Origin of the sequence: Streptomyces sp. H27-H5, assembly GCF_026627505.1 — a bacterium.
Taxonomy (GTDB): Bacteria; Actinomycetota; Actinomycetes; order Streptomycetales; family Streptomycetaceae; genus Streptomyces.
Window position 1 is genome coordinate 1 of the sequence record NZ_JAPNLK010000026.1, and the last position, 57,671, is coordinate 57,671.

44 protein-coding genes, 2 tRNA genes and 1 pseudogene (1 of these 47 running past the window's edge) are annotated in these 57,671 nt (G+C 71.3%); 35 read left to right on the top strand and 12 right to left on the bottom strand.

Going from position 1 to position 57,671, the window contains the following annotated elements; genetic code table 11:
• Nucleotides 1-384: 384 nt before the first annotated feature.
• The 3 genes from OTB19_RS15370 to pepN form a co-directional block, all read right to left on the bottom strand.
• Nucleotides 385-951 carry a CGNR zinc finger domain-containing protein gene (locus tag OTB19_RS15370; protein ID WP_267798762.1) on the bottom strand — a complete coding sequence of 189 codons (567 nt, stop codon included), beginning with the start codon at nucleotides 949-951 and terminating at the stop codon, nucleotides 385-387.
• 158 nt (nucleotides 952-1,109) lie between these two features.
• Nucleotides 1,110-2,072: a hypothetical protein gene (locus OTB19_RS15375; protein WP_267798763.1), complete on the bottom strand. Its 963-nt coding sequence runs from the start codon at nucleotides 2,070-2,072 to the stop codon at nucleotides 1,110-1,112.
• A gap of 232 nt (nucleotides 2,073-2,304) precedes the next feature.
• Entirely contained in the window at nucleotides 2,305-4,857 is a 2,553-nt protein-coding gene (gene pepN, locus OTB19_RS15380) for an aminopeptidase N (protein WP_267798764.1), read from the bottom strand.
• Nucleotides 4,858-4,983: 126 nt separating this feature from the next.
• Between pepN and OTB19_RS15385 the strand changes: the two genes are divergently transcribed.
• A complete protein-coding gene (locus tag OTB19_RS15385) occupies nucleotides 4,984-5,631 on the top strand; it encodes a DsbA family protein (protein ID WP_267798765.1) in 648 nt (215 codons plus the stop codon).
• A 146-nt stretch (nucleotides 5,632-5,777) separates the two neighbouring features.
• Here OTB19_RS15385 and OTB19_RS15390 read toward each other — a convergent pair whose 3' ends face one another.
• The 3 genes from OTB19_RS15390 to OTB19_RS15400 form a co-directional block, all read right to left on the bottom strand.
• Nucleotides 5,778-6,434: a superoxide dismutase gene (locus tag OTB19_RS15390; protein ID WP_267798766.1), complete on the bottom strand. Its 657-nt coding sequence runs from the start codon at nucleotides 6,432-6,434 to the stop codon at nucleotides 5,778-5,780.
• A gap of 241 nt (nucleotides 6,435-6,675) precedes the next feature.
• Nucleotides 6,676-8,091, bottom strand: coding sequence for an amino acid permease (locus tag OTB19_RS15395; protein ID WP_267798767.1), 1,416 nt, complete (start codon nucleotides 8,089-8,091; stop codon nucleotides 6,676-6,678).
• Between the two features lie 184 nt (nucleotides 8,092-8,275).
• The gene (locus OTB19_RS15400; protein ID WP_267798768.1) at nucleotides 8,276-9,673 is read right to left on the bottom strand and encodes an amino acid permease; all 1,398 of its coding nucleotides are present in this window, start codon (nucleotides 9,671-9,673) and stop codon (nucleotides 8,276-8,278) included.
• A 283-nt stretch (nucleotides 9,674-9,956) separates the two neighbouring features.
• Between OTB19_RS15400 and OTB19_RS15405 the strand changes: the two genes are divergently transcribed.
• Nucleotides 9,957-10,541 (top strand): biotin transporter BioY, encoded by a 585-nt coding sequence (locus OTB19_RS15405; RefSeq protein WP_267798770.1) that lies wholly within the window; start codon nucleotides 9,957-9,959, stop codon nucleotides 10,539-10,541.
• Nucleotides 10,542-10,624: 83 nt separating this feature from the next.
• On the opposite strand, the gene OTB19_RS15410 is transcribed toward OTB19_RS15405, so the two are convergent.
• Nucleotides 10,625-12,058 (bottom strand): amino acid permease, encoded by a 1,434-nt coding sequence (locus OTB19_RS15410; RefSeq protein WP_267798772.1) that lies wholly within the window; start codon nucleotides 12,056-12,058, stop codon nucleotides 10,625-10,627.
• A gap of 218 nt (nucleotides 12,059-12,276) precedes the next feature.
• On the opposite strand from OTB19_RS15410, the gene OTB19_RS15415 reads away from it, so the two are divergent.
• Complete coding sequence (locus OTB19_RS15415) at nucleotides 12,277-12,762, top strand: ribose-5-phosphate isomerase (RefSeq protein WP_267798773.1); 486 nt, start codon at nucleotides 12,277-12,279, stop codon at nucleotides 12,760-12,762.
• 171 nt (nucleotides 12,763-12,933) lie between these two features.
• Nucleotides 12,934-13,740, top strand: a complete 807-nt coding sequence (locus OTB19_RS15420) for an Fpg/Nei family DNA glycosylase (protein ID WP_267798774.1) — start codon at nucleotides 12,934-12,936, stop codon at nucleotides 13,738-13,740.
• Between the two features lie 95 nt (nucleotides 13,741-13,835).
• Here OTB19_RS15420 and OTB19_RS15425 read toward each other — a convergent pair whose 3' ends face one another.
• The gene (locus OTB19_RS15425) at nucleotides 13,836-15,071 is read right to left on the bottom strand and encodes a GNAT family N-acetyltransferase (protein WP_267798775.1); all 1,236 of its coding nucleotides are present in this window, start codon (nucleotides 15,069-15,071) and stop codon (nucleotides 13,836-13,838) included.
• Nucleotides 15,072-15,215: 144 nt separating this feature from the next.
• Between OTB19_RS15425 and OTB19_RS15430 the strand changes: the two genes are divergently transcribed.
• The 6 genes from OTB19_RS15430 (at nucleotide 15,216) to OTB19_RS15455 (ending at nucleotide 22,075) form a co-directional block, all read left to right on the top strand.
• A complete protein-coding gene (locus OTB19_RS15430) occupies nucleotides 15,216-16,331 on the top strand; it encodes a PP2C family protein-serine/threonine phosphatase (protein WP_385642367.1) in 1,116 nt (371 codons plus the stop codon).
• Nucleotides 16,332-16,457: 126 nt separating this feature from the next.
• Nucleotides 16,458-17,369: an ABC transporter ATP-binding protein gene (locus OTB19_RS15435; RefSeq protein WP_267798777.1), complete on the top strand. Its 912-nt coding sequence runs from the start codon at nucleotides 16,458-16,460 to the stop codon at nucleotides 17,367-17,369.
• The gene (locus tag OTB19_RS15440) at nucleotides 17,369-19,738 is read left to right on the top strand and encodes an ABC transporter permease (RefSeq protein ID WP_267798779.1); all 2,370 of its coding nucleotides are present in this window, start codon (nucleotides 17,369-17,371) and stop codon (nucleotides 19,736-19,738) included. Before OTB19_RS15435 ends, OTB19_RS15440 begins: the two co-directional genes overlap by 1 nt.
• Nucleotides 19,739-19,871: 133 nt before the next feature.
• On the top strand, nucleotides 19,872-21,263 hold the full coding sequence (locus OTB19_RS15445; RefSeq protein WP_267798781.1) for a pyridoxal phosphate-dependent decarboxylase family protein: 1,392 nt from the start codon (nucleotides 19,872-19,874) through the stop codon (nucleotides 21,261-21,263).
• Nucleotides 21,260-21,715 carry an HD domain-containing protein gene (locus OTB19_RS15450; protein ID WP_267798782.1) on the top strand — a complete coding sequence of 152 codons (456 nt, stop codon included), beginning with the start codon at nucleotides 21,260-21,262 and terminating at the stop codon, nucleotides 21,713-21,715. Before OTB19_RS15445 ends, OTB19_RS15450 begins: the two co-directional genes overlap by 4 nt.
• Nucleotides 21,716-21,880: 165 nt before the next feature.
• On the top strand, nucleotides 21,881-22,075 hold the full coding sequence (locus OTB19_RS15455) for a hypothetical protein (protein ID WP_053674919.1): 195 nt from the start codon (nucleotides 21,881-21,883) through the stop codon (nucleotides 22,073-22,075).
• A 74-nt stretch (nucleotides 22,076-22,149) separates the two neighbouring features.
• Here OTB19_RS15455 and OTB19_RS43635 read toward each other — a convergent pair.
• Together OTB19_RS43635 and OTB19_RS15460 are read right to left on the bottom strand one after the other, a co-directional pair.
• A pseudogene (locus OTB19_RS43635) lies at nucleotides 22,150-22,272 on the bottom strand (hypothetical protein); the annotation flags it as partial.
• A 291-nt stretch (nucleotides 22,273-22,563) separates the two neighbouring features.
• Nucleotides 22,564-22,634 (bottom strand) — tRNA-Gly (locus tag OTB19_RS15460).
• A gap of 189 nt (nucleotides 22,635-22,823) precedes the next feature.
• Between OTB19_RS15460 and OTB19_RS15465 the strand changes: the two genes are divergently transcribed.
• The 5 genes from OTB19_RS15465 (at nucleotide 22,824) to clpX (ending at nucleotide 27,553) form a co-directional block, all read left to right on the top strand.
• A tRNA-Pro gene (locus OTB19_RS15465) sits at nucleotides 22,824-22,900 on the top strand.
• 163 nt (nucleotides 22,901-23,063) lie between these two features.
• Nucleotides 23,064-24,470: a trigger factor gene (gene tig, locus OTB19_RS15470; protein ID WP_267798783.1), complete on the top strand. Its 1,407-nt coding sequence runs from the start codon at nucleotides 23,064-23,066 to the stop codon at nucleotides 24,468-24,470.
• A 297-nt stretch (nucleotides 24,471-24,767) separates the two neighbouring features.
• Complete coding sequence (locus tag OTB19_RS15475; protein ID WP_053674923.1) at nucleotides 24,768-25,385, top strand: ATP-dependent Clp protease proteolytic subunit; 618 nt, start codon at nucleotides 24,768-24,770, stop codon at nucleotides 25,383-25,385.
• A gap of 53 nt (nucleotides 25,386-25,438) precedes the next feature.
• The gene (locus OTB19_RS15480) at nucleotides 25,439-26,113 is read left to right on the top strand and encodes an ATP-dependent Clp protease proteolytic subunit (RefSeq protein WP_324290523.1); all 675 of its coding nucleotides are present in this window, start codon (nucleotides 25,439-25,441) and stop codon (nucleotides 26,111-26,113) included.
• A 153-nt stretch (nucleotides 26,114-26,266) separates the two neighbouring features.
• A complete protein-coding gene (gene clpX, locus OTB19_RS15485) occupies nucleotides 26,267-27,553 on the top strand; it encodes an ATP-dependent Clp protease ATP-binding subunit ClpX (RefSeq protein ID WP_053674927.1) in 1,287 nt (428 codons plus the stop codon).
• 82 nt (nucleotides 27,554-27,635) lie between these two features.
• Here the strand turns inward: clpX and OTB19_RS15490 are convergent, their stop codons facing one another.
• Nucleotides 27,636-28,601 (bottom strand): hypothetical protein, encoded by a 966-nt coding sequence (locus OTB19_RS15490; protein WP_267798784.1) that lies wholly within the window; start codon nucleotides 28,599-28,601, stop codon nucleotides 27,636-27,638.
• Nucleotides 28,602-28,795: 194 nt separating this feature from the next.
• Here OTB19_RS15490 and OTB19_RS15495 point away from each other — a divergent pair, with 194 nt between their 5' ends.
• Together OTB19_RS15495 and OTB19_RS15500 are read left to right on the top strand one after the other, a co-directional pair.
• On the top strand, nucleotides 28,796-31,417 hold the full coding sequence (locus OTB19_RS15495; protein ID WP_267798785.1) for a valine--tRNA ligase: 2,622 nt from the start codon (nucleotides 28,796-28,798) through the stop codon (nucleotides 31,415-31,417).
• A gap of 250 nt (nucleotides 31,418-31,667) precedes the next feature.
• Nucleotides 31,668-32,816 carry a sensor histidine kinase gene (locus OTB19_RS15500; protein ID WP_267798786.1) on the top strand — a complete coding sequence of 383 codons (1,149 nt, stop codon included), beginning with the start codon at nucleotides 31,668-31,670 and terminating at the stop codon, nucleotides 32,814-32,816.
• A gap of 44 nt (nucleotides 32,817-32,860) precedes the next feature.
• Here OTB19_RS15500 and OTB19_RS15505 read toward each other — a convergent pair whose 3' ends face one another.
• Nucleotides 32,861-33,910, bottom strand: coding sequence for a rod shape-determining protein (locus tag OTB19_RS15505; protein WP_267798787.1), 1,050 nt, complete (start codon nucleotides 33,908-33,910; stop codon nucleotides 32,861-32,863).
• 117 nt (nucleotides 33,911-34,027) lie between these two features.
• Between OTB19_RS15505 and folC the strand changes: the two genes are divergently transcribed.
• From folC to galE, 18 genes are all read left to right on the top strand, one after another.
• Nucleotides 34,028-35,566 (top strand): bifunctional tetrahydrofolate synthase/dihydrofolate synthase, encoded by a 1,539-nt coding sequence (folC, locus tag OTB19_RS15510; RefSeq protein ID WP_420716844.1) that lies wholly within the window; start codon nucleotides 34,028-34,030, stop codon nucleotides 35,564-35,566.
• A gap of 4 nt (nucleotides 35,567-35,570) precedes the next feature.
• Nucleotides 35,571-35,924 (top strand): DUF4233 domain-containing protein, encoded by a 354-nt coding sequence (locus OTB19_RS15515; protein WP_267798788.1) that lies wholly within the window; start codon nucleotides 35,571-35,573, stop codon nucleotides 35,922-35,924.
• 109 nt (nucleotides 35,925-36,033) lie between these two features.
• Nucleotides 36,034-36,444: a nucleoside-diphosphate kinase gene (gene ndk, locus OTB19_RS15520; protein ID WP_053674942.1), complete on the top strand. Its 411-nt coding sequence runs from the start codon at nucleotides 36,034-36,036 to the stop codon at nucleotides 36,442-36,444.
• 329 nt (nucleotides 36,445-36,773) lie between these two features.
• A complete protein-coding gene (locus OTB19_RS15525; RefSeq protein WP_008738981.1) occupies nucleotides 36,774-37,793 on the top strand; it encodes a rod shape-determining protein in 1,020 nt (339 codons plus the stop codon).
• A 174-nt stretch (nucleotides 37,794-37,967) separates the two neighbouring features.
• Nucleotides 37,968-38,909 (top strand): rod shape-determining protein MreC, encoded by a 942-nt coding sequence (mreC, locus tag OTB19_RS15530; RefSeq protein ID WP_053674944.1) that lies wholly within the window; start codon nucleotides 37,968-37,970, stop codon nucleotides 38,907-38,909.
• A 13-nt stretch (nucleotides 38,910-38,922) separates the two neighbouring features.
• Complete coding sequence (mreD, locus tag OTB19_RS15535; protein ID WP_267798789.1) at nucleotides 38,923-39,618, top strand: rod shape-determining protein MreD; 696 nt, start codon at nucleotides 38,923-38,925, stop codon at nucleotides 39,616-39,618.
• Nucleotides 39,619-39,631: 13 nt separating this feature from the next.
• Nucleotides 39,632-41,803 (top strand): penicillin-binding protein 2, encoded by a 2,172-nt coding sequence (gene mrdA, locus OTB19_RS15540; RefSeq protein ID WP_267798790.1) that lies wholly within the window; start codon nucleotides 39,632-39,634, stop codon nucleotides 41,801-41,803.
• Nucleotides 41,803-43,002 (top strand): rod shape-determining protein RodA, encoded by a 1,200-nt coding sequence (gene rodA, locus OTB19_RS15545; protein WP_267798791.1) that lies wholly within the window; start codon nucleotides 41,803-41,805, stop codon nucleotides 43,000-43,002. Before mrdA ends, rodA begins: the two co-directional genes overlap by 1 nt.
• A gap of 69 nt (nucleotides 43,003-43,071) precedes the next feature.
• Nucleotides 43,072-44,661 (top strand): CYTH and CHAD domain-containing protein, encoded by a 1,590-nt coding sequence (locus OTB19_RS15550; RefSeq protein WP_267798792.1) that lies wholly within the window; start codon nucleotides 43,072-43,074, stop codon nucleotides 44,659-44,661.
• Nucleotides 44,662-44,741: 80 nt separating this feature from the next.
• Nucleotides 44,742-46,667, top strand: coding sequence for a TIGR03960 family B12-binding radical SAM protein (locus OTB19_RS15555; RefSeq protein WP_267798793.1), 1,926 nt, complete (start codon nucleotides 44,742-44,744; stop codon nucleotides 46,665-46,667).
• Between the two features lie 135 nt (nucleotides 46,668-46,802).
• Complete coding sequence (locus OTB19_RS15560; RefSeq protein ID WP_267798794.1) at nucleotides 46,803-47,867, top strand: hypothetical protein; 1,065 nt, start codon at nucleotides 46,803-46,805, stop codon at nucleotides 47,865-47,867.
• 127 nt (nucleotides 47,868-47,994) lie between these two features.
• Nucleotides 47,995-48,774 (top strand): TIGR03936 family radical SAM-associated protein, encoded by a 780-nt coding sequence (locus OTB19_RS15565; protein ID WP_267798824.1) that lies wholly within the window; start codon nucleotides 47,995-47,997, stop codon nucleotides 48,772-48,774.
• Between the two features lie 237 nt (nucleotides 48,775-49,011).
• Nucleotides 49,012-53,121 carry an Rne/Rng family ribonuclease gene (locus tag OTB19_RS15570; protein WP_267798795.1) on the top strand — a complete coding sequence of 1,370 codons (4,110 nt, stop codon included), beginning with the start codon at nucleotides 49,012-49,014 and terminating at the stop codon, nucleotides 53,119-53,121.
• Nucleotides 53,122-53,379: 258 nt separating this feature from the next.
• Complete coding sequence (rplU, locus tag OTB19_RS15575; protein ID WP_030159347.1) at nucleotides 53,380-53,700, top strand: 50S ribosomal protein L21; 321 nt, start codon at nucleotides 53,380-53,382, stop codon at nucleotides 53,698-53,700.
• A 13-nt stretch (nucleotides 53,701-53,713) separates the two neighbouring features.
• A complete protein-coding gene (rpmA, locus tag OTB19_RS15580) occupies nucleotides 53,714-53,968 on the top strand; it encodes a 50S ribosomal protein L27 (protein ID WP_030013081.1) in 255 nt (84 codons plus the stop codon).
• A 170-nt stretch (nucleotides 53,969-54,138) separates the two neighbouring features.
• Nucleotides 54,139-55,584, top strand: a complete 1,446-nt coding sequence (obgE, locus tag OTB19_RS15585; RefSeq protein ID WP_267798798.1) for a GTPase ObgE — start codon at nucleotides 54,139-54,141, stop codon at nucleotides 55,582-55,584.
• A 93-nt stretch (nucleotides 55,585-55,677) separates the two neighbouring features.
• On the top strand, nucleotides 55,678-57,297 hold the full coding sequence (locus OTB19_RS15590; RefSeq protein WP_267798799.1) for a glycosyltransferase family 2 protein: 1,620 nt from the start codon (nucleotides 55,678-55,680) through the stop codon (nucleotides 57,295-57,297).
• 59 nt (nucleotides 57,298-57,356) lie between these two features.
• Nucleotides 57,357-57,671: the beginning of a UDP-glucose 4-epimerase GalE gene (gene galE, locus OTB19_RS15595; RefSeq protein WP_267798800.1), read on the top strand. The gene runs 678 nt beyond the window's last position; 315 of the gene's 993 nt are visible here — the first part of the coding sequence; its start codon is at nucleotides 57,357-57,359; its stop codon lies off the right edge, out of view.

A 57,671-nucleotide genomic window follows, 5' to 3' on the forward strand; every position in this document is an offset into this window, starting at 1 on the left:
GGCACCCCCGAGGACGCACTCGACACCGCCTGCCACCTCCACCTCACCGGTCTCGACACCTGACACGGGCAAGCGCACGCCAAGCCCGACGTCAACCCCCGAAGGATTTACGACGCAGACCACTAAGTGAAAGATACGGTCCGGATTTCGGTGCCGGATGACCGGTCAGCTTTGCGCAAGTGACAGCTGTTTGGGGAGTGTTGTCATTGACCGAGACCTGACATGGCGGACTCCCGCCGGCGCGGGGAACCCGCCAGGAGGCCCGGACCGGGGCATAGCGGGGCGACTCGCGGGGGTCGGAGAGTGGATTTATCGACTTACCGGTCGCATGTCGGCATCACGACGGACTTCAGCCGTGGAACAGGTGTGACAACTTTCGAGCGTTCAGCGCTCGCGCGTGCGCGCGTTGTGTCGCGGGCCTTCGACCTGGTCGCCGCACGCCGTCGAGCACCACCGTCGGGTGCCGTCGCGCGACACGTCGTGGAAGCGCAGCCCGCACGTCGGCGAGGCGCACACGCGGATCCGGTCCGGGGCGGTGCCCAGGAGCTCCAGGTGGCCGCGGACCGCGATCCAGGCCGGACCCCAGGTCGGATCGGCGAACTCGGCGCGCTCGCCCGCGCCTTCGGCGGTGAAGGTGATCCGGATCCGGCCGTGCTCCAACACGGCGTCGAGCAGGGCCCGCGCGCTCGCGTCGGCCGGATCCGCGACGGCCCGTGCCAGGGCCTCGCGGGCGGTCAGCAGGTGGACGAGGGTCGCGGCGTCGGCCCGGAAACGGTCGGCCAGGCCGACGCTCTCCAGCCAGACCGCGAGCCCTTCGACCCGGGACAGTCCGGCGGCGCCCGCGAAGAGGTCCGCGGGTTCCCCGTCCTGGATCCAGCGGGTGTTCAGCAGGTCGAGGGAGACCGGTTCCCCGGTCAGCGGGCGCGGGTCCGCGCCGGTCCGTGTCGTCATGCCCTCGTCTTCCGCCGCCCCTCGCCAACCCTGCGAGAGTACGTGACCGGTCGGCCCGGCCGGCGGTTCCGCGTCCGGGGCGCGGTCGCCGTCCCGGGATCGATCGCAGGCCCGGGACCGGCCGCCGTCCGGGGCGCGGGCGCTCGGGCGCTCGGGGCTCACCGGGGGAGGACGACCAGGTAGGCCGCGGGTTCGCGGTCGCCCGACGCCGTCAGCGCCGTCCGTACCACCGAGGCCTGCTGCTCGGGCCAGTCGCGGAGTTTGCGGGGGGTGAGGTGCAGGACGGTCACCCCGAGCCGCTCCAGCGTCTCGCGCTTGCGGACGCACTCCGACCACTCCTCGTCCTCGTCCTGGCGCGGGGCGCGGGTGTCGATCTCGATGGCGACGGCCTGCTCGGGCCAGTACGCGTCGACCCCGCCGAGGTGCGGGCCGCCGGGCAGGCGCAGGTCCACGTTCCAGACGGGCTCGGGGAGGTCGTGGCTCCGGACGAGCTGGTACAGCCGGTCCTCGGCGATGGCCCGGCCCTCGGCGAGCAGGGACTCGACGGCGTCGACGACGTGGGGACGGTTCAGCAGCCGGGCCACGGTCAGCTCCCGGACGACGGCGGCCGGTTCGCAGTGCCCGCCGCGCACCGCCTCGCTCAGCAGGCGGCGCACGACCCCGGCGTCGGAGATCCGGGCGACGGCGTCGGCGACGGCCCGGGCGACGGGGGCCAGGGGGATGCCGGCCACCTCCTGCGACCGGGGCGGGGTGTGGGAGCGCAGGATCCGCACGTCGCCGGTGGAGCGCAGCCGGCGGGTGCCGGGCACGAGCACGTCGATGTGCGGGAGTCCGGCGAGCGGGGGAGCGGAGGTGAACCGGTACAGCGCCAGGGCCGCCATCCCGGTGATCATGGCCTCGCCGGATCCGCGCCGGCTCGCGTACAGCAGCGCCGCGTGCAGCCGCTCCTCGCTGGTCGCGATGCCGGAGTGGAGCAGGAACACCCCGGGCAGGATCTGCCGCCAGGGTCGCCCGGCGGCGTCGGAGGCGCTGACGCCGTGCTCGCGGAGCTGCGCGAGGGTGAGCACGCGGGGGCGGCTGCCGGTGAGGTGGGCGAGGGGGAGGGGCGTGTTGTGGTTCATGTGCCGGAGATTCCCGCATGGCGGGGGCCCGCTAACCCTTGTTACAGTCTCGTCGACAAATCGGGACAACACCGCACTAAAGTACGGGCGTTCGACTGCCGATAGCGCCGTTCGTCCGAGGCCGTTCACCTGCACGGACCCGGCCCGCCGGCCCGCGCCCGCCGACCGGCCCCCCGACCGGCCCGCGCCCGCCTCGCGTACGAGACGGGCGCGGGCTCCGGGGCGTCGGAGGCTAGGCCGTCGCCGCCGCGTCGCAGGCCTGGGCGCGCAGGGCCCGGGCCAGGTCGTCGCGGGACTCCAGCACCAGTCGGCGCAGCGCCGGCGGGGCCGACTCGTGTGCGGCCAGCCACGCGTCGGTGGCGTCGACCGTGCTCTGCGAGTCCTGGAGGGACGGGTACATCCCCTTCACCACGTGCATGCCGATCTGGATCGACCGGTCGGCCCACACCCGCTCGATGACCTCGAAGTAGCGACCCACGTACGGGGCCAACAGCCCCCGCTGCGAGGACTGCTGGGAACCGGAGATGGTCGCCTCGACCAACGCGTTCGACAACGCGTCCGATTCCACGACCGCGGCCCACGCCTGGTCCTTGACCGCGGCCGACGGCCGCGCCGCCAGGCAACGGACCTGGTGCCGCTTGCCCGACGCCGTGTCGTCGCGGGCGAGTTCCGCGGTCAGGGCCGCCTCGTCCACCGCCCCGTGCGCCGCCAGCGGCAGCAGGAAGTCCCAGCGCAGCTCCTGGTCCACGTCCAGCCCGTCGATCCGCGCCGAACCGTCCATCAGCCCCAGCAGCAACTGGAAGTCGCCCTCGGTCGCCGCGCCCGCCGCGAAGAACCGGGCCCACGTCAACTGGGACTCCGAGCCCGGCTCGGCCATCCGCAGCTCCTGGAGCGCGACGGCCGACAGGACCCGGCCGCCCTGCTCGCGCCAGTCCGCCGCCGCGTAGTGGGAGACCGCCGACAGGGCCTGCGCGTGCAACTGCTGGAGCACGCCGACGTCCGTCTCGCGCCCCGCGTGCGCCAGGACCAGGGACACGAAGTCCCGGGCGGGCATCAGCCCGTCGCGGGTCAGGTTCCACAGCGCCGACCAGCACAGGGCCCGCGCCAGCGGGTCGGTCAGGCTGCCCAGGTGCGAGCGCAGCGTGGACAGCGAGCGCTCGTCGAAGCGGATCTTGCAGTAGGTGAGGTCCTCGTCGTTGACCAGCACCAGGTCGGGCCGCTCCTGCCCGGCGAGTTCGGCCACGGCCGTCCGCGCGCCCGCCACGTCCGTCTCGGCGCGCGCGAAGCGCACCAGGGCGCCGTCCTCGATCCGGTACAGGCCCACCGCGACCCGGTGCGGCCTGAGCTCGTCGCCCTCCTGCACCACCGCGAGTTCGGTGATCCGGCCGCCCGCGTCGTGGGTCACCACCGGCGTCAGCGCGTTCACGCCGGCCGTCTGGAGCCAGGCCCGCGACCATTCGGCCATGTCCCGCCCGGAGACCTCGCCGAGCACCGACAGCAGGTCGTCCAGGGTGGTGTTCCCGTACGCGTTCGCCTTGAAGTAGCGCCGCGCGCCCTCCAGGAACGCCTCCCGGCCCACGTACGCCACGAGCTGCTTGAGGACCGCCGCGCCCTTGGCGTAGGTGATCCCGTCGAAGTTCAGCTTCGCGTCCTCCAGGTCACGGATGTCGGCCGTGATCGGGTGCGTGGACGGCAGCTGGTCGGCCCGGTAGGCCCACGCCTTGCGGTTGTTGGCGAAGGTGACCCACGCCTGGTCGAAGCGGGTGGCCTCGACGAGTGCGAAGGAGCCCATGAAGTCCGCGAAGGACTCCTTGAGCCACAGGTCGTCCCACCACTTCATCGTGACGAGGTCGCCGAACCACATGTGCGCCATCTCGTGCAGGATGACGTTCGCGCGGCGCTCGTACGAGGCCTGCGTGACCTTCCCGCGGAAGATGTACTCCTCCCGGAAGGTCACCATCCCCGGGTTCTCCATCGCGCCGAGGTTGTACTCGGGCACGAAGGCCTGGTCGTACTTCCCGAAGGGGTACGGGTAGTCGAACAGCTCGTGGAACAGGTCGAAGCCCTGCTTGGTGACCAGGAAGACGTCGTCCGCGTCGAAGTGCTTCGCGAGGCCCTTGCGGCACATCGCGCCGAGCGGGATCGTCAGGTCCCCGCGCGTGTAGGTGTCCGTCACGTAGTGGTACGGACCGGCCACCACGCAGGTGATGTACGTGGAGATCGGCGCGGTCTCGGCGAACCGGCGGGTCAGCCCCTCGCGGGACTCCTCGACGCCGTTGCTCCACACCTGCCAGCCCTCGGGCGCGGTCACCTCGAAGCGGTACGGGGCCTTCAGGTCGGGCTGTTCGAAGTTCGCGTACACCCGCCGGGCGTCCGCCGGCTCGTACTGGGTGTACAGGTAGACCTCGCCGTCCTCGGGGTCGACGAAGCGGTGCATGCCCTCGCCGGTCCGGCTGTAGGCGCAGTTCGCGTCCACGACCAGGACGTTCTCGGCGGTCAGCGCCTCCAGGGCGATCCGGGAGCCGTCGAAGACGGCGGCGGTGTCCAGCGCGGTCCCGTTCAGGGTCACGGCGTTCACCGAGGGGGCGATCAGGTCCGCGAACGTGGTGGCGCCGGCGGCGGCCCGGAAGCGGATCGTCGTCACCGAGCGGAAGGTCCGGGGGCCCTCGGCCGGCTCGGCCTCGTCCACCGCCGACCGCAGGTCCAGGACCACCTCGTACCCGTCGACGGACAACAGTGCGGCCCGTTCGCGGGCCTCGTCACGGGACAGATTCTCTCCGGGCACGTGCACTCCTTCGTGCGTGATCGTCGTCTTCCGTCGAATCCTCGCACGGGGGGAATGCGGGGGGCCCCGGGCTGGTTGGCGAGGGGGAACACGACCAGAGACGCCTTATGTGACTTGAGGAGAGACATGCCCGACACGCAGGTGCGCGAGAAGACCCCGGTCGATTTCTGGTTCGACCCGCTCTGCCCTTGGGCCTGGATGACGTCCCGCTGGATGCTCGAAGTCGAGAAGGTGCGCGACGTCGAGGTCCGCTGGCACGTGATGAGCCTCGGCGTGCTCAACGAGAACAAGCTGGACGAGCTGCCCGAGTCCTACCGCAAGCTCCTCGGCCCCGAGGCCTGGATCCCGGTCCGCGTGGTCATAGCGGCGCAGCAGAAGCACGGCTCCGAGCTGACCGGCAAGCTCTACACGGCGCTCGGCACCCGCATCCACAACGAGGGCCGCGGCAACACCCCCGAGGTGATCGCCGAAGCGCTGGCCGAGGTCGGTCTCCCGGTGGAGCTGGCCGCGTACGGAACCTCCGACGAGTACGACGAGGCCCTGCGCGCCTCGCACAACGAGGGCATCAACCGGGTCGGCCAGGAGGTCGGCACCCCGGTGATCTCCGTGCCCGGCGACAACGGCAAGGACGTCGCCTTCTTCGGTCCGGTCGTCACGCCCGCCCCGCGCGGCGAGGACGCCGCCCGCCTGTGGGACGGCACCCTGCTCGTCGCCTCCACGCCGGGCTTCTTCGAGATCAAGCGGACCCGCGACAAGGGCCCGTCCTTCGAGTAGTCCCGAGAGCGGTACCCGGCCGGTCCGCCGGCCCGAGCCCACAGAAAGCCCCCGCGAGTCACGTCCTCGCGGGGGCTTTCCGTTGGACACGCCCGCACGCGAAGGTTGAGAAGACGATCACGAGGCGGACGGGACGGTGGCGCCGATCAGCCCTTGGCGGGGATCAGCAGCGGTGTGTTGGCCTTGGCGTCGGCGTAGCGCTTGGAGACGTCCTGCCAGTTGACGACGTTCCACATGGCCTCGATGAAGTCCACCTTCTGGTTCTTGTACTGAAGGTAGAAGGCGTGCTCCCAGGCGTCGAACACGAGGACCGGCACGGAGGCCTGGCCGACGTTGCCCTGGTGGTCGTAGACCTGCTCCACGATCAGCCAGCCGCTGATGGGCTCGTACGCCAGCACGCCCCAGCCGGAGCCCTGCGTGGCGGAAGCGGCGAAGGTCAGCTGCTTCTTGAACTTCGCGAAGGAGCCGAACGACTCGGTGATCGCGTCGGTGAGGTCGCCCAGACCGTCGGCCGCGGTCGGCTCGCCGCCGCCCTCGCCGGTCTTCGGGCTGGCCATGTTGTGCCAGTAGATGCTGTGCAGGATGTGGCCGGAGAGGTGGAACGCGAGGTTCTTCTCCAGCCCGTTCAGCGCGCCCCAGTTCTCCTTGTCGCGCGCCTCCGCCAGCTGCTCCAGCGTGTTGTTGGCCCCGGTGACGTAGGCCGCGTGGTGCTTGTCGTGGTGCAGCTCGATGATCTGCGGATTGATCACCGGCTCCAGCGCCGCGTAGTCGTACGGAAGCTCAGGAAGCGTGTAGATGGCCATGCGTGTATCCGGTCCCCTCAGCGTGCCAACCGCTCATGGTGCGACAGTTATTGCAATCAATGCGCAACTGCACGCTAGCAGTATCTATTCCTGGCGACGAGTAAGGGTTGCCTCTCTTGTCAAGCCCGTCGGAACGCCGAAAGCCGGGCCCATGCGATCGCATGAACCCGGCCTTCGACCAGGGGTGGAGCAGGGGTGGAACGGCGGTGGAGGAGTGGTGGGGCGGGAAAGTGGCGCAGGGTCAGGCCGTCGCGCGCGACCCGGCCCGACGCTGCATCACGTATCCGGTGACCGCGAGTGCGACGGTCAGTCCACCGGTGAAGAGGACCTGGACCCGGGTGTCGTCACCGCGGACCATCAGCGCCAGCACGCCGACGACCCCGGCCAGTGCCACCCAGGTCAGGTACGGGAAGCCCCACATCCGCACGACCAGCCGCTCGGGGGCCTCCCGCTCCAGCCGGCGGCGCAGCACGAACTGGGAGACGGCGATGAAGCCCCAGACGACCAGGATCACGCCGCCGACCATGTTGAGCAGCCAGGCGAACAGTGTGTCCGGGTACCAGTAGGACAGCAGCACGGTGACGAAGCCGAAGCCCGAGGAGGCGAGCACCGCGCGCCGCGGCACGCCGCCGGAGGCCTTGCCGAGCGCCTTGGGGCCCTGCCCCCGGGCGACCAGCGAGTAGGCCATGCGCGAGGAGCCGTAGATGTTGGCGTTCATCGCGGAGAGCAGCGCGATCAGGATGACCACGTTCATGATCTCGCCGGCCGCGGGGATGCCCAGGTGGTCCAGGGTCGCGGCGTACGGGCCGTCCTCGGCCACCGCCGGGTCGTTCCACGGCAGCAGGGTGACGATGACCAGCATCGAGCCGACGTAGACGATCGCGATCCGCCACATGGTGGTCTTCACGGCCCGGGCGACGCCCTTGACGGGGTTGTCCGACTCGGCCGCCGCGATGGTCACCGTCTCCAGGCCGCCGTACGCGACGACCGAGGCGAGCAGGCCGACCAGCAGGCCGTCCGTGCCGTTGGGCAGGAAGCCGCCGTCGTGGAGCAGGTTCGCGGAGCCGGGGGAGGAGGTCCCGGGCAACAGACCCAGGACGGCGAGCACGCCCAGGCCCAGGAACAGCGCGATCGCGCCGATCTTGAGGGCGGCGAACCAGAACTCGAACTCGCCGAAGTGGGAGACCGCCGCCAGGTTGGCCCCGCAGAAGAGCGCCATGAACACCAGCACCCACATCCACGAGGGGGTGCCCGGGAACCAGCCCGTCATGATGTGCGCCGCGCCGATCGCCTCGATGGCCACGCCCACGCACAGCAGGGTCCAGAACATCCAGCCGGCCGTGAAGCCCGCCCACGGGCCGATGGCGCGGTCGGCGTGCACGGAGAAGGAGCCGGAGGCGGGGTTGGCGGCGGACATCTCGCCGAGCATCCGCATCACGAACATCACGAGGATCCCGGAGGCGGCGTACGCGATCACGATCGACGGGCCCGCAGCCGCGATGCCGGCCCCGGAGCCCACGAAGAGCCCGGCGCCGATGACCCCGCCGAGGGCGATCATCGAGAGGTGGCGCTGCTTGAGGCCGTTGCCGAGGGGGGAGGACCCCGGTTCGGTCGGCGGCGGCTGCCGGTCGGACGGGTTCAGGGTGCTCTGACTCATGGGGGTGGTGCCTTGTCCGGTGCGGGGACGGGAGGGCGTCCAGTCTGCCGATCGTCCGATAAGCGGACATCCGACGTCCATCATGCGGACATTCGCCTCACGGGACGTGATCACCCCCGCGCGGAGACGGAACAGGCCCGGGACACCGGTCCCGGGCCTGTTCCGCGTACGGCGAGGAGGGGCGTCAGGCCCGCCGGGCCCGCAGCTCCCGCACCCCCGCCACGACCAGCACCGCGGCGGCCGCGCCCGTCGACCACAGCAACTGCGGCCGCGCCGAGTCGTCGAACAGCATCAGGACCAGCACCACGGCCATCCCGACCAGCGCCGCCCACGTCAGGTACGGGAACAGCCACATCCGCAGCGTCAGCCGCTCCGGCATCTCCCGCTCCAGCACGCGCCGCAGCCGCAACTGCGAGACCGCGATCAGCGCCCACACGAACAGCAGCACCGCGCCGACCGCGTTGAGCATGTAGAGGAAGACCGTGTCGGGCCACAGCAGGTTCAGCACCACCGAGACGAACCCGAACGCCACCGAGGCGAACACCGCCCGCCGCGGCACCCCGCCGCCCGAGACCCGCAGCAGCCCCTTGGGCGCCTCGCCCCGCTCGGCCAGCGAGAACACCATCCGCGAGGACCCGTACAGGTTGGCGTTGAGGGCCGAGAGCAGCGCCACGAAGACCACGATGTTCATGATCTGACCGGCCGCCGGGATGCCGATCGAGTCCAGGACGGCCACGTACGGGCTCTGCCCCGGCTCCAGCGAGTCCCACGGCAGCAGGGTCACGATGACCACCATCGAGCCGACGTAGAAGAAGAGGATGCGCCACACCGCGCTGCGCACCGCGCGGGCGACCGAGCGGGCCGGGTCGTCGGACTCGGCCGCCGCGATGGTGACGACCTCCAGGCCGCCGAAGGCGAAGACCACGGCGAGCATGCCGGCTACCACACCGCCCATCCCCTCGGGGAAGAAGCCGCCGTGGCCGGTCAGGTTGGCCGCGCCGATCGGGTCCGTGTCGGGCAGCAGCCCGAGGATGGCGAGGGTGCCCAGGATCAGGAAGAGGACGATCGCGCCGACCTTCAGCGCGGCGAACCAGAACTCGAACTCGCCGAAGTTCTTCACGGCGGCCAGGTTGCTCACGGTGAAGACCACCATGAAGATCAGGACCCAGATCCACTGGTCGACCGACGGCACCCAGCCGTTGGCGATCTTCGCGGCGCCGGTGGCCTCCACGGCGAGCACCACGACCAGCAGGAACCAGTACAGCCAGCCGGCGGAGAAGCCGGCCCAACGCCCGAGGGCCTTCTCCGCGTACACGGAGAACGAACCGGAGGCGGGCATCGCGGCCGACATCTCGCCGAGCATCCGCATCACGAGCATCGCGAGGACGCCCGCGAGCAGGTACGAGCAGATGATCGCGGGACCGGCGATGCCGATGCCGGCGCCGGAGCCGACGAAGAGCCCGGCGCCGATGACGCCGCCGAGGCCCAGCATGGTCAGGTGGCGCTGCTTCAGGCTGTGGCTGAGGGGTTCGGAGGGGAGCTCACCCGTGGTGGCGGGCGGGTCGGGCAGGAGGTCGCGCATGAGGAGTGCTCGTACTCTCGTTCGGCCTGGCGGCGGTGGGGGCTCCGCGACTGGTTGGAGGGAACCTACAGTCTCGCTGGAGGCCGTCCATCCGCGCAAAACGGACGTGCGAGCTGTAGTTGCTCGTGATGCGGATCACTTCAACTGGGGTGTGGCCCGGGCTCTTTGTGTACTCCCCACCAAACCGGGGAGTACGGCTTTGTCCCGGCCGGCGGTGGGGCGGAGCCCTGCGCCGGACTAACGTCGGTGATCGTCCCGTCACCACCACCCCCGGAGCCTCCCGATGAGCACCGCTTCCGTCTCCTTCCGGCCCGGCGCCGTCCTCGCCGACCTGCTGCCCGCGAGCCGCGTCCGTGACATCGCGCTCGTCGTCGGCGGCGCCGCGCTCACCGGCATCGCCGCGCAGATCGCCGTGCCCGTCCCCGGCTCCCCGGTCCCGGTCACCGGCCAGACCTTCGCGGCCCTGCTGGTCGGCACCGCGTTCGGTGCCCGGCGCGGCTTCCTCGCGCTGGCCCTGTACGCGCTCGCGGGCATGGCGGGCGTGCCGTGGTTCGCGGGCGGCACCTCCGGCGCCGGCGGCGCCTCCTTCGGCTACGTGCTCGGCATGCTGCTCGCCGCCACCGTCGTCGGCGCCCTCGCGCGGCGCGGCGCCGACCGCTCTGTCGCGCGCACGGCGGGCACGATGGTGCTCGGATCCGCGCTCATCTACGCCGTCGGCGTGCCCTACCTGGCGCTGTCCACCGGGATGTCCTTCGGCGCGGCCGTCGCGGCGGGCCTGACCCCGTTCCTGCTCGGCGACGCCCTCAAGGCCGCGCTGGCCATGGGCGCCCTGCCGGCCGCCTGGAAGCTGGCCGGCCGCCGCGGCTGATCCCGTACGCGTCGACCACGACGCAGCCCCCGGACCGCGAGCGGCGGTCCGGGGGCTGCTGTCGTTCACGGGCGATCGATCGCTCAGACGCGCGCGGCGGCCTTGCGGCGCATGTCGCGCACCACGCCGATGGCCAGCACCACGGCCGCCACCAGCAGGGAGAGCAGGACGACCTGGCGGTTGTCCTTGTCGTAGACCATGTAGGCCAGGACGAAGGTGATCATGCCGGCGGTGGCCCAGGTGAGGTACGGGAAGAGCCACATCTTGACGGCGAGCTTCTCCGGCGCCTCGCGCTCCAGGATCTTGCGCATGCGCAGCTGGGTCAGGCAGATGACCAGCCACACGAAGAGGGCGATGGCACCCGAGGAGTTCAGCAGGAAGGTGAAGACCGTGTCCTTGAAGGCGTAGTTGAAGTAGACGGCGACGAAGCCGAACACCACGGAGCCCAGGATCGCGGCCGTCGGGACGCCCCGCTTGTTGACCTTGGCGAAGGCCTTCGGGGCGTCACCGCGCTCGCCCAGCGAGAACGCCATGCGGGAGGCGGTGTACAGGCCCGAGTTCAGGCAGGACAGCACGGCGGTCAGCACGATCACGTTCATGATCTGGCCGGCGTGGGCGATGCCGATGGAGTCCAGGGCGGCCACGTAGGAGCCCTTGTCGACGATCGACTTGTCGTTCCACGGCAGCAGGGTCAGGACGATGAAGATCGAGCCCAGGTAGAAGATGCCGATGCGCCAGATCACCGAGTTGGTGGCCTTGGTGACCGCGCGGCGCGGGTCCTCGGACTCGCCGGCGGCCAGCGTGACGATCTCGCTGCCCATGAAGGAGAAGACGACCATCAGCACACCGGTGAGGATCGAGCCCCAACCGTTGGGCATGAATCCGCCCGCGTCGGTGAGGTGCGCGAAACCGGCGCCGGGGTTGTCCGAGCCCGGCAGCACGCCGAAGACGGCCAGCATGCCGATGATCACGAACGCGCCGATGGCGACGACCTTGATGCCGGCGAACCAGAACTCGAACTCGCCGTACGAGGCGACCGAGCCGAGGTTGGTGACGGTCAGGACCGCCATCACGATCAGAGCCCAGGCCCACTGCGGGACGGCCGGGACCCAGCCTTCGAGGATCACCGCGCCGGCGGTGGCCTCCACGGCCAGCACGACGACCCAGAAGAACCAGTACAGCCAGCCGATGGAGAAGCCGGCCCAGCGACCGAGCGCGCGGTCGGCGTACGCGGAGAACGAGCCCGAGTTCGGGCTGGCGGCGGCCATCTCGCCGAGCATCCGCATCACGAAGACGACCATGGCGCCGACGAGTGCGTACGAGACGAGGATGGCGGGACCGGCCTTGGCGATGCCGCCGCCGGAGCCGACGAAAAGACCGGCGCCGATGACGCCGCCAATGGCGATCATGGACAGGTGGCGGTTCTTGAGACCGGCCTTCAGACCGTCGGAGGGCTTGGCGTCGCCGGGGGTGCCGGAGGGGTCGCCTGCCTTCTGAAGGGTCGTCGTGGAGCTCATGGACGATTCCTTAGGTTCTCGGGTTGCGAGCCCCGGCATTCAAACCTGAGTTACCTCCAATACGGAAGAGTTTCTTCCGATGGTTGCCCTGGGCACAAGGTCCGGGACGAAGGTCCCGACCCGTCCTGTCTGGGTTCTTTGGGTTTATTTGAGGTTGAGAAGTGATTTACGCGACACCCGCTGCGGGCCCCGGGTCCGGCTCGTGCCACACTCGACCCATGCGCGTGTACCTCGGATCCGACCATGCCGGCTTTGAGCTCAAGAACCACCTGGTGGACTGGCTCAAGAACAACGGCCACGAGCCCGTCGACTGCGGGCCCCACATCTACGACGCGGTGGACGACTACCCGCCCTTCTGCCTGCGGGCCGCGGAGCGGACCGCCGCGGACGGCGAGAGCCTCGGCATCGTGATCGGCGGCTCCGGCAACGGCGAGCAGATCGCAGCGAACAAGGTCAAGGGCGTCCGCGCGATCCTCGCCTGGAGCGTGGAGACCGCCAAGCTCGGCCGTGAGCACAACAACGCCAACGTGATCTCCGTCGGCGGTCGGATGCACACGCAGGACGAGGCCGTCGGCTTCATCGAGGCCTTCCTGGCGACCCCGTACTCCGGCGAGGAGCGCCACACCCGCCGCATCGACATGCTCTCCGCCTACGAGGTGACCGGCGAGCTGCCCCCGATCCCGGCCCACCACCCGCAGGCCTGACACCCCTCCGCCGTGCCGCCGGAAAGCCCCGGTGGCGCGGCGGTTCCGTGCCGCCGTCCGGCCGCTCGGCGTCTGCGGCGCGGCCCGGCCGTCCCTGTCGTCGTGCGGGCCGTCCCGTCGTGCCACCCCGCCGTGGTGCCGTCCCGTCGTCGTGTCTCAAGGAGCAGCGTCGTGCCCGAGGGGCATACGATCCACCGCCTCGCCCAGGACCACACCGAGCGGTTCGCCGCCCGCCCGGTCCGGGTCAGCAGCCCGCAGGGCCGGTTCGCCGAGAGCGCCGCACTGCTCGACGGTCGTGAGCTGGAGAGCGCCGAGGCGCACGGCAAGCACCTCTTCCTGGAACTCGGGGACGCCTGGATCCACATCCACCTCGGCCTCTTCGGCAAGCTCGGCTTCGGCCCCGCCCCGGCCCCGCCCGCCGCGGACACCGTGCGGCTGCGCCTGCTGAACGCCGACCACTGGGCAGACCTGCGCGGCCCCACCGCCTGCGCGCTGATCGGCGACGGCGAGAAGAAGGCGATACACGACCGGCTCGGCCCCGACCCGCTGCGCCCGGATGACGACCCGGACCGGGCCTGGGCGCGGATCTCCCGCTCCCGCACCACGGTCGCGGCCCTCCTCATGGACCAGAAGGTGATCGCGGGCGTCGGCAACGTCTACCGCGCGGAGGTCCTCTTCCGGCACGGCATCGACCCGTACCGCCTCGGCCGGGATCTCACCCGCCGCGAATGGGACGCGATCTGGGCCGACCTGGTCCTGCTGATGCGCGAGGGCGTACGGAACAACCGGATCGACACCGTCCGCGACGAACACCTGCCCGAGGCCATGGGACGCCCGCCCAGGGTGGACGACCACGGCGGCGAGGTGTACGTCTACCGGAGGGCGAACATGCCCTGCCACATCTGCGGGGGCGAGATCCGCACCGCCGATCTCGCCGCCCGCAACCTCTTCTGGTGCCCCGACTGCCAGACGCGCTAGCGCCCGGCCACGACCGCCCGAGGCCGTGGGGCCCCGGAGCCCGGCCCCGGAACCCATGAGGCGCCGGAACCCGTGCGACCGCCGCCCGTGCCCCGCTAGAACCCGTGCGGCAGCCAGGGGGCCACATCGCCCCGGAACGCGCGCGAGGCCTCGGCCAGGGCCCCCGGGCGCAGCTCGCGGACCCGCCCGGCGGCGGCCAGCGAGACGAGGGTGATCCCGCCCAGATAGGCGGACCCGAGTTCCCGGACGGACAGCTCCAGCTCGGCCGGCTCGGCCGTCCGCACGCAGGACGCACCGCCCTTCCCGTCGACGGTCAGCCGCCACCGCCCCTCGTTCCACGGGCAGAACGCGTCCTCCACCTCCAGGACCACGTCCAGCGGCGCCCCGTACGCCCGCGCCTCCAGCGCCGCACTGACGTCCACGAGCCGCACGTGCAGCGCGTCGCGCGGGAACGGCCGGGACCGCCGGACATCGCTGACCAGGTGCAGGACCGGATCGTCCACCGGCCGCTTGGTCGCCCGTACGGAGGAGGTCAGGTCGATCTCGAAGAGGTAGCGCCACAGCGCGGCCGTGGCCGCCGGATCCAGCGCGTCCAGGTCGGCCAGATCGACCCGGCCCTCGGCGCCGGTCAGCTCCCAGTCGGGCTTCACCCGATAGCGGGCGTACCCGAGCACCTCCCCGTCCGGCCGCCGCGCCACCACGCACTTGAGCGGGGACGCCCCGCCCCGCATGCTCTCCGGGTCCAGCAGCGCCTGCCGCTCCCAGCCCGGCTGCCGGGCCGGCATCCCGGGCCGCCGGGGGACCAGCTCGGCGTACACCCGCTCGCAGTCGGGCAGCGCCTTCTCCGGGTCCACGAGCCCCAGCACGACCTCGTCCGTGCCCGGCGGCACGGCGAGCCGCACCCGGACCGTGTCGATGTGGACGGCCAGGCCGTACGCACCGGTGCCGTAGCCGAAGCGCCCGTAGATCGCCGGTTCCGAGGCCGTCAGCACGGCGAGCGCCTCACCACCCGCCCGGATGTCGTCCAATTGGCGGCGCATCATCGACGTCAGCACCCCGCGCCGACGGTGCGTCGGCGCCACCCCCACCATGGTCACGCCCGCCGCCGGCACCACCGAGCCGCCGGGGACGGAAAGCCGGAAGCTGAAGGCGCCCGCCGAACCCACGCAGGTCTCGCCGTCCCAGACGCCGAGCGAACGCTCGGGCTCCGTCAGGGACTTGTACAGTTCCCGCTCCGCCGGAGATTCGGGCACACCACCGAACGCCAGTTCCAAGTGGTCGTACCAGGCATCCCACTCATCAGCCTTCAATACGCGCGTCTCAAGAGCCATATGGCCATCCTTACCAGGGCATTCCGTCCCAGTCGAAATGATTTCGACCGGCGATGGACCTCAGGTCCGGGGGTACCCCTGCGCACGCACAGCCAGGATGGATAGGGTCCCGATGCAATGGCCGGAGCACGTGTGGAGACGCTCATGGCCCGGACACGCATGCTGTGGCACCGGGCCCGCACCACCCTGCGCAAATCGGCGGTCGACTACTTCCGCGGCGACGGCTCGGACTGGCTCGCCTTCGGCGGCCTGCTCCTGACCATTCCCGCCATCGCGTGCGGCACGCTGATGATGCCCGTCTGGTTTTCGCCGGCCGCGCTGGTCCTGCCCATCGTGGCGGGCGGCCTGCTGCTGAGACCCGCCAGCCTGCTCGCGCTCTACGCCGCCTCCGCGGCCGCCCTGATCGTCGAGGCCCTGGTCCTCGGCCCGTACACCCAAGGCCCCGCCCGGGTCACCCCGGGCACCGTGCTCGTCGTCGCCGCCTGCGGGTTCTTCGGGCTGGTCATCGCCCAGTTCCGCAGCCGCGTCGGGGTGCCCTGGCGGCGCGGCGGCACCATGCTCTTCGACCTGCGCGAACGGATCCGGGTCCAGAGCAAACTGCCCTCCCTGCCACCCGGCTGGCACCGCGAGATGGCCCTGCGCCCCGCCGGCGGCCAGTCCTTCTCCGGCGACTTCGTCGTCGCCGCCCGCACCAACGGCGGCCGCACCCTGGAGATCGTCCTGACCGACGTCTCCGGCAAGGGCATGGAGGCCGGCTCCCGCGCCCTGCTGCTGTCCGGCGCGTTCGGCGGCCTGCTCGGCGCCCTCCCGCCCCACGGCTTCCTCCCCGCCGCCAACGGCTACCTCCTGCGCCAGGACTGGGAAGAGGGCTTCGCCACCTCCATCCACCTCGTCCTGGACCTGGAGAGCGGCGACTACGAACTGCTCTCCGCCGGCCACCTCCCCGCCCTCCAACTCTCCGCCGGCACCGGCCGCTGGCGGGAGGTCTCCGGCGAGGGCCCGCTCCTCGGCGTCTACGACGGGGCCGAGTTCGAGCCCGCCCGCGGCAACCTGCGGCGCGGCGACGTCCTGATGCTCTTCACCGACGGCCTCGTCGAGACCGCCGACCGCGACATCAGCGAGGGCATCGACCGCCTCACCGGAGAAGCCGACCGCTACGTCGCCGCCGGCTGGGAGGGCGCCGCCTGGCACCTCATCGAGAAGGTCGCCAAGGACGTCAACGACGACCGCGCCCTGCTGCTCATCCGCCGCTCCATGTGAGCCGGTGGTGGGGTTTTCCCCACCACCGACCCGCCTGGTTCCGCCATGGTCCACACCCCGACGTGATCCGTAGCGTCGCAAACACGATCAGGACCTGATCGGCGGACACGGACGGACGGGCACACCATGGGGATCCTGCGGAACAAGCGGCGGCGCGAAGAGCGGGAGCCGGCGCACGAGCACGGAACCCCGCCCACCGCGGACGCCGCGTACGGAACCCCGACCGATGCCGGGTTCGGAACCCCGCCCCCGGCCGGCGCCGCGTACGGAACCCCGTCCCCGGCCGCCGTCGAACTGCGCGGCGTACGGCGCCGCTACGGGCGCGGCGGCGGCGCCGTGCACGCCCTGCGCGGCATCGACCTCAGCCTGCCGCGCGGCAGCTTCACCGCCGTCATGGGCCCCTCCGGCTCCGGCAAGTCCACCTTCCTCCAGTGCGCCGCCGGCCTCGACCTGCCCACCGAGGGCTCCGTCCGTCTCGGCGGCACCGAGATCACCGGCATGAACGAGAACCAGCTGACCGAACTGCGCCGCAGCCGCCTCGGCTTCGTCTTCCAGGCCTTCAACCTGCTGCCCTCCCTCACCGTCGAACAGAACGTCCTGCTCCCGATGCGCCTCGCCGGCGGCGGAACCGCACGCCAGGGCCGGGCCCACGCCGCCGAACTGCTCGCCCGCGTCGGCCTGGAGGGCAAGGGACACCGACGCCCCACCGAACTCTCCGGCGGCCAACAGCAGCGCGTGGCCATCGCCCGCGCCCTCGTCACCCGCCCCGACGTGATCTTCGCCGACGAACCCACCGGCGCCCTCGACACCACCACCGCCGCCGAGGTCCTCGACCTGCTGCGCTCCGCCGTCGACTCCCTCGGCGCCACCGTCGTCATGGTCACCCACGACCCCGTCGCCGCCACCCACGCCGACCAGGTGCTCTTCCTCGCCGACGGCCTCATCGCGGACCGACTGCCGCGCACCGACGCCACCACCATCGCCGCCCGGATGCGCACCCTCACCACCCGCCCCGCACTCGCGGGAGCGGCGGCCTGATGCCCACCCCGAACGGACTGGCCCGCGCCGCGCTGCGGTTTCGCCCCGCGGCGTTCGCCGGCACCTTCATCGCCCTCCTCCTGACCGTCGCCATCGTGTCCGCCTGCGGGATCCTGCTGGAGAGCGGACTGCGGGCGAGCGTCCCGCCCACCCGCTACGCCCAGGCCCCCGTCGTGGTCGCCGCCGACCAGCAGGTCCGCATGCGGGCCGGGGCCGGCGAGGGCACCTACGAGGTCACCGCCGCCGTCCCCGAACGGGCCCGCGTCGACGCCGCCCTGCTGGAACGGCTCACCCCGCTCGGCCGGGCCGTCCCCGACGTGAGCTTCCCCGTACGGGACGCCGCCGGAGCCGCCCTCGACGCGTCCGGCTGGGGCTCCACCGCCTTCACCGGCGAACACCTCGCCGCCGGCCGGGCCCCGACCCGCCCCGGAGAGGTCGCCCTCGGCACGGCCGCCGGCCCCGACCGGGTACGCCTGGACACCCCCGCCGGACAGCGCGAGTTCCGCGTCGTCGGACGCACCGACCGGCCCGGAGCCTGGTTCTCCGACACCGAGGCCCGCACCCTGTCCGGGCACCCCGACGCGCTCGACGCCATCGTGCTCCTCGACGCGGACCCGCGCGCCGACACCCCGGCGGTCCGGGCCGCCGTCGGCAACCGCGCCCAGGTCCTCACCGGCGCCGCCCGCGTCATGGACCCGCGACTGGAGGGCGCCAAGGCGCTCCTGTCCGGCCTCGGCGGCTCCTTCGGCGGCGTCGCCACCCTCGTCGCCGTCTTCACCGCCGCCGGCACCGTCGCACTCTCCGTCGGCCAACGATCCCGCGAGTTCGCCCTGCTGCGGGCCATCGGCGCGACCCCCCGCCAGATCCGACGCACCGTCGCCACCGAGGCCCTGCTCGTCGCACCCGCCGCCGGCGCGCTCGGCTGCGTACCCGGCATCGCCCTGGCCTCCTGGTGGTTCGGGCAACTCCGGCAGAAGGGCGCCATCCCCGACTCCGTCGAACTGTCCGTCTCCTGGATCCCCCTGCTCAGCGCCGTCGGCATCGGCCTCGCCACCGCCCTGCTCGCCGGCTGGGCCGCCGCCCGCCGACCCGCCCGCATCCGGCCCGGACAGGCCCTCGCCGCAGCCGCCGTCGAACGCCTGCGACCCGGCTGGATCCGCACCCCTCTCGGCCTCGCCGCCCTCGCCGGCGGGATCGTCTGCGCGCGCCTGGCCGCCGGGAACACCGGCGAGGACGCCGCCAACGCCTCCCTCGGCGTGGTCATGCTCTTCATGCTCGCCGTCGCCCTGCTCGGCCCGCTCGTCGCCCGCGCCTGCGCGGCCGTGTTCGGCCTCCCGCTGCGCGCCACCGGGCCCGCCGGCCGACTGGCCGCCGCCAACTCCCGTACCAACGCCCGCCGACTCGCCTCCGCGATCACCCCGATCGTGCTCGCCATGGCCTTCTCCTCGACCCTCGTCTTCCTGCACACCAGCCAGGACCGGGCCACCCGCCAACAGCAGGAGGCCGGGCTGCTCGCCGACCACGTCGTCACCGACCCGCGCTCCACCGACGGCGGCATCGCGGTCACCCGCACCTCCGTCCTCGCCGTGACGGGCTCCGGCGCCGACCGGTGGTTCCAGTCCGCCACCGCCCAGGGCGTCTCCGGCGACCCGACCCCGGTCCAGGACCTCGGCGTACGCTCCGGCTCCCTCGCGCACCTGCGCCCCGGCACCGTCGCCGTCGACCGCACCCTCGCCGACTCCGCGCACGCCTCGGTGGGCGACCGCATCGACCTGCGGCTCCCCGACGGCACCCCGACCCGCCCCGAGATCACCGCCGTCTACACCCGAGGCCTCGGATTCGCGCAGGTCACCCTCCCCGCCGCGGACCTCGCCGGACACACCACCGCGGGCCGGCCCACCGAACTCCTCGTCCGCGGCCCCGTACCGGCCGACGCCGGCCCGGCGATCGCCGCGTCCCGGTGGACCGCCGCCCAGGACCTCGACCGCGCGCTCAACGCCTGGGCCAACACCACGATGGCGGCCGTACTCGGCGGCTTCGCGGCCGTCGCCGCCGCCAACACCCTCGTGATGACCGTCCTCGACCGCCGCCGCGAACTGCGGATGCTGCGCCTCGTCGGCTCCACCCGCCGGCAGGTCCTGCGCATGCTCCGCTGGGAAGCCCTGCTGATCACCGGCGCGGGCATCACCCTCGGCTCCGCCATCGCGCTGGCCACCCTGATCCCCCTGACCCGGGCCGTCACCGGCACGGGCCCGTACGTCCCACCCCTGGTCTACGCGTCCTTCGCGGCGTCCGCCCTGCTCCTGGGCCTCACCGCCACGGCCCTCCCCGGCCGCCTCCTCACCCGCCGCCCGTCGCGGACGGCCTGACGCCGGGTCTTCGGGGAGCGCCCCGCCCCCGGGGGCTCCGGGGGGCGGGGCACGACCCCGGGGGCGCAGGGGGCGGGCCACTCCCACCCGATTGGCCCGCCCCCGGAGCCCCGCGAAGACCTACCGTGCCCCCATGCACCACACCCTCGCCGCCGACCTCGCCCGCCTCCCGGACCTCCTCGACGCCACCCGCCGGGCGGCCGTCGAGGCCCTCGCCGGCCTGGACGCGCGTCCCGTCGTACCCCCGCGCCCCACACCGGACCCGCACCCCGAGCCCCTCCCCGCCCACGGCGCCGGCGCGGACGCCGCCCTGGACGCCTTCCAACGCCGCTGGGCGCCCCTCCTGTCGGCCTCCGCCGGCCCCCGCTACCTCGGCTTCGTCACCGGCGGCGCCACCCCCGCCGCCCTCGCCGGCGACTGGCTGACCGCCGTCCACGACCAGAACTCCAACTCCGCCCTCGACGGCGCCGGTCAAGACCTGGAACGCGAGACCGTCTCCTGGCTCCGCGACCTCTTCGGCCTCTCCGACGCCCACACCGGCACCTTCCTCAGCGGCGCCACGATGTCCAACACCACCGGCCTCGCCATCGCCCGCGAATGGCTCGGCGAGCGGCGCGGGATCTCCGTCTCCGAGGACGGCGCGGCGGCGCTCGGCCCCGTCCGCGTCCTCTCCGGCGCCCCGCACTCCTCCATCGCCAAGGCCCTCTCCGTCCTCGGCCTCGGCCGCAACGCCCTGGTGCCCGTCCCCACCCTCCCCGGCCGGGAGGCCGCCGACCCCGCAGCCCTCGACCGGGCCCTCGCGGACACCCCCGGCCCGGCCGTCGTCGTCGCCAACGCCGGCACCGTCAACACCGTCGACTTCGACGACCTCCGCGCCGTCGCCGCCCTGCGCGAACGCCACGACTTCTGGCTGCACACCGACGCCGCCTTCGGCGCCTTCGCCGCGCTCTCCCCGGAACACGCCCACCTCGTCGACGGACTCGACGCCTCGGACTCGGTCTGCGTCGACCTGCACAAGTGGCTGAACGTCCCCTACGACAGCGCCGTCCAGTTCACCCGCCGCCGCGACCTCCAGGCCCGCGTCTTCCAGAACGCCGCCGCCTACCTCGGACCGCTCGGCGAACACCCCGACCTCGTCCACCTCACCCCGGAGAACTCCCACCGACTGCGCGCCCTCGCCGCCTGGTTCACGCTCCACGCCTACGGACGCGAGGGCCACCGGGAGATCGTCGAACGCGACATCGCCTGCGCCCGCTCCCTGGCCGCGGAACTCGCCGAGGACCCCGCCTTCCGCATCCTGGCCCCGGTCCGCCTCAACGTCGTCTGCCTCACCCTCGCCGAGACCCCCACCGCGGCCCGCCTCACGGCCCTGCGCGAAGCCGTCGGCACGGAGGTCTTCCTCACCCCCACCGTCTACGCGGGAACCCCCGCCCTGCGCGCCGCGTTCTCCAATTGGCGTACCACGCAGGCGGACGTACGCCGAGCCGCCCAGGCTCTCCGTACGGCAGCAAGGAAGCTCACATGACGGATCGCGCCCTGACCCTCATCGAGGTCGAGGCCCTCGCCCGCGCGGCGCACGAGGGCCAGACCGACAAGGCCGGCCGCCCCTACGCCGAACACCTCGCGGCCGTCGCCGAAGGCGTCCGCCTGCGCGGAGGCACCGCCGAACAACAGGCGGCGGCCTGGCTCCACGACGCGATCGAGGACGACGCCCTCACCCCGGAGTGGCTCGAATCGGCCGCCCTGCCCACCCAGGTCAAGGACATGGTCCTCGCCCTCACCAAGATCCCGGGCGAACCGGTCGAGGGGTACACGGCTCGCATCCTCGCCACCCCGGGCGCCCTCGTGGTCAAGGAGGCCGACCTGGCGCACAACGCCGACCCGGTACGCCTCTCCATACTCGACGCCCCCACCCGCGACCGCCTGTCCGCCAAGTACGCCCACGTGCGCGCGCTCCTCGGCCTCACCACCCCATGACCCCGCGCCGCACCCGAAACACGCGACCCTCACATCCCGTTGACGGCAAAGTCACCATGCCTATTCGTCACGGGACGGATAGTCAGGCCCGGTTGGTGGGAGGATGGTGCATGTGGGGGCATGGGCCCCAGGCCGACCAGGGGACGACCGAAGGTGTGATCAGTAGTGGCCATTTCGCTGTCAGTGGTGGTTCTGTTGGCGATCATCCTGGTGATCCTGATCCGCGGCAAGCACATCAAGGCCGGCCCCGCGATCATCGCGGTCCTCTTCGGCTTCTTTCTGGCGTCCAGCTCCATCGCCCCGGACGTCAACCGCTTCCTCAACTCCCTGGCGGACACGATCGCCGGCATCAAACTCTGAACCCCATGACGCAGAACCGACTTTGGCCGGGCGTCGTTCCTCGGGGACGGGGAACGCCAGCAGTGGGAATGCCTGTTACGGACGCCAGGGCCGGCGAGCTCCAACAGCCGCTCCGCGAGGATGCGAAGCCCTTCCGCGTTCGCCTTGATGAGAGCCTCGCCGGCTGAGCTCTGCACCTTGATCAGCGGTTCGTCCATGTATCCACGCCAGCCTGCGGCCAGTCGAACGAACGTCCCGGTTCCTCGCGATGAAGCGCCGCCTGTAGTCAGGCGAGGGTCCCGGCCTCATCACGGGGCTTCACTTCCACGACCTTCGGCACACGGGCAACACGCTCGCCGTCGGGACCGGCTGATCGCCGACGCGTTGAGGGGGCTCGCGCGGAAGGGCCGCAAGAGGCACGCAGGGGATGCGGAGAGCTGGTCTCGCCCCCGGAACGGCGAAGGGCCAGGTCGAGGAGATGTCCTCTGACCTGGCCCTGAGCTGTTGAGAGCGGGTGACGGGAATCGAACCCGCGTAGCTAGTTTGGAAGACTAGGGCTCTACCATTGAGCTACACCCGCAAGACGTGCGACGCAGGTCCGGGGACCGCGGCACGGACAGCATCCTAGCGGGTCGCGGCGGGGGATCGCACACCGCTTTCGGGGGCGGCGTCGTGTCCGGTGTCGGTCCGCGACCACGCGCGCGCACGCCTCTGCGGCAAACGCGCGCGTCGGAGGGTCTCCGGGCATGTACCCTACGTGTCGCACCGACGGGGTGTGGCGCAGCTTGGTAGCGCGTCCGCTTTGGGAGCGGAAGGTCGTCGGTTCGAATCCGGCCACCCCGACCAGCCAGCCTTACCCGCACGATGATCGCGTTGTGGGCTGATTGCCGCTTGCGGTTACTATGCAAGCTGCGTGCCCGTGTGTCTGATGCCGGGCCGAATCCGCTGAACCGCTGAATCACAGCGTGACGGCAGAACCCCCAGCAGTCAGCCACAAGGAGACCGAACCGTGAAGAGCGCCGTGGAGACCCTGAACCCGACTCGGGTTCGGCTCACTGTTGAGGTGCCCTTCGAGGAGCTCAAGGACAGCCTCGACGCGGCCTACAAGAAGATCAACCAGCAGGTCACGGTGAAGGGCTTCCGCAAGGGCAAGATCCCGGCCCGCGTCATCGACCAGCGCTTCGGCCGCGGTGCGGTGCTGGAGGAGGCCGTCAACGACGCCCTCCCGAAGTTCTACACCGAGGCGGTCAACGAGGCCGACCTGAACCCGCTGGGCCAGCCCGAGGTTGACATCAAGGAGCTGAAGGACGGCGAGCTGCTGTCCTTCACCGCCGAGGTGGACGTCCGCCCCGAGATCGAGATCCCGGACTACGCGGGCATCGAGGTCGAGGTCGACGCCATCGACGTCTCCGACGACGAGGTCGAGAAGGCCGTCGAGCAGCTGCGCGGTCGCTTCGCGTCCACCAAGGACGTCGAGCGCGCGGCCGAGGACGGCGACGTCGTCACCATCGACCTTGAGGCCAAGGTCGACGGCGAGGTCCTCGAGGACGGCGTCGCCCAGGACGTCTCCTACACCATCGGCTCGGGCGAGCTTCTCGAAGGCATCGACGAGGCCGTCAAGGGCCTGGAGGCCGGTGGCGAGGCCACCTTCACCTCCCAGCTGAAGGGCGGCTCCGCCGAGGGCAAGGACGCCGAGGTCACCGTCAAGGTCACCAAGGTCTCCGCCCGTGAGCTGCCGGAGCTGGACGACGAGTTCGCGCAGATGGCGAGCGAGTTCGACACCCTCGACGAGCTCAAGGCGGACAGCCGTACCCGTCTGGAGAACCAGAAGCAGTACGACCAGGCCACCCAGGCCCAGGAGCGCGTCCTGGAGAAGTTCCTGGAGCTCGCGGAGATCCCCGTTCCCGAGAAGCTGCTCGCGGACGAGGTCCAGACCCGCAAGCACAACCTGGAGCACCACCAGCTCGGCCAGATGGGTCTGACCATCGAGAAGTTCCTGGAGATCCAGGGCAAGACGGTCGAAGAGTTCGAGGCCGAGACCGGCGAGCAGGCCGTCAAGGGCATCAAGACCCAGTTCCTGCTGGACGCCCTGGTCAACAAGGAGAAGCTGGGCGTGACCCAGGAGGAGCTCACCGAGCACCTCATGCGCCGCGCGCAGTCCTCCGGCATGTCCCCCGACCAGTTCGCCCAGGCGGTCGTCGAGGGTGGCCAGGTTCCGATGCTGGTCGGCGAGGTCGCTCGCGGCAAGGCCCTCGCGGTCGTCGTCGAGAAGGCCAAGGTCACCGACACCAACGGTGAGGTCGTCGACCTGTCCGACGAGGACGAGGACGAGGCCGCCGCCGAGGCGAACGCCGAGGTTGTCGAGGCCGACGCGGACGCCGACGCCGACGAGGCCAAGGCCGACGAGGCCAAGTAACACCTCGGGCGACGCCTCGCGCGGAGCCCGTTGAGCGTGGCTTGAAACATGCCCCGAAGGGCCCGGACGCAGCAGCGTGCGGGCCCTTCTGCGCTTGCCGGCCGGCGTCCCGACCTTGCGCTCCGAGCGAACAGTTCGGGAAGCGGGATGGCGTTGTCCCACCTGCGCGTTAGGGTCCATGAATACGAGGGCACGGGAGTACCCGAAGCCGGCGGACGTCGTCCGTACCGGTTGGTCCGCGCCCCAGAACGAGACGCTGAGACGGCATGTGGCCGTCGGAGACGAGCAGGTGGATACGTGACGAATCTGAAGCCTTACGCCGCGGGTGAGCCGTCCATCGGTGGCGGCCTCGGCGACCATGTCTACAACCGGCTGCTCGGCGAGCGCATCATCTTCCTCGGCCAGCAGGTAGACGACGACATCGCGAACAAGATCACGGCGCAGCTCCTGCTCCTGGCCGCCGAGCCGGAGAAGGACATCTTCCTGTACATCAACAGCCCCGGCGGCTCGGTGACGGCCGGCATGGCGGTCTACGACACCATGCAGTACATCCCCAACGACGTCGTCACCATCGGCATGGGCATGGCGGCCTCCATGGGCCAGTTCCTGCTGACCGGTGGCGCCAAGGGCAAGCGCTTCGCCCTGCCGAACACCGACATCCTGATGCACCAGGGTTCCGCCGGCATCGGTGGCACCGCGTCCGACATCAAGATCCAGGCCCAGTACCTGCTGCGCACCAAGCAGCGCATGGCCGAGATCACGGCGTTCCACTCGGGCCAGACTGTCGAGGCGATCATCCGCGACGGTGACCGCGACCGCTGGTTCACCTCCGAGGAGGCCAAGGAGTACGGCCTCATCGACGAGATCATCTCGGCCGCGTCCAACGTTCCGGGCGGCGGCGGCACGGGGGCCTGATCCCCGGCAAGCACCGTCAGTCCCCAGTCGACAGCCCGCAGAACGCCACCAGGATGGTGAACACCCAGATGCACATGAACAACCTCTCTCCCGCGAGCGGCCTTTACGCCGGCGCTCAGGTGGACAACCGCTACGTCATCCCGCGCTTCGTCGAGCGCACCTCGCAGGGCGTGCGCGAGTACGACCCGTACGCGAAGCTCTTCGAGGAGCGCGTGATCTTCCTCGGCGTGCAGATCGACGACGCCTCCGCCAACGACGTGATGGCGCAGCTGCTGTGCCTGGAGTCGATGGACCCGGACCGCGACATCTCCATCTACATCAACAGCCCCGGTGGCTCCTTCACCGCGCTGACGGCGATCTACGACACCATGCAGTTCGTGAAGCCGGACATCCAGACGGTCTGCATGGGCCAGGCGGCCTCCGCCGCCGCGGTCCTGCTCGCCGCCGGCAGCCCCGGCAAGCGCATGGCCCTTCCGAACGCCCGTGTGCTGATCCACCAGCCCTCCGGCGGCACCGGTCGCGAGCAGCTCTCCGACCTGGAGATCGCGGCCAACGAGATCCTGCGCATGCGTGACCAGCTGGAGACCATGCTGGCCAAGCACTCGACGACGCCGCTGGAGAAGATCCGCGACGACATCGAGCGCGACAAGATCCTGACGGCCGAGGACGCCCTGGCGTACGGCCTGATCGACCAGATCGTTTCGACCCGCAAGAGCAACGCGGTCTGATCCTTGCCGCCAGTTGGCGTGGGCGTTTCGCCGGACGAGGCGATGTGAACCACGTCAAGGGGGCCCCGCAGGGGCCCCCCGGCAAGGTACCGTCGGATATGAGGCACCAGGAGCGCTGAACCAGGCGTCTCCCAGGCGAAGGGGAAGCACCTCGTGGCACGCATCGGTGACGGCGGCGACCTGCTCAAGTGCTCGTTCTGCGGAAAGAGCCAGAAGCAGGTGAAGAAGCTCATCGCAGGACCCGGTGTGTACATCTGCGACGAGTGCATCGACCTCTGCAACGAGATCATCGAAGAGGAACTCGCGGAGACCTCCGAGGTCCGGTGGGAGGAACTCCCCAAGCCCCGTGAGATCTACGAGTTCCTGGAGAGCTACGTCGTCGGCCAGGAGCCGGCGAAGAAGGCGCTCTCCGTCGCGGTCTACAACCACTACAAGCGGGTCCAGGCCGGCGAGAACGGCGGCGCGCAGGGCCGGGACGACGCGATCGAGCTCGCGAAGTCCAACATCCTGCTGCTGGGCCCGACGGGTTCCGGCAAGACGCTGCTGGCGCAGACGCTGGCCCGCATGCTCAACGTCCCGTTCGCCATCGCCGACGCGACGGCGCTGACGGAGGCCGGCTATGTCGGCGAGGACGTCGAGAACATCCTGCTCAAGCTGATCCAGGCGGCCGACTACGACGTCAAGAAGGCCGAGACCGGGATCATCTACATCGACGAGATCGACAAGGTCGCCCGCAAGAGCGAGAACCCGTCGATCACCCGCGATGTGAGCGGCGAGGGCGTGCAGCAGGCCCTCCTGAAGATCCTGGAAGGCACGACGGCCTCCGTCCCGCCTCAGGGTGGGCGCAAGCACCCGCACCAGGAGTTCATCCAGATCGACACGACGAACGTGCTCTTCATCGTGGGCGGCGCGTTCTCGGGTCTGGAGAAGATCATCGAGTCGCGCGCGGGCGCCAAGGGCATCGGCTTCGGTGCGACGATCCGCTCGAAGCGCGAGATCGAGGCGAGCGACCAGTTCCACGAGGTCATGCCGGAGGACCTGGTGAAGTTCGGGATGATCCCCGAGTTCATCGGTCGTCTGCCCGTGCTGACCTCCGTGCACAACCTGGACCGCGAGGCCCTGCTCCAGATCCTGATCGAGCCGCGCAACGCCCTGGTGAAGCAGTACCAGCGGCTGTTCGAACTCGACGGTGTCGAGCTGGACTTCGAGCGCGAGGCGCTGGAGGCCATCGCCGACCAGGCCATCCTCCGCCAGACGGGTGCGCGAGGCCTGCGCGCCATCATGGAAGAGGTCCTGATGTCGGTGATGTACGAGGTCCCGTCCCGCAAGGACGTGGCCCGCGTGGTCATCACCGCGGATGTCGTCCGCTCCAACGTCAACCCGACGCTGGTCCCGCGGATCGTCCCGAAGGACCAGGGCCCGCACGAGAAGTCGGCGTAGCGACAACGCGGTTGTGAGAAGGGGGCGCCCCGGCCGGTCGGCCGGGGCGCCCCCTTCTCTCACGTCGTGGGACGCTCGCGGTTCACTTCTTGACGCGGGCGCTCTTGTAGAGCTTCGCCGCGAGGTCGGCGTTCTGTTCCAGCGTGTAGCCCGTCTTGCCACTCAGCACGGCGGCCACGTCGACCGTCGTGACGATGCCCACGGTGCTGAAGTCCCCCCAGATGCAGACGGGGGCGACGAGTTCCTTGGGGCCGAGGCCCGTGGCCTTCTTGGAACTCAGCTTGATTTCCTGGCACTTCATGACGGCGCCCTTGAACCCCTCGGGACTGATCTCCTTGGGGGTGCCGATGAGTTCGGCAGTGCCGTCCTTGCTGCCCTTGGCCGCGTTGAGCTTCGCCAGGGCGAAGTAGCCGTCGATCGTCTTCTCGGGGCTCGCGATCTCGCCGTAGACGCCCTGGAAGTCGATGGTCTTGATCGACAGGGGGTTGTTCGGGTCACCGCTCTGGTAACCCATGCTCACCTTGTTCGGGTCCTTGATGCCCGCGGCCTCGGCCTTCTGGCGTTCTTCGTCGGTGAACTCCGGCTTGTTGTACTTCGGGTTCTGCTTGAAGTCGTCCACGTTCGCCGGGGCGACCAGCTTGTAGCCCTTGGTGTCGTCCGACACCGCGCCCCCGCCGCCGCTGCCCAGGAAGTACCAGGCGCCGCCCGCGATGGCCGCCACCAGGACGACCGACAGGACGATCACGCCGGCCTTGGACTTCTTCGGCGGCTGCTGCGGCGGCATCCCGCCGTATGGCGGCTGCTGGGGCGGGATCCCCGGCTGTTGCGGGTAGCCGTAGCCAGGCTGCTGCGGGGGCTGCTGGGGGTAGCCGGGCTGCTGCGGGTACCCCTGGGGGGCGCCCGGCGGGGGCGGCTGCTGGGGGTAGCCGTAGCCGGGCTGCGGGGCAGGTTGCCCGTACGGGTTCGGCTGCTGCGGAGGCGGGCCTCCGTAGGGCCCGGGCTGCTGCGGCTGCCCGCCGCCGTACGGTCCCGGCTGGTTGTAACTCATGACCGCGTCCCCCTTTAGGAACTTCTTATGTTGCTCTCATCCTGACGGAAGGACGGCGGGTTCCGGCCGCCGGGGCCCCAGGCGTTACGGAACCACGACGCCGGCGCCGCCCCGATCGGCGAGGTCGTCGGGGCGCGGGCCGGGAGACGGAATGGATTCGTGACTGGGGCGGCGGCGCCCGTATCCTGTGCCCCGTGACCGAGAACACGCAGACACCCAGCGCCCCCACCTCCGAACTGCCGACCCAGTACGCGCCGGCCGAGGTAGAGGGAGAGCTCTACGAGCGCTGGGTGGAGCGCGGTTACTTCACCGCCGATCCGGCGAGCGAGAAGCCCCCGTACACCATCGTCATCCCGCCGCCGAACGTCACCGGCTCGCTCCACCTGGGACACGCCTTCCAGCACACGCTCATGGACGCCCTCACCCGCCGCAAGCGGATGCAGGGTTACGAGGCGCTGTGGCTGCCGGGCATGGACCACGCCGGCATCGCCACCCAGAACAAGGTCGAGCAGCAGCTCGCCGAGGAGGGCAAGTCCCGCCACGACCTGGGCCGCGAGGAGTTCATCGAGCGCGTCTGGCAGTGGAAGGAAGAGTACGGCGGCAAGATCCTCGGCCAGATGCGTCGCCTCGGCGACGGCGTCGACTGGTCGCGTGAGCGCTTCACCATGGACGAGGGCCTGTCCAAGGCCGTCCAGACCATCTTCAAGAAGCTCTACGACGACGGACTGATCTACCGGGCCGAGCGCATCATCAACTGGTGCCCCCGCTGTCTGACCGCCATCTCCGACATCGAGGTGGAGTACCAGGACGACGCGGGCGAGCTGGTCTCGATCCGTTACGGCGAGGGCGAGGACAGCCTCGTCGTCGCGACGACCCGCGCCGAGACGATGCTCGGTGACACCGCCGTCGCCGTCCACCCCGACGACGAGCGGTACAAGCACCTCGTCGGCACCCGGATCAAGCTTCCGCTGACCGACCGGACCATCCCGATCGTCGCCGACACGCACGTCGACCCGGAGTTCGGCACCGGCGCCGTCAAGGTGACGCCCGCGCACGACCCGAACGACTTCGCGATCGGGCAGCGCCACGACCTCGAATCCATGACGATCATGGACGAGCGGGGCGTCATCACCGTCCACGGCCCCTTCCAGGGCCTGGACCGCTTCGAGGCCCGTTCGGCCGTCGTCGGCGCACTGCGCGAGCAGGGCCGCATCGTCGCCGAGAAGCGCCCGTACCAGCACTCCGTCGGGCACTGCTCGCGCTGTAGCACCACCGTCGAGCCGCGCCTGTCGCTCCAGTGGTGGGTCGGCGTCAAGCCGCTCGCCACCGCGGCGGGCGACGCGGTCCGTGACGGCCGGGTCGCGATCCACCCGCGCGAGATGGAGAAGCGCTACTTCGACTGGGTCGACAACCTCAACGACTGGTGCATCTCGCGCCAGCTGTGGTGGGGCCACCGGATCCCGATCTGGTACGGCCCGGAGGGTGAGATCGTCTGCGTCGGACCGGACGACGAGATCCCGACCGGCGAGGGCTGGACGCAGGACACCGACGTCCTCGACACGTGGTTCTCCTCCGGCCTGTGGCCGTTCTCCACGCTCGGCTGGCCGGAGAAGACCCCGGACCTGGAGAAGTTCTACTCCACCGACGTCCTGGTCACCGGCCACGACATCATCTTCTTCTGGGTCGCCCGGATGATGATGTTCGGTCTGTACGCCATGGACGGCGAGGTCCCCTTCAAGACGATCGCGCTGACCGGCCTGGTCCGTGACGAGCGCGGCAAGAAGATGTCGAAGTCCTTCGGCAACGTCGTCGACCCGCTGGACTGGATGGACAAGTACGGCTCCGACGCCGTCCGCTTCACCCTCGCCAAGGGCGCCAACCCCGGCACCGACGTCCCGATCGGCGAGGACTGGGTCCAGGCGTCCCGGAACTTCGCCAACAAGATCTGGAACGCGACCCGCTTCGCGCTGATGAACGGCGCCACCGTCGAGGGCGAGCTGCCGGCCCCCGAGCAGATGTCGGCGACCGACCGCTGGATCCTGTCGCGGCTGAACAAGACCGTCGAGCAGGTGGACGCGTACTACGAGGACTTCCAGTTCTCGAAGCTCAGCGAGGCCCTCTACCACTTCGCGTGGGACGAGGTCTTCGACTGGTACGTCGAGCTGTCGAAGACGACGTTCTTCGCGGGCGGCGAGGGCGCGAAGGTCTCCGGCCGCGTCCTCGGCGAGGTCCTCGACGTCACGCTGCGCCTGCTGCACCCGGTGGTCCCCTTCGTCACCGAGACCCTGTGGACCACGCTCACGGGCGGCGAGTCCCTCGTCATCGCCGACTGGCCCAAGGACAGCGGCTTCCGCGACGAGGCCGCCGAGCGGGAGATCGAGAACCTCCAGGCCGTCGTCACCGAGGTCCGCCGCTTCCGCGCCGACCAGGGCCTGCAGCCGGGCCAGAAGGTCCCGGCCCGCCTGGACCTGGCCGGTACCGCGCTGGCCGCGCACGAGGGCGCGATCCGGCAGCTGCTGCGCCTCCAGCCGGAGGGCGATGACTTCAGCGCCACCGCGACCCTGCCGGTCGGCGGCGCCACCGTCGCGCTCGACCTGTCGGGCACCATCGACGTGGCCGCCGAGCGCAAGCGGCTGTCGAAGGACCTGGCCGCCGCGGAGAAGGAGAAGCAGCAGGCGGAGGGCAAGCTCGGCAACGAGGCCTTCCTCGCCAAGGCCCCCGACAACGTCGTGGACAAGATCAAGGGCCGGCTCGCCAAGGCCGAGTCGGACATCACGCGAATCCAGGCCCAGCTGGACACGCTGCCGCCCGCGTAGCGGCCGGCCGGCAGGGCACGGGCGAAGGCCCCCACACCGTCGAGCGGCGTGGGGGCCTTCGCCGTACACCGCCCCGCCGCCCATGCCTTTCGCCACCCGTGCCGCGCCGCACGCCGTCCCGTCGACGGTCGTACGTCGCACGGGATGGGGCCGTCCGGCTCTGTCAAAAACCATCCCGAGTGCCACAAATCACTTCTTATGCCCCGCCATCTCATTCGATCGGGGCCGCTCACCACGGATGATGGGGGACATGCACGCCAAGCCCGTCGTCTCGGCGCTCCGCCAAGCCGCGGCCACCGGCCGCCGACTCGGCGAGGGCTGGGCCGGGTCCCCGCGGGCCATGGACGTCCTGACCGCCCTGAGCTGCCTTGCGCTGATGGCGCTGGACCTGCCGGGCCTGGCCGCCGCCGACAACTCGCTCAACGGCTGGATGGCCGCCGCCGTCCTCACCGCGGGCTGCGCGAGCCTGCTGGTGCGGCGCCGAATGCCCTGGCTCGCGTACCTCACGGCCCTGCTGTTCGTCGGATGGCTGCACGAGCTGACGTTGATCCAGTTCGCCCTGTACTCCGTCGGCCGCTACCGGGGCCGGCGGGCCGGGATCCTGGCCACCCTCGGGTACGTGGCCTTCGCGCTCGCGGTGTTCTGCGTGCCGGGATGGCCCGAGCCGCGGGTGCAGAGCCTCAGCGCCTTCCTCAGCCTGGTCGTGCCGATCGGGGTGCTCGCCTCGGCCGTCGGGATCGCCGCGTACCGGCACGACCTGGTGCGGGAGCTCGACGTGCGGCGGGCCGAGTCGGCCGTCCTGCAAGCCGTCCAGCAGGAGCGCACCTCCGTCGCCCGCGACGTGCACGACTTCGTCGGGCGGGAGCTGACCCTGCTGACCGTGCGCTCCGAGGTGCTGTCGACGCGGGCGCGCGAGACGACGTACGCGAAGGACTTCGAGGAGCTGGCCGACACCGCGCGCCGCGCCCACCTGGTGCTGAACGAGATCATCGTGCAGCGCGGCGGCCCCTCCGCGACGCCCGGCGTCGACGGCCTGGCGGCGCTGGCGCAGGAGAGCGGACGGGCCGGCTCGCCCGTCCGCCTGGTGATGGATCCCGAGGTGCACGAGGTGTCGCCGCTGCGCCAGGCCGCGGTCTACCGGGTGGTGCAGGAATGCCTCACCAACGCGGCCAAGCACGCCCGGGGCGAGACCATCGACGTGTCGATCGAGGCGGCCGGTCCGCACCTGCGGATCGCCGTCATCAACAGCCTCCCCGAACGCACCCCGGCCCGCGCCCCCGTCTCGGCGGGCTCGGGCACGGCGAGCATGTCCGAACGCGTGCGCAGCCTGGGCGGAACCCTGAAGGCGAAGCGGACCGACGAGTCGTACGTGGTGATCGCCACGCTGCCGCGCGGCTAGGTCGGCTCTTTCGGATCGTGCCGGGCGCGGCGCGGTGCGGCCGGTCAGGCCTTGGCGGGGGACAGCAGGCCGTTCAGGGTGTCGAGGTCCTCGACGCACTTGCCCGACCCCAGCGCCACACAGTCCAGCGGGGCGTCCGCGACGAACACCGGGATGCCGGTCGCGGAGGCCATGCGCAGGTCCAGGCCCGGAAGCAGGGCGCCGCCGCCGGTGAGGACGATGCCGTGCTCCATCACGTCGCCCGACAGTTCCGGCGGGCATTCCTCCAGGGTGCCGCGCACGGCGGCGATGATCGCCTCGACCGATTCGTCGAGGGCGGCCCGGACGTCGACCGCGGTCAGTTCCAGGGTCTTCGGCATGCCCCCGACCTTCTCGCGGCCCCGCACGGTGAAGGCGCGGGTCTCCAGTTCGGGCCGGTCCGGGACCGGCCAGGCCGAGCCGATGGCGACCTTGACGTCCTCGGCGGTGCGCTCGCCGACGAGCAGCCCGTGCGCCTTGCGGACGTGGTCCATGATCGCGGCGTCCAGTCGGTCCCCGCCGACCCGCAGCGAGCGGGAGGTGACGATGCCACCGAGCGAGATGACGGCCACCTCGGTGGTTCCGCCGCCGATGTCGACCACCATGGAGCCGCGCGCCTCGGACACGGGCAGGCCGGCGCCGATCGCCGCCGCCATCGGTTCCTCGATCAGGTGCACGGTCCTGGCGCCGGCCCGGGTGGACGCGTGGACGATGGCCCGTCGTTCGACCGGGGTGACCCCGGACGGCACGCAGACCACCATGCGGGTGCGCGGCCGGCGGCCCGGGACGGCCTTGCGGACGAAGTGCCGGATCATCTCCTCGGCGGCCTCGTAGTCGCAGATCACCCCGCCCTGGAGGGGGCGGATCGCGGTGATGGAACCGGGGGTGCGGCCGATGGTCTCCTTGGCCTCGGTTCCGACGGCCAGCGCGGTGGTCGTACCGGCCTTCACGGCCACCACGGACGGCTCATTGAGGACGATGCCGTGGCCCCGGGCGTAGACGAGCGTGTTCGCGGTCCCGAGGTCGATCCCTATGTCGCGGCTGGAATTCGTCTTGTTGCTGCTGGCCTGCGGCATTTGTTCCCCTATCTCCTGCCCGCAAGGCTTGCATAACGATCCGGTCGCTTTGATCGCCGAAGGTCCTGAAACGGCCGGGCCGAAAGTCCTGCGGGTCCTCGTCCGTAGACTGGCCCCGTGAGTGAGCAGCAGCCCGAGAGCCATGGCCCCGACGAACCGGGCCGCCCCTTCGACGGGATCGACGCGTTCGACCAGATCATCGCGGAGGAGTCCGACCGCGACCCCGACCTGGCGGTGATCGAGGCCGGTAGTCGCACCCTGCGCGCACACGGCGGAGCACCGCTGGGCGACCAGGTGCCCGCCGTCCCCACCGACCCGGAGGTGGCCAAGGCGCTGCAGGAGGTGGAGCAGGAGCTGGCCGGCCGCTGGGGCGAGACGAAGCTGGAGCCGTCGGTCTCGCGGATCGCCGCGCTGATGGACGTACTCGGCGAGCCGCAGCGCGCGTACCCGTCCATCCACGTCACCGGCACCAACGGCAAGACCAGCACGGCCCGCATGATCGAGGCCCTGCTGAACGCCTTCGAGCTGCGCACCGGGCGCTACACCAGCCCGCACGTGCAGTCGGTCACCGAGCGGATCAGCCTGGACGGGGCGCCGATCACCCCGGAACGGTTCGTGGAGACCTACCACGACGTCAAGCCGTACGTGGAGATGGTCGACGCCGCCGAGGAGTACCGGCTGTCGTTCTTCGAGGTGCTCACCGGGATGGCCTACGCGGCCTTCGCGGACGCCCCCGTGGACGTGGCGGTCGTCGAGGTCGGCATGGGCGGCACCTGGGACGCCACCAACGTGATCGACGGCGTGGTCGCCGTGGTCACCCCGATCAGCCTCGACCACACCGACCGGCTCGGCTCCACCCCCGGCGAGATCGCGCAGGAGAAGGGCGGCGTGATCAAGCAGGACGCCACCGTCATCCTGGCGCAGCAGCCGGTCGACGCGGCGCAGGTGCTGCTGAAGAAGGCCGTCGAGGTCGACGCGACCGTGGCCCGCGAGGGCATGGAGTTCGGGGTCGTCTCCCGCGAGGTGGCGGTGGGCGGCCAGATGCTGACCCTGCGCGGCGTGGGCGGCGAGTACGACGGCATCTTCCTCCCGCTGTACGGGGCCCACATGGCGCACAACGCGGCCGTGGCGCTGGCGGCGGTCGAGGCCTTCTTCGGGATCGGCGCGGAGCACGCGCGGGAGCTGGACACGGACACCGTGCGCAAGGCCTTCGCCTCGGTGACCTCGCCGGGCCGCATGGAGGTCGTCCGGCGCAGCCCCACCGTGGTCCTGGACGCGGCCCACAACCCGGCGGGGGCCCGGGTCACCGCCGAGGCCGTCACCGAGGCGTTCGGCTTCAGCCGGTTGATCGGCGTCATGGCCGCCAGCGAGGGCAAGGACGTCAGAGGCGTCCTGGAGGCCTTCGAGCCGATCTTCGCGGAGATCGTGGTCACGGAGAACTCCAGTCACCGGGCGATGTCGGCCGACGAACTGGCGGGCGTGGCGGTCGAGGTCTTCGGGGCCGACCGGGTGCAGGTGGAGCCGAGGCTGGACGACGCCCTGGAGGCGGCGATCACCCTGGCGGAGGAAGAGGCCGAATACGGCGGGGCCGGGGTCCTGGTGACCGGCTCGGTGATCACGGTGGGCGAGGCCCGCCTGCTGTTCAAGAGGGGCTGAGGGAATGCGCACGCTCTGCGCGAGCACGCTGATCGGCGAGTTCTTCGTGATCGGGTTCGCGGGCCTGGTGGCCATGAAGGACCCGGACCTGACCCAGGCCACCGTGTGGACGGTGTGCGGCGTCGCCATGCTGCTGTCGGTCCTGCTGTGCGGGATGTTGTCGCGGCCCGGCGCGGTGCAGCTGGGATGGGCCCTCCAGGTGGGCCTGATCCTCAGCGGTTTCGTGGTGCCGACGATGTTCTTCCTCGGGGCGGTCTTCGCCGGCCTGTGGTGGTGCTCCGTGCACTACGGGCGCCGCATCGACGACGTGAAGGCCCGTTGGGCCGCCGCCCATCCGGAGCACGAGGCACAGGCCTGAGGTCACGGCCGCGTCACCCCTGGGCGGCCGGCACCCGGCGGGGGCGGCCCGGCCCCGGCGCACCTGTAGATTCGTCCCACCGCACCCGTTTGCCGCAAGGAGTTACCACATGACCCAGCGCACCCTCGTCCTGCTCAAGCCCGACGCCGTCCGTCGTGGCCTGATCGGCGAGATCATCGGCCGCATCGAGCGGAAGGCCGGCTGGACCATTCCCGCGCTGGAGCTGCGCACGCTCGACCAGGAGACCCTGGAGGCGCACTACGGCGAGCACAAGGGCAAGCCGTTCTACGAGCCCCTCATGGGCTTCATGTCCGGCGGCCCGGTCGTCGCGCTCGTGGTCGAGGGCGAGCGCGTGATCGAGGGCGTTCGCGGCCTCGCCGGCCCGACCGACCCGATCGCCGCGGCGCCCGGCTCGATCCGCGGCGACTTCGGTTCCATCACCCGGGAGAACCTGATCCACGCCTCGGATTCCGAGGAGTCCGCGGAGCGCGAGCTGAAGCTGTTCTTCCCCGCGCTCTGAGGCCGTTCCCCCATCAAGCGGAACGCTGTCACCGCAGTCTCTTCTGACGCGAGATCAGCCGAATAGCGCTCACGACCTGGGGCGACCGAAGTAATTTCGGTCGCCCTTCGGTATTACCGGCGCCGACGGGGAACGCATGTGCAGGACACGACGTCACCACTAAGGGGGCGGGTATCCGTTCCGGCGGGATTACCGGAGTCCCGTCGCGCGATGTCCGTACTTGCGGCACTACGATGGGGCCTCCACCCACACACCCACCTCGCCGACCTGACAGCAGCCGCTATCAACTGGAAGGCCAGACGCTCCTCATGGGGAACAAGGGGAACACTATGTCGTTCATCGGCCGTGACATGGCGATCGACCTCGGGACCGCCAACACGCTGGTGTACGTGAGGGGCCGGGGGATCGTCCTGAACGAGCCGTCCGTGGTCGCCATCAACACGAACACCGGTGGCATCCTGGCGGTCGGCTCCGAGGCGAAGAAGATGATCGGGCGGACGCCCGGCAACATCGTCGCCGTCAGGCCCCTCAAGGACGGCGTGATCGCCGACTTCGAGATCACCGAGCGCATGCTCCGGTACTTCATCCTCAAGATCCACAAGCGCCGTTACCTGGCGCGTCCGCGCGTGGTGGTCTGCGTGCCCTCCGGCATCACCGGAGTGGAGCGCCGCGCCGTCATCGAGGCGTCCACGCAGGCCGGCGCCCGCCAGGTACACATCATCGAAGAGCCCATGGCCGCCGCCATCGGCTCGGGCCTGCCCGTCCACGAGGCCACCGGCAACATGGTCGTGGACATCGGCGGCGGCACCACCGAGGTCGCCGTCATCTCCCTCGGCGGAATCGTCACGGCACAGTCCATCCGGGTGGCCGGTGACGAGCTGGACAACGCGATCATCCAGCACATCAAGAAGGAGTACTCGCTCCTCCTCGGTGAGCGCACCGCCGAACAGATCAAGATCACCATCGGTTCGGCGTACGACCTCGACAAGGACGAACACACCGAGATTCGCGGCAGGGACCTGGTGTCCGGGCTGCCGAAGACGGTCGTGATCTCCGCCGCCGAGGTCCGCAAGGCCATCGAGGAGCCGGTCAACGCCATCGTCGACGCGGTCAAGACGACGCTCGACAAGTGCCCGCCGGAACTCTCCGGCGACATCATGGACCGCGGCATCGTCCTGACCGGCGGCGGCGCGCTGCTGCGCGGCCTGGACGAGCGACTGCGCCGTGAGACCGGCATGCCGATCCACATCGCGGAGGACCCGCTCGACTCGGTCGCGCTCGGCTCCGGCAAGTGCGTGGAGGAGTTCGAAGCACTCCAGCAGGTCCTGGACGCCCAGCCCCGGCGGTGATCGACTCCCCGTCCACGGGGCACGCGGAACACAAGGATCCGCCGTACGGGTGCTAGCGCGCCGGTGCGGCGGATCGTTGATATACAGGCAACAGTCCGGTGCGATCACAGCTGCACGTCTCACCGGAGCGGCTCTGCCGCACGGGTATCTACGAGGAAGGCACGGCCGCCGCACGTGAGGGACACACGAGAGAGCCGGCTGCTCCTGGTGCTTCTGATCGCCATCGCGTTCGCATTGATCACGGTGGACATCAGAGCGGGCGAGGAGTCACCGGTCGACGGTGCCCGACAGGCCGCCGCAGCGGTCTTCGGCCCCGTCGAAAAGGGCGTGGCGACGGCGGTGGATCCGGTCGCCCACGCCATAGGAGCCGTTCGCGACTCCGGCGAGCGCCACAACCGGATCGCGACCCTGGAACGCGAGAACACCGCGCTCAAGGCCAAGCTCGGCAGTGACGACCAGAACCGCAGCCGCGTCCGCGAGCTCGACGAGATGCTCAAGCGGGCCGGCGCGGGCCAGTACGGCATCAAGGGCGCCGAGGTCATCGCGATAGGAGCGGCCCAGGGCTTCTCCTGGACCGTCACCATCGACGCCGGCAGCAAGGACGGCATCGAGCGCGACATGACCGTCCTCAACGGGGAGGGTCTCGTCGGCCGGGTCTCCACCGTCGGCCCCGACACCGCCACCGTGGTCCTCGCCAACGACCCCGACTTCACCGTCGGCACCCGACTGGAGAAGACCGGCGAACTCGGCTTCGCCACCGGCCAGGGCGACCGCGCCCTGTCCGTGCAGATGCTCAACGGCAAGGCCAAGATCAACGCCGGCGACCGGCTCGTCACCTTCGGCTCGCGCGGCAACAAGCCGTTCGTGCCCGGCGTGCCGATCGGCGAGGTGGTCAAGGTGGACCCCTCCCGCGGAGACCTCACCCGTACCGTGTGGGTGCGCCCGTTCGTGGGCTTCTCGCGCCTGGACATCGTCGGCGTCGTCGTGATGCCGCCGCGGGAGGACCCGCGCGACGCGGTCCTCCCGCCGAAGCCCGCCGCACCCAAGCCCACCCCGACGGTCACCGTCACGGTCACCCCGTCCGCCAGTGTGCCCGGCAAGCCGGACGACGAGTAGGAGCTGACCGACCATGCGTTTCAACCGGATCCTGCTCTCGGCCACGCTCGTCGTGGTCGCCCTGGTCATCCAGGTCGCCGTTCTCGGCCGGCTCCAACTGCCCGGCGCGGTACCCGACCTGGTCCTCCTCACCGTCGTCGCCCTCGCCCTGGTGTACGGCCACCTCGGCGGAGCCATCATCGGCTTCGGCGCCGGCCTGCTCGCCGACCTGGCGCCGCCCGCCGACCACGCGGCCGGGCGGTACGCGCTCGTGCTGTGCCTCATCGGCTACCTCGTCGGCCTGGCCCGCCCCGACAACGGGCGGTTCCGCTCCGCCTGGGGGCCGATGCTGACCGTCGTCGCCGCCGCGATCGGCTCCACCCTGCTGTACGCGGGCGTCGGCGCCCTCGTCGGGGACACCGCCGCCCGCCACGTCGGCCTGGCCGGCCTGCTGTTCACGGCGACCCTCTACGACCTGCTGCTCGCACCCTTCACGGTGCCGTTCATCATGGCCCTCGCCCGGCGCGCCGAGAACGACCCGATGGCCGTCGAGGCCGGCGGCGGCCCGCCCCAGGGCAAGGACGTGTCCTCCGGCTGGCTGGCCGGCGGCACGGGGCTGCGCATCGGCAGCCAGCGCGGTGGACTGCGCCTGAAGACCGCACGCGGACGCGCCAACCGGGCCGGCCGCATAAAGGGCGTCAAGGGTGTGAAGAGCGTCAAGAAACTGTGAGGGAGGAGAAGGCGTGAGCAACAACCCCGACACCGGCCGCACCTCCCGGGTGCGCATCCGACTCGTCATCATCCAGGTGCTCGTCTTCTCCCTGCTCCTCACCCTCGGCGGGCGCCTCTGGTACCTCCAGATCCGCAACGGCGACGAGTACTACCACGAGGCGAAGAACAACCACGTCCAGCAGGTCGTCCAGCCGGCCGTGCGCGGTTCGATCCTCGACGCGCGCGGCGTCGCGCTCGCCGACAACGAGACCCGTCTGGTCGTCTCCGCCAGCCGCACCGAGCTGATGAAGATGAAGGACAAGGGCAAGGGGGTCCTCACCCGGCTCTCGGACGTACTGGACATGACGCCGCAGGACGTCATGGACAAGGTCCGGCTCTGCGACTCGCGGACCCCCCAGCCCTGCTGGAACGGCTCCCCCTACCAGCCGATCCCGGTCACCAACAAGGCCACCACCCAGCAGGCCCTGCAGATCCGCGAACGCCCCGAGGAGTTCCCCGGCATCACCGCCGAGCCCACCGCCGTCCGCCGCTACGCCGCCCCCGGCGGCGCCAACACCGGACAGGCGCTGGGCTACCTCTCCCCGGTCACCGACGGCGAGATCACCCGGGCGAAGGACACCAACTCGCCCTTCCTGCGCTCCGACCAGGTGGGCCGCTTCGGCCTGGAACGCACCTACGACAGGCCCCTGCGCGGCAAGTCCGGCGTGACCCGCTACGAGGTGGACAACCTCGGCCGGGTCATCGGCATGGCCCGCAACGATCCCGCGATCCCCGGCGCCAACCTCGTGACGAGCATCGACGCGCGCGTCCAGGCCGTCGCCGAGTTCGAGCTGAACGCGGCCATGGTCGAGGCGCGCAAGCAGATCGACCGCAACACGGGCGTTCCCTACAAGGCCGACGCGGGCGCCATCGTCGTGCTGGAGTCCAAGACCGGCCGCGTCGTCGCCATGGCCTCCAACCCGACCTACGACCCGAACGTCTGGGTCGGCGGGATCTCCGCCAAGGACTACGCGAAGCTGACCGCCAAGGACTCCAACGTCCCGCTGATGAACCGGGCGATCCAGGGCCAGGCCGCGCCGGGCTCCATCTTCAAGGTGATCCCGACCGCCGCCGCCGTCAACGCCGGGTACAAGTTCGACGGCGAGTACCCCTGCCCCAGTTCGTACTCCATCGGTGGACAGGTCTTCAAGAACTTCGAGTCCCAGGGCCACGGCTCCATCACCCTCGGCCGGGCGCTGGAGGTCTCCTGCGACACCGTCTTCTACGCCCTCGGCCACCAGCAGTGGCTGAAGGACGGCGGCCTCAAGCCGAAGAAGCACCCGGCCGAGATCTTCTACAAGACCGCCCACCAGTTCGGGCTCGGCGCCGAGACCGGCGTCGACCTGCCGGGCGAGGAGAAGGGCCGGGTCCCGGACCGCTCGTGGAAGCAGCGGTTCTGGGCGGCCAACAAGGACATGTGGTGCAAGACGGGGAAGAAGGGCGGCACCTACGTCGAGCTGCTGTCCTACGAGAACTGCCTCGAAGGCAACCTGATGCGCGCCGGTGACGCCGTCAACTACTCCATCGGCCAGGGCGACACCCTCGTCACGCCGATCCAGATGGCCACCATCTACGCGGCCATCGCCAACGGCGGCACCATGTGGAACCCGACCATCGGCAAGGCGATCATCAGCGCCGACGGCAAGCGGGTCGAGAAGATCCCGCCGCGCGCCCACGGCCGACTGCCGGTCACCCCGGAGACCCTCCGCAAGATGGACGGGGCCCTCGCGGGCGTCGCCACCGAGGGCACCGCCGCCTGGCGGTTCGGCGGCTGGCCGCAGAAGGAGATCCCGATGCACGCCAAGACCGGCACCGCCGAGGTCTACGGCAAGCAGACGACCTCCTGGTTCGCCACCTACACGACGGACTTCACGATCGTCATGACGATCTCCCAGGGTGGTACCGGTTCCGGTGCCTCCGGCCCTGCCGTGCGCAACGTGTACAACGCCATCTACGGTCTGGACATGGCCGGCAAGCAGGACGTGAAGAGCGCCCTGCTGATCAAGCCGGAGGCGAACCTGCCGACCATCCAACCCGACGGATCCATCGACGCCCCCGCGGTCAGGCCCTACGTGCGCCCGTCCCCGGAGGAGGTGCCCGCGCTCGCCGGGCCGCCCGCACCGCCCGCAGCAAGGCAGGATTGATGCAGACCGCGAACAAGTTCTCCGTATCCCGGTACGCCCCGGAACGCGGAACCATGGCCAAACTCACCGCCCGGGACTCGGTGGTGCGCCGGCTCGACTGGCCGATACTCCTCTGCGCGCTGGCGCTGTCCTTCATCGGCTCCATGCTGGTGTGGTCGGCGACCCGCAACCGGACCTCCCTGAACCAGGGGGACCCGTACTACTTCCTCTTCCGGCACGCCCTGAACACCGGCATCGGCCTGGTGCTGATGATCGGCACGATCTGGCTCGGGCACCGCACCCTGCGCGGCGCGGTCCCGGCCCTCTACGGGCTCTCGCTGCTGCTGATCATCGCCGTGCTCACCCCGCTCGGCGCGACCATCAACGGCGCGCACGCGTGGATCGTGATCGGCGGCGGATTCTCGATCCAGCCCTCCGAGTTCGTCAAGATCACGATCATCCTGGTCATGGCGATGCTGCTGGCCACCCGGGTGGACGCGGGCGACCTCGCCCACCCCGACCACCGCACCGTGGTCAAGGCGCTGTGCCTGGCCGCCGCCCCGATGGGCATCGTCATGCTGATGCCCGACCTGGGCTCGGTCATGGTGATGGTCGTCATCGTGCTCGGCGTGCTGCTGGCCTCCGGCGCCTCCAACCGCTGGGTGCTGGGCCTCATCGGCGCGGGCGCCGGCGGGGCCATCCTGATCTGGCAGCTCGGCGTCCTCGACGAGTACCAGATCAACCGCTTCGCCGCCTTCGCCAACCCCGAACTCGACCCGGCCGGCGTCGGCTACAACACGAACCAGGCGCGCATCGCCATCGGCTCCGGCGGACTCACCGGCTCGGGCCTCTTCAAGGGCTCGCAGACCACCGGCCAGTTCGTGCCGGAGCAGCAGACCGACTTCGTGTTCACGGTCGCGGGGGAGGAGCTGGGCTTCCTCGGGGCCGGGCTGATCCTGGTCCTGCTGGGCATCATCCTGTGGCGGGCCTGCATCATCGCCCGCGAGACCACCGAGCTGTACGGGACGATCGTCTGCGCCGGGATCATCGCCTGGTTCGCCTTCCAGTCCTTCGAGAACATCGGGATGACGCTGGGGATCATGCCGGTCGCGGGACTGCCGCTGCCGTTCGTGTCCTACGGAGGCTCGTCGATGTTCGCCGTGTGGATCGCGGTGGGGCTGCTGCAATCGATCCGGGTGCAACGGCCCCTTTCGGCCTGATCACCCGGGCGGCGGGTTTGGCTCCTGCCGACCTTCTCGCCGCCGGCCGGGCGGGACTAGATTCGATACATGGCCGAGACGAAGCGCGAGATCGAGCGGAAATTCGAGTTCACGCAAGCCGACGCGGATCAGGGGAGCGGTTCGGGCTCCCCTGACCGGTCCGGTCCCCCCGACCGGAAACCGGCCCGGGCGGAGCGCCCCCGGGTGCCGGACCTCACGGGCACCGCAGGCGTCGAGGCCGTCTCCCCCCAGGGCACCGTCGACCTCGACGCCGTCTACTGGGACACCCCCGACCAGCGGCTCGCCGCCGACGGGCTGACCCTGCGCCGCCGCACCGGCGGCGCCGACGCCGGCTGGCACCTCAAACTCCCCGTCTCCCCGGACGTCCGCGACGAGGTCCGGGCACCGCTCAGCGACACCGTCCCCGACCGGCTCGCCGAACTGGTCCGCTCCCGGGTACGCGACGGTCGTCTGGAACCGCAGGTACGGCTGCGCTCCTCACGCGAGGTCAGCCACCTGCTCGACGCCGACGGAGCCGTGCTCGCGGAACTGTCCACCGACACCGTCCGGGCCAGGCGGGGCAAGGCCAGGGCCACCTGGACCGAGGTGGAGGTGGAACTCGCCGACGGGGTGGACCCCGAACTCCTCGACGCCGTCGAACGCCGTTTCCGCGAAGAGGGCCTGCGGGTCTCCGACGCCCCCTCGAAACTCGCCCGGGCGCTCACGGAGACGGGCGGCGCGCCCCCCGCCCGGCCCGGGCCCGACACCGCCGAGGACACGGCCGGCGCGCAGGTGCTCCGCTACCTGCGCGAGCAGCGCGACACCCTGGTCGCCCAGGACCCCGCCGTCCGCCGCGACCTGCCCGACTCCGTCCACCAGATGCGGGTCGCGATGCGGCGGATGCGCAGCGCCTTCAAGTCGTACCGCAAGGTCCTCGACCGGGCGGCCACCGACCCGCTCGGGGAGGAACTGCGCCGGCTCGCCGCCGAACTCGGCGTCGCCCGCGATCAGGAGGTCATGGCCGAACGCCTCCTGACGCACCTCGGCGAACTCCCCGCCACCCTGCGGCTCGGCCCGGTCCGCGGCCGGCTGCGCGTCTGGGACACCACGCGCGGCCACGCCGCCCGGCAACAGGCCCTGGCCGCGCTCGACAGCGACCGGTACGTCGCCCTGCTCGACGCCCTCGACGCCCTGCTGGCCGACCCGCCCCTGCGCGAGGCCGCCGGGCACCCGGCCGGGGACGTCCTGCCCCGGGCGGTGACGCACGACTTCGAACGGCTCGCCGGCCGGGTCGAGACGGCGCTCGACCTCGCCCCCGGACACGACCGGGACCTGGCCCTGCACGCCGCCCGCAAGGCCGCCAAGCGCGCCCGCTACGCGGCGGACGCCGCCGTACCCGCCCTCGGCAAGCCCGCCGCACGCCTGTCCAAGGCCGCCAAGAAGGTCCAGACCCTGCTCGGCGACCACCAGGACGGCGTGGTCGCCCGCGAGGTCCTGCGCGCCATCGCCGTCCAGGCGGCCGCCGCGGGCGAGTCCGCCTTCACCTGGGGCCTGTTGTACGGCCACGAGGAGGCGCTGGCCGAGCGGAGCGAACGCCGGCTCCCGGAGGTCTGGCGCAAGGCGGCGGCCGTGCGGGACCGGGTGGACCTCACCGGCTAGCCCGTGATCTCGGCGGCGGCCGGCTGCCGGGCATCGGGGTACGCTTGAGAGTCGCCCCCTGCCCGCTTCACGAAAGTCGCGTGATGTCCGAGTCGGTCTTCCCACAGCTCGAAGCTCTGCTCCCGCATGTGCAGAAGCCCATCCAGTACGTCGGTGGTGAGCTGAACTCCACCGTGAAGCCCTGGGAGAGCACGGACGTCCGCTGGGCGCTCATGTACCCGGACGCGTACGAGGTCGGTCTGCCCAACCAGGGCGTCATGATCCTCTACGAGGTGCTGAACGAGCGTGAGGGCGTCCTCGCGGAACGCACCTACAGCGTCTGGCCGGACCTCGAAGAGCTGATGCGCGAGCACAAGGTGCCGCAGTTCACCGTCGACTCCCACCGCCCCGTCGGTGACTTCGACGTCTTCGGGCTCTCCTTCTCCACCGAGCTCGGCTACACCAACATGCTCACGGCGCTGGACCTCGCGGGCATCCCGCTGGAGGCCCGCAACCGCACGATCGACCACCCCATCGTCCTCGCGGGCGGCCACGCGGCCTTCAACCCCGAGCCGATCGCGGAGTTCATCGACTGCGCGGTCATCGGCGACGGCGAGCAGGCCGTCCTCGACATGACCGAGATCATCCGCGCCTGGAAGGCCGAGGGCCGGCCCGGCGGACGCGAGGAGGTGCTGCTGCGCCTCGCCAAGACCGGCGGCGTCTACGTTCCCGGGTTCTACGACGTCGAGTACCTGCCCGACGGCCGCATCGGCCGCGTCGTCCCGAACCGCTCCGGCGTGCCGTGGCGCGTGTCCAAGCACACCGTCATGGACCTCGACGAGTGGCCCTACCCCAAGCAGCCGCTGGTCCCGCTCGCCGAGACCGTCCACGAGCGGATGTCCGTGGAGATCTTCCGCGGCTGCACCCGCGGCTGCCGTTTCTGCCAGGCCGGCATGATCACGCGCCCCGTGCGGGAGCGAAGCATCACCGGCATCGGCGAGATGGTGGAGAAGGGCCTCAAGGCGACCGGCTTCGAGGAGGTCGGCCTCCTGTCGCTCTCCTCGGCGGACCACACCGAGATCGCCGACATCGCCAAGGGCCTGGCCGACCGCTACTCGGACGACAAGGTGGGTCTGTCCCTCCCGTCGACCCGCGTGGACGCCTTCAACGTGGACCTGGCCAACGAGCTGACCCGCAACGGTCGCCGCTCCGGTCTGACCTTCGCCCCCGAGGGCGGCTCCGAGCGCATGCGCAAGGTCATCAACAAGATGGTCTCGGAAGAGGACCTGATCCGCACCGTCGCCACCGCGTACGGCAACGGCTGGCGCCAGGTGAAGCTGTACTTCATGGTCGGGCTGCCGACCGAGACCGACGAGGACGTGCTCCAGATCGGCGACATGGCGGTCAACGTCATCGCCAAGGGCCGCGAGGTCTCCGGCCAGAACGACATCCGCTGCACGGTGTCGATCGGCGGATTCGTGCCGAAGCCGCACACCCCCTTCCAGTGGGCGCCGCAGCTGAGCGCCGAGGAGACCGACGCGCGGCTCACCAAGCTCCGCGACAAGCTCCGCGGCGACAAGAAGTACGGCCGTGCCATCGGCTTCCGCTACCACGACGGCAAGCCCGGCATCGTCGAGGGCCTGCTCTCCCGCGGCGACCGCCGCATCGGTGACGTCATCCGCGCCGTGTACGAGTCCGGCGGCCGCTTCGACGGCTGGCGCGAGCACTTCAGCTACGACCGCTGGATGCAGGCGGCCGAGACGGCGCTGCCCGCGTACGGCGTGGACGTCGCCTGGTACACGACCCGCGAGCGCACCTACGAGGAGGTTCTGCCCTGGGACCACCTGGACTCCGGTCTCGACAAGGACTGGCTCTGGGAGGACTGGCAGGACGCCCTCGACGAGACCGAGGTCGAGGACTGCCGCTGGACCCCGTGCTTCGACTGCGGCGTCTGCCCGCAGCTCGACCTCGACATCCAGATCGGCCCCACCGGCAAGAAGCTGCTGCCGCTCACGGTCGTGAAGTGACCGTCCTGCGAGGTCGGTGACCCGGCGGCCGTGCGGACGGCCATCGGGTGACGCCTTCGGTCACACCCGGTAACACCTCGGTCTCGACAGGCCCCCACCCGCAACGGTGGGGGCCTGGCCCGTGTCCCTACCTGCATGGAACCAGACAAGGGGCGACCGGCGAACGGCGGCGAGGGCTGCCTCGTCGGCGTCGTCCGCATCCCCGTGAAGATCGTGGCCGTGCTCGTCGTCCTGCCCGTACGGGTGGTGTGGGACCTGCTCGTGGCGTTCGGGCGGACGCTGAACCGGCACCTGTTCGGCCCGATCGGCCGCGGCCTGGGCTGGTGCCACCGCACCGTCGTCCGACCGGTGGCGCGCGCCCTCGGCCTGGTCCTCGTGACCCTGCTGAAGCTGGTGTTCGTCTGGCCCTGGGTCGGGCTGTGGCGGTACGTCCTGGTCCCCGTCGGGCAGGGCCTGGCCCGGCTCGGGAGCGCCCTGAGCACCCACGTGCTCGCCCCGATCGGCGGCGCGCTGCTGCGGTACCTGCTGCGACCCGCCGGCCAGGGGATCTCCCGGCTGGCCCGCGCCGCGTACGCCCACCTGCTCACCCCCCTCGGCCACGGACTCGCCCGCTTCCTCCCGCTCCTGGGCAAGGCCCTGTTCGTCTGGCCCTGGGTGGGGCTGTGGCGGTACGTCCTGGCGCCCGTCGGACGGGGCGTGGCCTGGTCGGCGCGGTGGATCGGCGCGGGTCTCGGTTGGCTGGCGAAGGCGCTGTTCGTCTGGCCCTGGGTGGCTTTGTGGCGGTACGTCGTCGCCCCGATCGCGGTCGGCGCGTACCGGTACGTGCTCGCCCCGGTCGGGCGCGCGCTGTACACGTACGTCCTCACCCCCCTCGGACACCTGCTGCGCGGAGCCTGGTACCTGGCCGGCCGGATCAGCCGCGCCCTCGGCCGCGGCCTGCTCCGGCTGTGGCGCGGACTCGTCGTCCGGCCCGCCCGCTGGGCCCACCGGCGCGTCGCCACTCCCGTCGGACACCTGCTCCGGGAGGTGTGGCGGACCTCCCGCACCGCGGTGCGGGAGGCGCGGGCCGAGGTGCGCCGGGCGCTGTTCGGTACTCCTCCCGGGGAACCGGCGAGGTCACGGGCGCGTACTCTGGGTAGTACGAAAGCCGCAGGCAACACGCCCGCCCCCGAGATCTCCCTCCACGAACGACAGGGGTGAGCCGGCCGGTGGGGCGTGGCCGGCAGGCTCACCAGACCTCAGGGCGACGCGCGAGCCGCGGAGCCCCGCACAAGGAGAAGAACCACTGGGCAAGCGACAGCCCGAAGGCCCGCCTCCCGCACCGGTGGTGCAGCGCATCCGACTGCGCTACACCAAGCGCGGCCGCCTCCGGTTCACCAGCCACCGAGACTTCCAGCGTGCCTTCGAGCGGGCCCTGCGCCGCTCGGAGGTGCCCATGGCGTACTCGGCCGGCTTCACCCCCCACCCCCGGGTCTCCTACGCGAACGCCGCACCCACCGGCACCGGCAGCGAGGCCGAGTACCTGGAGATCGCCCTCGCGGCACCCCGCGACCCCGACAAGCTCCGGATCCTGCTCGACGAATCGATGCCGGTCGGCCTCGACATCGTCGACGCGGTGGAGGCCAGGACGTCCGGACTCGCCGAGCGACTGACCGCCTCCGTGTGGGAGCTGCGCCTGGACGGCGTCGAGCCCGCAGACGCCGAACGGGCCGTGGCCGCCTTCCTCGCGGCCGAGACCGTCGAGGTCCAGCGCCGCACGAAGAACGGCATGCGAACGTTCGACACGCGCGGCGCCGTGGTCAGTCTCGAAGCACATCCGGCCCCGGCTGATAGGCCTCTGGACCATGCTTGTGCGATACTGCGGCTGGTTGTTCGGCATTTGACACCTGCCGTACGACCCGACGACGTCCTGTCCGGTCTCCGAGCTGTGGCCGACCTGGCGCCGCCGGTCCCCGCAGCGGTGACCAGGCTGGCGCAGGGGCTCTTCGACGAGGAGTCCGGCACGGTGACCGACCCGCTCGCGCCCGACCGCGAGGCTGTCACGGCCGCCCCACCCACGGCCGCCGTAGCCGCCGACGCGAAGGCGCCGGAAGGTCCCGCCGCGTAAGGAACGCCGTTGTCGCGCCGCCCTGGCACTCGGTAGCCACCTGGGCCGGGCAGCGCACACAGACCTGAAGACTTCCGCCAGGCCGTACGGACAACACGTACGGAACCGGCGGCCATGAAACTGAGCTCCCGTGTGGCGAACGCGCCCCGGAGGCCGGTTCCGCGCTCATTACGCGGTGCCGTGCCGGACCGGATGTCAGCCGCGGCGCCCGGGAGCGTGACGGGAGAACCGCCCGCAATGCTCAACAACGAAACGTCTGAGAACAACCACACCGCCGGCAACGCCGACGGTGGAAGCCCCAGCGACAACCTGCCCCCGCGCAGGCGTCGCCGCGCCGCCTCCAGGCCCGCGGGCCCGCCCGGCGCCACCCCCGCCGAGGCCGTGTCCGAGACCCCGGCCGCCGCCCCGGCCGCGGCCCCCGCGCCGCGTGCCCGTCGCCGTGCCACCCGCGCCGTCGCGGCCCCGGCCGCTCCCGCCGCCGAGGCCGCCGCAGCCCCCGCGGCCGAGACCCCGGCTCCGGTCGTCGAGACCCCGGCCGTTCCCGCCGTCGAGGAGCCCGCGGCCCCCGCGCCGCGTGCCCGTCGCCGTGCCACTCGCGCCGTCACCGCCCCGGAGGCACCCGCCGCCGAGGTCGCCCTGGAAGAGCCCGCCGCCGTCGAGGACCCGGTCGCCCCCGCGCCGCGTGCCCGTCGTCGCGCCACCCGCGCCGTGACCGCGCCGGCCGCTCCCGCCGCCGAGGCCGCCCCGGCCCCCGCCGTCGAGCCCCCCGCGCCGGCCGCCGAGACCCCGGCCGTTCCCGCCGTCGAGGAGCCCGCGGCCCCCGCGCCGCGTGCCCGTCGCCGTGCCACCCGCGCCGTCACCGCGCCGGCTGCTCCCACGGCCGAGGCCGTCGTCGAGACCCCGGTCGAGGCCCCCGCCGCCGTCGAGACCCCGGCCGCGGTCGCTGCCGAGGAGCCCGCCGCCCCCGCGCCGCGTGCCCGTCGTCGCGCCACCCGCGCCGTGACCGCGCCGGCCGCTCCCGCCGCCGAAGCCGCCCCGGCCCCCGCCGTCGAGCCCCCCGCGCCGGCCGCCGAGACCCCGGTCGCCTCCAAGGCCACCGTCACCGTCGCCGACGCCGTGGACTCCCCGAAGCGCGGCGGCCGCCGCCGCGCCACCCGCTCCGGCGCCGTCACCCCGGCCGCCCCCGCGCAGCCCGCCGCCGAGGCCGAGGCGCCCGCCGCCCCGGCCCAGTCCCGCGCCGGCCGCCGCGCCGCGCGCCCCGCCGTGGCCGTGTTCCAGGCCCCGGTCTTCGCCGAGCCGATGTTCCAGACCCCGGAGACGGCCGCCATGGCCGCCGCGGCCGCTGCCGCCGCCGGCCAGGTCGACTACGAAGAGGACGAGGACGACACGGAGGTCGTGGCCGAGGCCGTACAGGCCCCCGCCGCCCAGCCGGCCGGTCGTCGCCGTCGCCGCGGTCGCGGCGCCGCCGAGCCCGCGGCCCCGGCCGTCGAGTCCGCCCCCGTCTCCCTCGCCGACGTGGAGCTCCACGAGGCCGAGGAGACCGAGGCCGAGTCCGCCGACCTCGACGAGGACGAGAACGACGGCGAGCGTCCGTCGCGTCGCCGCCGTCGCGGTGGCCGTCGCCGCCGTCGCGGCGAGTCCGCCGACCTCGACGAGTCCGCCGACGAGGACACCGAGGCCGAGTCCACCGAGCAGGAGAGCGACGAGGAATCCGCCGAGGACGACGACGAGTCCGACGAGGGCGCTCTCGGTTCCAGCTCCAGCCGCCGTCGCCGGCGTCGCCGCCGCCGCAGCGGTGACGGCGGTACCGACGCCGACGCCGCCGAGGACGACGGCGTACGCACCGTCGTCAAGGTCCGCGAGCCGCGCCCCGCGCGCGAGCGCTCCGAGTCCGCCGCCGGTTCCGGTTCCACCTCCTCCGACGAGGTCCAGTCCATCAAGGGCTCGACCCGCCTGGAGGCGAAGAAGCAGCGCCGTCGCGAAGGCCGCGAGCAGGGCCGCCGCCGCGTGCCGATCATCACCGAGGCCGAGTTCCTGGCCCGTCGTGAGGCCGTCGAGCGCGTGATGGTCGTCCGCCAGGCCGGCGAGCGCACCCAGATCGGCGTCCTCGAGGACGACGTGCTCGTCGAGCACTACGTCAACAAGGAGGAGGCCACCTCCTACGTCGGCAACGTCTACCTGGGCAAGGTCCAGAACGTGCTGCCGTCGATGGAGGCCGCCTTCATCGACATCGGCAAGGGCCGCAACGCGGTCCTCTACGCCGGTGAGGTCAACTTCGAGGCGCTCGGCATGGCCCACGGCCCCCGCCGCATCGAGTCCGCCCTCAAGTCCGGCCAGTCGGTCCTGGTGCAGGTCACCAAGGACCCGATCGGCCACAAGGGCGCCCGCCTGACCAGCCAGGTCTCGCTGCCCGGCCGCTACCTCGTCTACGTGCCCGAGGGCTCGATGACCGGTATCAGCCGCAAGCTGCCCGACACCGAGCGCGCGCGCCTCAAGACCATCCTCAAGAAGATCGTCCCCGAGGACGCGGGCGTCATCGTGCGCACCGCCGCCGAGGGCGCGAGCGAGGACGAGCTGCGCCGTGACGTCGAGCGCCTCCAGGGCCAGTGGGAGGACATCCAGAAGAAGTCGAAGCAGATCTCGACCTCTTCGCCGAGCCTGCTGTACGGCGAGCCGGACATGACCGTCCGCGTCGTGCGCGACATCTTCAACGAGGACTTCTCGAAGGTCATCGTCAGCGGTGACACCGCCTGGGAGACCATCCACGGCTACGTGAACCACGTGGCCCCGGACCTGGCCGACCGGCTCTCGCGCTGGACCTCCGAGGTCGACGTCTTCGCGACGTACCGGATCGACGAGCAGCTCGCCAAGGCGCTCGACCGCAAGGTGTGGCTGCCCTCGGGCGGCTCCCTCGTGATCGACAAGACCGAGGCGATGATCGTCATCGACGTCAACACCGGCAAGTTCACCGGTCAGGGCGGCAACCTCGAAGAGACCGTCACCAGGAACAACCTGGAGGCGGCCGAGGAGATCGTGCGCCAGCTGCGGCTGCGCGACCTGGGCGGCATCGTCGTCATCGACTTCATCGACATGGTCCTGGAGTCCAACCGCGACCTGGTCCTGCGGCGCATGCTGGAGTGCCTGGGCCGCGACCGCACGAAGCACCAGGTGGCCGAGGTCACCTCGCTGGGCCTCGTCCAGATGACCCGCAAGCGGGTGGGCCAGGGCCTCCTGGAGTCCTTCTCCGAGACCTGCGTCCACTGCAACGGCCGCGGTGTCATCGTCCACATGGAGACCCCGACCGTGGTCGGTGGCGGCGGCAACGGCAAGCGCTCCAAGCGCCGCGGCGGCCGCGCCCAGGACCACGACCACGACGTCGAGTCGATCGAGTCGACCGACACCGGCGACGCCGAGGTCTACGAGACCGAGGAGGAGCTGGCCGCCGAGGTCTCCGCGCCCCGCGCGCTGCCCGAGCCGGAGTTCGTCCCGGACGAGGAGCTGTACGGCAGCCGGGCCGAGGCGGAGGCCGCGGCCTCCGGCGTGAGCGGTCGACGCAACCGTCGCCGCGCCACCCGCAAGGCGACCGCCCCGGCGGGCGCCCCGCGCGGCGCGGTGGCCCCGGAGCGGGCCCCGGCCGTCGTGGCCGAGCCCGAGCCGGTCGTGGAGCCCGTCGCCGAGCCGGTGGCCGTCGTCGAGCCCGAGCCCGTCGCCCCGGTCGAGGCCGAGGTCGTCGCGGAGCCGGTGGTCGAGGAGGCCCCCAAGGGCCGTACGCGTCGCCGTGCCACCCGCAAGGCCACCGCCCCGGCGGGTGCCCCGGCGGTCGCCGCCGAGGCGGTCACGGAGCCGGAGCCGGCCGTGGAGGCCGGCGCCGAGCCCGTCGTGGAGCCGGAGCCCGAGCCCGTCGTCGTCGAGACCCCGGCCGAGCCGGTGGCCGAGCCCGTCGCGGACGCCGCTCCGGCCCGCCCGCGGCGCCGTGCCACCCGCAAGGCCACCGCACCCGCCGGTTCCCCGGCGGGCGCGGCCGAGGCGGCCGTCCTGGTCGTCGAGGCGGCTCCCGCGGCAGCCGAGTCGGAGCCCGAGGCGGCCCCGGTCGAGGCCGACGCCGAGGCCGAGGCCCCGGTGAAGAAGAAGGCCGCCCGCAAGGCTCCGGCCAAGAAGGCGACCACCACCGCGGCGAAGAAGGCCCCGGCCAAGAAGGCGGCGGCCACCAAGACCGCCGCGAAGAAGACCGTCGCCAAGAAGGCCGCCACCACGGCCAAGAAGGCGCCGGCGAAGCGGGCCACGAAGAAGACCGCGGCGGCGGAGCAGCAGACGCTCCCGTCCGTCTCGGCTCCCACCGAGGCCTGATCCGCGTCCCACCCGTGGGCCCGGTTTGACCCCCTGAGACCAGGCCCGTAACCTAGACCGTCGGCATGTCCTAGATGATTTTCCGTCTAGTGCGCGTCGCGCTCCTGAGCACCTTCCTCCTCTGTACGTCCCTGTACGCGCCTCGCGCGTGCGCGCCGCCGGGGAGAGGCCGCTCGTCCAATCCGGATCACCGTGGGCCTCGGCCCGCGTGAGCGGCTGGCTTCAGGAGCATCCGTCCCGAGTGAGAGAGAGATCCGCGTGTACGCCATCGTGCGCAGCGGTGGTCGCCAGCACAAGGTTGCTGTTGGTGACATCGTTGAGGTTGACAAGATTTCCACTGCCAAGGTTGGCGACACGGTCGAGCTCTCGACCCTGCTCGTTGTCGACGGCGACGCCGTGACCAGCGACCCGTGGGTGCTGGCCGGGATCAAGGTCCAGGCCGAGATCGTGGACCACCACAAGGGCGCCAAGATCGACATCCTGCGCTACAAGAACAAGACCGGCTACCGCCGTCGCCAGGGTCACCGCCAGCAGTACACGGCGATCAAGGTCACCGGTATCCCCACGGCTGCGAAGTAAGAGGGACTGAGACATGGCACACAAGAAGGGCGCATCGTCCACTCGGAACGGGCGCGATTCCAATGCTCAGCGGCTCGGCGTGAAGCGCTTCGGCGGTCAGGTCGTTTCCGCCGGCGAGATCCTCGTCCGCCAGCGCGGCACCCACTTCCACCCGGGTTCGGGTGTCGGTCGTGGTGGCGATGACACGCTGTTCGCGCTGCAGGCCGGTTCGGTCGAGTTCGGCACGCACCGTGGCCGCAAGGTCGTCAACATCGTTCCGGCCGCCTGATCCAGCTCCTGCTGCATCACACGCGTTCGTAACACCCCGAGGGCGGATCTCAACTCTTTCCGGCGGAAGCCGGGAAGAGAGGTCCGCCCTCGGCGCGTTGTCACATAGACACGTTTAATGGGCGGCAAGGCCTGCCCGGGACATTCCCGTATGTATCTGGAGGAACACCCATGACCACCTTCGTGGACCGCGTCGAGCTGCACGTCGCCGCGGGTAACGGGGGCCACGGCTGCGCCTCCGTTCACCGGGAGAAGTTCAAGCCGCTCGGCGGCCCCGACGGCGGAAACGGCGGCCGTGGCGGTGACGTCATCCTGGTGGTGGAGCAGGCGGTCACCACCCTGCTGGACTACCACCACAGCCCCCACCGCAAGGCCACCAACGGCCAGCCCGGCGCCGGCGACAACCGCTCCGGCAAGGACGGCCAGGACCTGATCCTGCCCGTGCCTGACGGCACCGTCGTCCTCGACAAGGAGGGCAACGTCCTCGCCGACCTCGTCGGCCAGGGCACCACGTACGTCGCGGGTGAGGGCGGCCGCGGCGGCCTCGGCAACGCGGCCCTGTCGTCGGCCCGCCGCAAGGCGCCCGGCTTCGCCCTCCTCGGCGTCCCCGGCACCGCCGGTGACATCGTCCTGGAGCTCAAGACCGTCGCCGACGTGGCGCTGGTCGGCTTCCCGAGCGCCGGCAAGTCCTCACTGATCTCGGTGCTTTCCGCGGCCAAGCCGAAGATCGCGGACTACCCGTTCACCACCCTGGTCCCGAACCTGGGCGTCGTCACGGCCGGCTCGACGGTCTACACGATCGCCGACGTCCCGGGTCTGATCCCCGGCGCGAGCCAGGGCAAGGGCCTCGGCCTGGAGTTCCTGCGCCACGTCGAGCGCTGCTCGATCCTCGTGCACGTGCTGGACACCGCCACCCTGGAGTCCGACCGCGACCCGGTGGCCGACCTCGACGTCATCGAGGAAGAGCTCAAGCTCTACGGCGGCGGCCTGGAGAAGCGCCCCCGCCTCGTGGTCCTGAACAAGGTCGACATCCCGGACGGCCAGGAACTCGCCGACATGGTCCGCCCGGACCTGGAGGCGCGCGGCTACAAGGTCTTCGAGGTCTCCGCGGTGTCCCGTACGGGGCTCAAGGAGCTCTCGTACTTCCTCGCCGAGGTCATCGCCAAGGCCCGTGCCCGCAAGCCGAAGGAGGAGGCGACCCGCGTCGTCATCCGTCCGAAGGCCGTCGACGACTCCGGCTTCACCGTCACCTACGACGAGGTCGAGGACGTCTACCAGGTGCGCGGCGAGAAGCCCGAGCGCTGGGTCCGCCAGACCGACTTCAACAACGACGAGGCCGTGGGCTACCTCGCCGACCGCCTCGCCCGCCTCGGCGTCGAGGAGGCGCTGAAGAAGGCCGGCGCCCGCGCCGGTGACGGCGTCGCCATCGGCTCCGACGAGAACTCCGTCGTCTTCGACTGGGAGCCGACCGTGATGGCCGGCGCCGAGATGCTGGGCCGCCGAGGCGAGGACCACCGCCTGGACGCACCGCGCCCGGCCACCACGCGCCGCAAGGACAAGGAAGCCCAGCGCGGCGACTCCGCCCAGCAGGAGTACGACGAGTTCCGCCCCTTCTAGGACATGTCCGGATCCTGACGGCGGTCCGCCGCCGTCAAGGGTCCGACGGGGGTCTTGAGGCGACCTTTACCCGGGTCGCCTAGGATCCAGCGGGTGACCAGCATCAATCCCGCCACCGTCTCCGTCGTGGTGATCGCGTACAACGACGCCGGGCTCGTGGGCGAGGCCGTCTCCTCGGCACTCGACCAGGGCCCGGTGGTCGACGAGGTCATCGCGGTCAACGACGCCTCGTCCGACGACACCGGGCGGGTCCTGGACGAGCTGGCCGCGTGCCACCCCCGCCTGAAGGTCCTGCACCGCACGGAGAACAGCGGCGGCTGCGGGACCCCGCGCAACGACGGGATCGCGGCCGCGACCGCCCCGTACGTCCTCTTCCTCGACAGCGACGACGTCCTGCCGCCCGGCGCGGCGGACGCCCTCGTGCGAGCCGCCGAACGGCACCGCGCACCGGTGACGGTCGGCGCGTGCGTACGGCGCGAGCTGCCGCAGCGTCAGGACGTGCCCTGGGTACCGGGGCTGTACACCGCGGGCGACGTCATCGAGCGGCCCGCCGACCGGCCCGAACTGGTCCGCGACACCCTCTGCGTCAACAAGCTGTACGCGCGCGCCTTCCTCGACGAGCACGACCTCCGCTTCCCGGACGGCCGCTTCGTCTACGAGGACTTCGTCTTCACCGCCCGCGTCCTGGCCGCCGCGCCCCGCGTCGCCGTGATCGACGACCTCGTCTACGTCTGGCACGTGCGCCGGTCCGCCGCCCAGGTGTCGATCTCCCTCGACCGCAAGGACGTCGCCAACTGGCTGTCCAGGATCGAGGCGCACCGCACCGCGGCCCGGATCCTCACCGCCTCGTCCCCGGAACTGGGCCACGCCTGCCAGGTCAAGTTCCTGGAGTACGACCTGCGCATGTACCTGCGCGAACTCGGCGACGACCCCGACTACCAGGCCGCCTGGTGGACCGCGACGCGCGAGTACCTCGACGGGTTCACGGACGCCGACGTCGAGGCCGCCGGGCCGCACGCGCGCTGGATCGTACGACTGTTGCGGGCCACCCCGAAGCCGCCCGCCGACGTGGAGCGGCTGACCCGCTTCGCCGCCGAGCCCCCGCGCCTGCTGCCGCCGTACGCGAGCACCCCGGACGGGCTGCCCGTGTGGAGCGAGGAGCTTCCGGTGGAGCTGGACGGGCTGGCGACGGTGCCGACCGGGGAACTCCCCGTCACCGTCGACGTCCGCCTGAGTGGAACCGCGGGCCTGCGGATCCGCGTCCACGACATGTACGGACGGCTCGCCGCCGCCGGGCCGCGCACCGCGTGGTTGGGCTTCCAGGCGCGCTCCGGCGGGGAACCGGTCCTCGGCGAACCCGTGGAGCTGACCCCCGCGACCGACGGGGACGGCTGGACCGCCGAGCTGCCGTTCCGGCTCACCGCGCTCGCGGAGGCCGGACGACGACGCGGCGGACGCGGCATGCAGGCGTGGGGTGTGCAGATCGGAGTGCGGTGTGAGGACGGGAGCTCCCTCGTGATCCCGCCGCGCCCCCTCGACGACCTGCTGCGACGTCGGGCGCTGCCCAGCAGCCGGTACGGTGTTCTGCTGGCGCAGCCGTACCGCACGGCCGCGGGTTCACTGGGCGTGCGGCTCGCACCGGGCGCGGCCGGGGCCATGAGCCTCGTACGCAACCGCCTCGGCAGGGTCAGGGCAAGCCTTCGGTCGGGCTGACAGCAGGACACCGGTCGCAGACGGCCGGCGGAATCGGACAGGACTCGGGAGAACACGGCATGACTTTTCTGATCACCGGTGGCGCCGGCTACATCGGCTCGCACGTCGTCCGCGCGATGAGGCTCGCGGGGGAGGACGTCGTCGTCCTCGACGACCTGTCCACCGGCAACGAGAACCGCGTCCCGGACGGCGTCCCGCTCGTGATCGGCTCGGTGCTGGACCGGCCGCTCCTGGACAAGACCCTCGCCGAGCACCGGATCACCGGCGTGGTCCACCTCGCCGGCAAGAAGCAGGTCGGCGAGTCCGTCGAGAAGCCGCTGTACTACTACCACGAGAACGTGCAGGGCCTCACGGTGCTGCTCCAGGCCGTGGCC

What these genes read in the sequence shown, in the direction of transcription:
- OTB19_RS15390 (WP_267798766.1), bottom strand. Translation starts at nt 6,434, where the DNA reads ATGGCCATCTACACGCTTCCTGAGCTTCCGTACGACTACGCGGCGCTG.
- obgE (WP_267798798.1), top strand. Translation starts at nt 54,139, where the DNA reads ATGACCACCTTCGTGGACCGCGTCGAGCTGCACGTCGCCGCGGGTAAC.
- OTB19_RS15445 (WP_267798781.1), top strand. Translation starts at nt 19,872, where the DNA reads ATGCACCACACCCTCGCCGCCGACCTCGCCCGCCTCCCGGACCTCCTC.
- OTB19_RS15440 (WP_267798779.1), top strand. Translation starts at nt 17,369, where the DNA reads ATGCCCACCCCGAACGGACTGGCCCGCGCCGCGCTGCGGTTTCGCCCC.
- OTB19_RS15415 (WP_267798773.1), top strand. Translation starts at nt 12,277, where the DNA reads ATGCGCGTGTACCTCGGATCCGACCATGCCGGCTTTGAGCTCAAGAAC.
- OTB19_RS15560 (WP_267798794.1), top strand. Translation starts at nt 46,803, where the DNA reads ATGGAACCAGACAAGGGGCGACCGGCGAACGGCGGCGAGGGCTGCCTC.
- OTB19_RS15525 (WP_008738981.1), top strand. Translation starts at nt 36,774, where the DNA reads ATGTCGTTCATCGGCCGTGACATGGCGATCGACCTCGGGACCGCCAAC.
- OTB19_RS15480 (WP_324290523.1), top strand. Translation starts at nt 25,439, where the DNA reads ATGGTGAACACCCAGATGCACATGAACAACCTCTCTCCCGCGAGCGGC.
- OTB19_RS15425 (WP_267798775.1), bottom strand. Translation starts at nt 15,071, where the DNA reads ATGGCTCTTGAGACGCGCGTATTGAAGGCTGATGAGTGGGATGCCTGG.
- OTB19_RS15385 (WP_267798765.1), top strand. Translation starts at nt 4,984, where the DNA reads ATGCCCGACACGCAGGTGCGCGAGAAGACCCCGGTCGATTTCTGGTTC.
- OTB19_RS15505 (WP_267798787.1), bottom strand. Translation starts at nt 33,910, where the DNA reads ATGCCGCAGGCCAGCAGCAACAAGACGAATTCCAGCCGCGACATAGGG.
- OTB19_RS15375 (WP_267798763.1), bottom strand. Translation starts at nt 2,072, where the DNA reads ATGAACCACAACACGCCCCTCCCCCTCGCCCACCTCACCGGCAGCCGC.
- OTB19_RS15370 (WP_267798762.1), bottom strand. Translation starts at nt 951, where the DNA reads ATGACGACACGGACCGGCGCGGACCCGCGCCCGCTGACCGGGGAACCG.
- OTB19_RS15405 (WP_267798770.1), top strand. Translation starts at nt 9,957, where the DNA reads ATGAGCACCGCTTCCGTCTCCTTCCGGCCCGGCGCCGTCCTCGCCGAC.
- OTB19_RS15395 (WP_267798767.1), bottom strand. Translation starts at nt 8,091, where the DNA reads ATGAGTCAGAGCACCCTGAACCCGTCCGACCGGCAGCCGCCGCCGACC.
- OTB19_RS15490 (WP_267798784.1), bottom strand. Translation starts at nt 28,601, where the DNA reads ATGAGTTACAACCAGCCGGGACCGTACGGCGGCGGGCAGCCGCAGCAG.
- OTB19_RS15550 (WP_267798792.1), top strand. Translation starts at nt 43,072, where the DNA reads ATGGCCGAGACGAAGCGCGAGATCGAGCGGAAATTCGAGTTCACGCAA.
- OTB19_RS15515 (WP_267798788.1), top strand. Translation starts at nt 35,571, where the DNA reads ATGCGCACGCTCTGCGCGAGCACGCTGATCGGCGAGTTCTTCGTGATC.
- OTB19_RS15400 (WP_267798768.1), bottom strand. Translation starts at nt 9,673, where the DNA reads ATGCGCGACCTCCTGCCCGACCCGCCCGCCACCACGGGTGAGCTCCCC.
- OTB19_RS15450 (WP_267798782.1), top strand. Translation starts at nt 21,260, where the DNA reads ATGACGGATCGCGCCCTGACCCTCATCGAGGTCGAGGCCCTCGCCCGC.
- OTB19_RS15570 (WP_267798795.1), top strand. Translation starts at nt 49,012, where the DNA reads ATGCTCAACAACGAAACGTCTGAGAACAACCACACCGCCGGCAACGCC.
- OTB19_RS15410 (WP_267798772.1), bottom strand. Translation starts at nt 12,058, where the DNA reads ATGAGCTCCACGACGACCCTTCAGAAGGCAGGCGACCCCTCCGGCACC.
- rpmA (WP_030013081.1), top strand. Translation starts at nt 53,714, where the DNA reads ATGGCACACAAGAAGGGCGCATCGTCCACTCGGAACGGGCGCGATTCC.
- mreD (WP_267798789.1), top strand. Translation starts at nt 38,923, where the DNA reads ATGCGTTTCAACCGGATCCTGCTCTCGGCCACGCTCGTCGTGGTCGCC.
- OTB19_RS15435 (WP_267798777.1), top strand. Translation starts at nt 16,458, where the DNA reads ATGGGGATCCTGCGGAACAAGCGGCGGCGCGAAGAGCGGGAGCCGGCG.
- ndk (WP_053674942.1), top strand. Translation starts at nt 36,034, where the DNA reads ATGACCCAGCGCACCCTCGTCCTGCTCAAGCCCGACGCCGTCCGTCGT.
- rodA (WP_267798791.1), top strand. Translation starts at nt 41,803, where the DNA reads ATGCAGACCGCGAACAAGTTCTCCGTATCCCGGTACGCCCCGGAACGC.
- OTB19_RS15500 (WP_267798786.1), top strand. Translation starts at nt 31,668, where the DNA reads ATGCACGCCAAGCCCGTCGTCTCGGCGCTCCGCCAAGCCGCGGCCACC.
- OTB19_RS15430 (WP_385642367.1), top strand. Translation starts at nt 15,216, where the DNA reads ATGGCCCGGACACGCATGCTGTGGCACCGGGCCCGCACCACCCTGCGC.